Origin of the sequence: Enterococcus sp. AZ104 (genome assembly GCF_050546705.1) — a bacterium.
GTDB lineage: Bacteria > Bacillota > Bacilli > Lactobacillales > Enterococcaceae > Enterococcus > Enterococcus faecalis.
In genome coordinates, this window is the sequence record NZ_CP172952.1 from 115,343 (window position 1) to 173,013 (window position 57,671).

Consider the following 57,671-nt stretch of genomic DNA (forward strand, 5'->3'; position numbering starts at 1 on the left):
TATCATCCTCGTTTTGCTGGAAAAGAGGTTCCTAGAGTCTATGATCGTTCAGAATCAACCAGAATTGAAGGTGGCGATGAATTAATTCTTTCAAAAGAAGTGGTGGCCATTGGGATTTCTCAAAGAACGGATGCCGCGTCAATTGAAAAAATTGCGAGAAATATTTTTGAACAAAAATTAGGGTTCAAAAATATCTTGGCTTTTGATATCGGTGAACATCGTAAATTCATGCATTTAGATACCGTTTTTACCATGATTGACTATGATAAATTTACGATTCATCCAGAAATCGAAGGCGGCTTGGTTGTTTACTCGATCACTGAAAAAGCAGATGGAGACATCCAAATTACAAAAGAAAAAGATACATTAGATAACATTTTATGCAAATACTTGCATTTAGACAATGTTCAATTAATCCGTTGCGGCGCTGGAAATTTAACAGCAGCAGCCCGTGAACAATGGAACGACGGTTCAAATACATTAGCAATTGCCCCTGGGGAAGTTGTTGTTTACGATCGGAATACGATTACGAATAAAGCGCTAGAAGAAGCAGGCGTGAAATTGAATTACATTCCAGGAAGTGAACTAGTACGTGGCCGTGGTGGCCCTCGTTGTATGAGTATGCCACTTTACCGTGAAGATCTTTAAAAAACACCCAAAAATAGGAGGAATCATCATGAATTCAGTATTTCAAGGACGTAGTTTATTAGCAGAAAAAGATTTTACAAGAGCAGAATTAGAGTATTTGGTAGACTTCAGTATTCACTTAAAAGAATTGAAGAAAAAAGGGATTCCACATCACTATTTAGAAGGAAAAAATATCGCTCTTTTATTTGAAAAAACTTCGACACGGACACGCTCTGCATTTACTACAGCAGCGATTGATTTAGGGGCACATCCTGAGTATTTAGGCGCCAACGATATTCAATTAGGTAAAAAAGAATCTGTTGAAGATACAGCGATTGTTTTAGGTAGTATGTTTGACGGGATTGAGTTCCGTGGGTTTAGTCAAGAAGTAGTGGAAGATTTAGCGAAATATTCTGGTGTTCCTGTTTGGAATGGTTTAACGGATCAATGGCATCCAACACAAATGATTGCGGACTTTATGACAGTGAAAGAAAACTTTGGCCGTTTAGAAGGAATCACTTTAGTATATGTCGGCGATGGCCGTAACAACATGGCAAACAGCTTGTTAGTGACAGGTGCTATTTTAGGCGTAAATGTTCGCATTTGTGCACCAAAAGAATTGTTCCCTTCTGATGAAGTCGTTAATTATGCAAAAGAATTTGCGAAAGAATCTGGTGCAGAATTAATGATTACAGACGACGTTGCTAAAGGTGTTAAAGGAGCCAACGTGTTATATACAGACGTTTGGGTGTCCATGGGTGAAGAAGATAAATTTGAAGAACGTGTCAATCTGTTGAAACCTTATCAAATTAATATGGCTATGTTAGAAAAAACCGAAAACATGGATGGCGATTTAATCGTATTACACTGTTTGCCAGCCTTTCATGATACGAAAACACAATACGGAGAAATGGTTGCTGAAAAATTCGGCATTACTGAAATGGAAATCACGGATGAAGTCTTCCGCAGTAAATATGGTCGTCAATTTGAAGAAGCAGAAAACAGAATGCATTCTATTAAAGCGATCATGGCAGCTACTTTAGGCAACTTATTCATTCCTCGTGTGTAGGAAGCAACTGAAAAAACATTGAAAAAAGAATAGTTGTTTCGCCCTTTAAGAGATTCTTTTGAAGGGCGGCCTATTCTTTATTATGATAGGAAAGAAGGATTTGTAATGGGGAAAAAAATGGTCGTTGCACTAGGCGGAAATGCCATCCTTTCAAATGATGCTAGCGCACACGCACAACAGCAAGCATTAGTTCAAACATCTGCCTATTTAGTTCATTTAATTAAACAAGGGCATCGGTTGATTGTTTCACATGGCAATGGTCCACAAGTCGGTAATCTATTATTGCAACAACAAGCAGCTGATTCTGAAAAAAATCCAGCGATGCCGCTAGATACGTGTGTTGCTATGACACAAGGAAGTATCGGCTACTGGTTGTCCAATGCGCTTAATCAAGAATTAAACAAAGCAGGAATCAAGAAACAAGTGGCTACTGTTTTAACACAGGTGGTCGTAGATCCAGCAGATGAGGCATTCAAAAATCCAACAAAACCGATCGGTCCATTTTTAACAGAAGCTGAAGCCAAAGAAGCAATGCAAGCAGGTGCTATTTTTAAAGAAGATGCAGGACGTGGCTGGCGCAAAGTCGTTCCAAGTCCTAAGCCAATTGACATCCACGAGGCTGAGACTATTAATACCTTAATAAAAAATGATATAATTACCATTTCATGTGGTGGTGGCGGCATCCCTGTCGTAGGACAAGAATTAAAAGGTGTCGAAGCAGTAATCGATAAAGATTTTGCTTCTGAAAAACTAGCAGAATTAGTAGATGCGGATGCACTAGTTATTTTAACTGGCGTGGATTATGTGTGCATTAATTATGGCAAACCAGATGAAAAACAATTAACCAATGTCACTGTAGCAGAGTTGGAAGAATACAAACAAGCGGGTCATTTTGCACCAGGTAGTATGTTACCGAAAATTGAAGCCGCCATTCAGTTTGTAGAAAGCCAACCCAATAAACAAGCAATTATCACTTCTTTGGAAAACTTAGGAAGTATGAGCGGCGATGAAATCGTAGGAACGGTTGTGACAAAATAAAGTATAGTATTTAGGAGAATTAAGATGATGATAGAGAAAATAATCACTAAAAATAATCAAGATTTTCAATACTTTTCTGAATCAGAACTAACAGAATTGCGCAACGAGAGTTTCGTTCGCTCCTATAAAAAAGGCCAAGTCCTTTTTTATCCAGGTGATCCGAGAAATCATTTGATTTTACTGGTTTCAGGTGTCATTAAAATTGAAAAAAATGATCGCAGTGGTAATTTTTCCTATCTGCATTTTATGAAAAAGCAGGCTCTTTTTCCGAGAATCGGACTGTTTCAAGATGAGGTTCATTACGACTCCGCGATTGCCTATACGGATATTGAGGTTGTGTTTGTGCCAGTTAAACTGTTTGAGCGTTTTCTCCAAAATAATCCCCAGCAATTGATTCATTGGATTCAAGAACAATCGGTCCTTTTAAAAGAAAGCATGATCAAAATCCAAAAAGGAACAACCAATGATGCATGTGAACGGATTGTGACATCACTGGCGATGTTATTAAATGATTTAGGAGAACGAATTGACAACAGGGAACGCGTTGCAATTACTTGTCCAATTACCATTAATGACATTGCACGGATGAGTGGAACTACGCGGGAAACAGCAAGCAGTGTTATGAAAAAATTAGTCCAAATGAACCGTATTAGCTACAGTCATAAATTCTTAACTTTTCTAGATACGCCATTCTTTATTGATCGATTGAGTAATTAATCATAGAGAAGGGAGATACAGGAAAGTAGGTTCCTGTATAAAAGGATATGGCAGAAAAAAAGAAGAAAAACAAAAAACAGCTTTCGTCTTTTAGTATTTTATTTATTATTTTAATTGTTTTAGGTATCGTAACGGTCTTGCTAAATGGCCAGCCATTTACCCCAAGAGAAATTGATGGCAAAATGGTTGACCACGTGGTAGGGGCCAAATTATCGGATATTATCATGGCTCCATTCAATGGGTTTAAAGATGCCATTGAAATTAATATTTTTATTTTAGTACTCGGTGGCTTTTTAAATATTGTGACACAAACTGGGGCTCTTGAAGCAGGGATTCAATCAGTCGTTAAAAAGTTAAAAGGGAACGAATTGAAAATCATTCCGATTTTAATGATTTTATTTTCTATTGGTGGTTCGACTTATGGAATGGCAGAAGAAACAATTCCTTTTTATGGTTTATTGAGTGCCACCATGGTCGCCGCTGGTTTTGATACGTTTGTCGCAGTGGGTACTGTACTATTGGGTGCAGGATCAGGTGTTATCGGTTCAACGGTTAACCCTTTCTCCACAGGGGTAGCGATGGATGCGTTGCGAGGTATTGGCATTCAGCCGAATACAGGAATTATTTTAATTGTCGGTGCTATTTTGTGGGCGGCCTCTACTAGCTATTCTATTTTCATTGTGATGCGTTATGCGAAAAAAGTGAAGGCTGACAAAGGTTCAACAATTTTATCTTTACAAGAACAAGAGGATATGGAAAAAACGTATGGACAAGCAGCGTCGAAAGAAATGCCATTTACGAATCGTCATAAAAAAATCTTAATGGTATTCGCTTTCTGTTTTGTCATTATGATTGTTTCCTTAATTCCATGGAACGACTTTGGAGTGACGATTTTCAAAGGCTGGACGTCTGTTTTAACAGGCAACAGTTTCGGTGACTGGTACTTTGGCGACTTAGCGATGTGGTTCTTCCTTTTAGGGATCATTGCTGCCTTGATTGGTCGCTTTACTGAAAAAGAAACCATTGAAGCATTTATCGACGGTGCCAAAGATATGTTATCCGTTGTTTTAATTATCGTAGTTGCTCGCGGGGCATCTGTTTTGATGTCTAAAACGTATTTAGATTCATTTATCCTTGATAAAGCGGCAGGCTTATTACAAGGACTCTCCCCAGTCTTATTTGTCATCGGTGCCTTTGTTTTATACTTAGGTTTATCTTTCCTAATTCCTTCAACTTCTGGTTTAGCGTACGTTTCTATTCCTGTAATGGGTGCGTTAGCTAAAAACATTGGTTTAAGTCCAGAAGTGATGGTTATGATTTTTGCTTCAGGTTGTGGCTTGATTAATTTGATCACGCCAACATCTGGTGTTGTAATGGGTGGTTTGGAAATTTCCAAAGTTCAATATGCCACTTGGACAAAATTCATGGCCAAACCAATGATTGTCTTAGGCTTAATTAACCTAATTATCTTAATTGGCGCGATGTTACTCTTTAGCTAATCAAAAATTTTTTATGTTAGGGCTTCGGCTTTCGGAAAAAAGAAGAAGCAATGAAACAACAGCGACTACCTAAAAGTAGTCGCTGTTGTTTCATTTTGATAGTTGTTGAATTAACAATTTTGCGACAGCGCGGACAGAAAAAGGATTTTGCCCAGTGATTATACGGCCATCTTGATACGCAAATTCTTTATAGGGACGCTTTTTCGCAAAAGTAGCACCATGTTCTTTGGCAATTGTTTCGTTTAAGAAAGGAACAACTGCTTTTTTCATGGCTAAAATTTCTTCTGCAGTTGTGAAGCCAGTAATGGTTTTATCTGCAATCAAATAATTTCCTGACGCATCTTTGACATTTAAAAGACCAGCAATTCCGTGACAAACAGAAGTTAGGTATTTGCCCTGTTCGTAAAGGCTACGAGTGATTGCTTGCAACTGAGGATTATCAGGAAAGTCCCACATAACGCCATGGCCTCCTGTAAAGTAAATCGCTGCGTATTCATCTGGATCAATTTCTTCAAGAGAGAGGGAATGCGCTAGCGCTCGTTCTTGAAAATCGGCACTTTCATAAACCGCCATAATGGATGAATCTACATATTTCATACTCCGGGGATCCAAAGGGACATAGCCTCCTTGGGGACTAACATAGTCAACTGAAAATCCTGCTTTGGTTACTTCTTCCACGAACTCCGTGGCTTCACCTAGCCAGAGGCCCGTTGGTTCTTCGGTGCCGTGATAACGGGAAACGTTTGTGAGGACCACGAGAATTTTTTTCATGCTTGCTTCCTCCCTGGCATAATCGACGTAATGTGGGTCAATAGTTGTTGGAGTTGCTCAATTTTGGTGGTATCGTGAGAAAGTGAGTAATAATTTTTAGTTCCTTCACTGCGACAATCAATTAATTTGGCTTGTTTCAAAATTTTTAAGTGGTGAGAAACAGCGGGACGTGAGAGTTGTGTCGCCTCTGTTAACTCAGTGACACGACGGCCAACACAGGCCTGGTCTTCTAACAGTGCAATAATAATTGCTTGGCGTTTTTCATCACCCAATGCGATTAAAAAATCACTAAGCGCAGTAAATTCTGTTTGAATTCCTTCTAATTCTTTCATATTCTTCCGCCTCTTTGGTTCGTATTTTTAAACGATTAAACCATTTTTCGTGTTTTTTGTCAATAAAATACGCTGAGGGCTGAAACTTGACGTGGATCCCATTTTTCGTTAAGATACTAATTGATTAAAGGTTTAAACTTTTAAACCAATAAAAGGGATAGAAAGAGAGGAAAGATTCAATGATGAAAGCCGCTTTAATTCATAAATACGGACAAAAAGAATTAGCAATCGAGGAGGTGCCCTTACCCACCATTCATGACAATGATGTTTTGGTCAAAATTATCGCTGCCAGTATCAACCCGATTGATTTAAAAACAAAAGATGGCAAAGTAAAGATGCTTTTAAATTATCAAATGCCACTGATTTTAGGCAGTGATTTTGCTGGGATTGTTGTTTCTGTTGGAAAAAATGTTCAAAATTTTAGGCTGGGCGATGCAGTTTACGGGCGAGTACCCAAAAATCGCGTGGGAACTTTTGCTGAATATATTGCAGTGGATCAAGCGGCTGTAGCTATGAAGCCGAAAAATTTAACGTTTGAAGAAGCTGCGGCCATTCCGTTAGTCGGTTTGACAAGTTATCAAGCGCTACATGATATTATGAATGTACAGCCAGGCCAGAAAGTCCTGATTCAAGCAGGTTCAGGAGGGATTGGAACCATTGCGATTCAATTAGCAAAACTAGCAGGCGCTTACGTTGCCACCACAACGAGTAGTAAAAATAAAGAATGGGTTCAAGCGTTGGGAGCAGATGAAGTGATTGACTATCGGACACAAAATTTTGAAGAAGTTTTATCCGACTATGATTATGTGTTTGATACAATGGGGGGGACAATCTTAGAAAAAGCTTTTTCAGTGGTTAAACCTCAGGGAAAAGTTGTTACATTGTCAGGCATTCCCAACGAACGTTTTGCTAAAGAGTATGGCTTGCCGCTTTGGAAACAATGGGCCTTTAAAATAGCTACCCGCAAGATTCATCGATTGGAGCAAGCCACAGATGTTAGTTATCATTTTTTGTTTATGCGTCCAGATGGCGAGCAATTAGCTTTACTCACTGAGCTCATTGAACAGGGAAAATTACAGCCGATAATTGACCGAGTCGTACCTTTTAGCCAAATTCAAGAAGCAGTGGACTATTCACTGACAGGGCGAGCACAAGGGAAAATTGTTGTGAAAATCGCCGATGTTGATCACGACTAAGTAAAGGAGACTTGCAAGAAAAACAGGCCTATTTTTCTTGCAAGTCTCAAAGTTTACCATTTAAACGCCGTCTAACAAAAGTGATTTTAGGCGGGAAAAGATTTTTATAGAAAATCCTCATTTTTCCAGTTTCTATTTTGCAAATTCGTTATTTTTTGTTATTCTATTGATGGTTGTGTATGCGCTTTCTTTTTTAGGTGGATACACAAAAATGAACGGAGTGCAGAAAGGAATGGTGTTCAAAGTGGGGAACAATTTATCGACAAGAAAAGGAGAAAACAGAGAAACAATTGTCAGTTGGCTGGGTCTTTCGTTATTGGTTGGCTTGGCGTTTATCTTATTTAGTCTGTTTCATCAACCAATGATCAGCCAAGCCAATGAGCCGACCCAAGAGAAACATTTTATGGTTTATTATCGGGCCTGGCGTGACAAAACGATGCAAGGAGTTAATACAACATTGCCAGATGAAAATTGGCTAACGATGCACGATATTCCTTATGGTATTGACATTGTGAATGTCTTTAGTTATGTGCCAAAAGGACAAGAAGCACTTGCACAGCCATTTTATGATACGTTAAAAAATGAGTATGCGCCAGCACTGCATGCACGAGGTGTTCGTTTAGTTCGTGGGATTGATTACAGCGAGCTATTAAAAGTTCCTTACGCAGGAACAACGCCTACAGAAGCAGAATTTGATGCTTATGCGAAAGAGTTGTTAACCAAATTTGTCGATGATTTAGGAATTGATGGGTTAGATATTGACATGGAAACTCGTCCAAGTGAAAAAGATATTGTTCTATCTAATGGTGTCATTCGTGCATTATCAAAATACATTGGACCGAAGTCGGGAACGGATCGTCCATTTTTGTATGATACCAATGCAGAATATTTACCACCTTTACAAGATGTCAGTGACTGTTTCGATTTTCTCGCGTATCAACAGTATGGTAGCGATGACCAACGCACGCAACGAGCATTAAATAATTTAAGTCCGGTTCTCAATGGGGAACGATTTGTTCCAGGATTAACTTTCCCAGAAGAGCAAGATCGCAACCGCTGGTATGACACAAAAGAGCCGTATATGGAAAGTAACATGTATAAAGTAGCTCGTTATTCTTATGAAAATAATTTAGGGGGCATGTTCCTCTATGCCTTAGATCGCGATGGTCGCACCTATAATGAAGACGATTTAAATCAGATAAAACCTTCTAATTTACTTTGGACAAAAACGGCCATTGCAGAGAGTAAAGGCGTTTCTCTTGCAGAGATGAAAGCGGCTGCGCAACACTATTTAAAACGAATTAGCTACGCCAACACAGACCTTGAAGCACAAAATAAAGCCGCAGAAGCAGTGACACAAGCAACGACGCTTTATGATGTGAATAAAGCTATTTTAGGTGGCGATTATGGCCAAGGGATTTCAAATACCTATGATGCTGAATTAGAAAAAGGCCTGTTAGCCATTGACTTAACCACTTTATATCGTGCGTTGGATCAAGCAGTTACAGCCATTGAAAAGGCAGAAAGCTATACACCAGAAACGATTCAAGCACTACAAACAACAAAAGAGACAGTCGCAACAGAACTTGCGGGAAAAACGTATACAGCCGCGCAAGTGACTACTTGGCAAACGGAGGTCCAAACAGCTTTGGATAATTTAAAAGAGAAACAAACACAACCTTTAAAAAGTGTCTTCTCCATTGATGCGGGAAGAAAATATTTTTCCGTGGAGCAACTGGAAGAATTAGTGGCCAAAGCCAGTCAAAATGGGTACACAGATGTCCAATTAATTTTAGGAAATGATGGCTTACGGTTTATCTTGGATGATATGTCGGTCAATGTGAATGGTAAAAAATACAACCACAACCGGGTTTCAAAAGCAATCCAACGAGGCAACAACGCGTATTACAATGATCCTAATGGCAACGCGTTAACACAAAAAGAAATGGATCGGTTGTTGGCTTTTGCGAAAGCGCGCAACATCAACATCATTCCCGTGATTAACAGTCCAGGACATATGGATGCCTTGTTAGTGGCCATGGAAAAACTAGCGATTAAAAATCCCGCTTTTGATGGCTCAAAACGAACAGTAGATTTAGGGAACCAAAAGGCAGTGAATTTCACAAAGGCGATTATCAGTAAGTACGTGGCTTATTTTTCCGCGCATAGTGAAATTTTCAATTTTGGTGGCGATGAGTATGCAAATGATGTCGACACAGGCGGTTGGGCGAAACTGCAATCTTCTGGGCGCTACAAGGATTTTGTCGCTTATGCGAATGATTTAGCTAAAATAATTAAAGATGCGGGCATGCAGCCAATGAGCTTCAATGATGGCATTTATTACAACAGCGACGATTCTTTCGGTACATTTGACCCAGAGATTATTATTTCTTATTGGACAGCCGGTTGGAGTGGGTATGACGTAGCCAAACCTGAGTACTTTGTTCAAAAAGGACACAAAATTTTTAATACCAATGATGCGTGGTATTGGGTAGCTGGCAATGTTGATTCTGGCATTTATCAATATGACGATGCTTTAGCAAATATGTCGAAAAAAGCATTTACAGATGTGCCAGCAGGTAGCCCGAATCTTCCAATTATTGGAAGTATTCAATGTGTTTGGTATGATGACCCTCGTCGTGACTATGATTTTGAACGAATTTATACGCTAATGGATACGTTCTCGGAAAATTATCGTGAGTATATGGTGGTTAAATAAAACTAGTTATAGCTAACGAGTTATCTATAAAGACTGGCACGAATCAAGCTTGATTCGTGCCAGTCTTCTTTAACTGAAGAAGATTTGTTTGAGGGCCAACAATCAATTTAGGAATGCCTTATTGAAATGTTCCTGTTCTTATTGTAGACTGAAAGAAGTGGTGGTGGAAAGCTATCACCATTAATAGAAAAGCAGGAAAATAAAAAGGATCTTGTTGGAAGTTTAATGTTTGAAAATGTAAGCGGAATCATTTTTGTTGGAATGCTAAAAAAGGGAGTAGAGTTATGAGTAATGAAAATATCGTCTTAGCAAGAAATACAGAGCGTGCACCAAAGCATCCTCTCGCAGCCCAAACAGTCGCATTTTCCCACTATAATCATTTGTCGGCACAGTTACCTATTGAGCCAACCTCTGGACAATTGGTAGAAGGTGGCATTCGGGCCCAAGCGACACAATGTTTGAAAAATATCCAAGCGGTTGTTGAAAGTATCAACCATGTGATGAGTGACATTGTCAGAATGACCATTTTTGTCAAAGATATGCGGGATGCTGCCGCAGTTGAGGAGGTCTATGCGGCCTTTTTTACCCATTATTATCCAGCTAAAACAGTGGTCGCCGTCGCAGATTTGCCGTTAGGCGCTTCTGTTCAAATGGAGGCACTTGTTTCAAATGGGGAAGGAACTATCCCTAATGCACCTCAAGCTGGGGATTTAATTAAATTAACAAATCAGACTGTTCAGGCACCAATTGATGCTCTAGCCAGTCAAACGGTCGCGTTTTCTCACTATAACAATCTGTCTGCACAATTGCCTATAGATCCTCAAACGGGCAGAGTTGTGGCTGGCTGTGTTAAAACGCAAACAAAACAATGTTTGAAAAACATAAAAGCCATTTTAACCAGTATTGATGTGCCTTTTGATGATATTGTGAAGGTCAATATTTATTTAAAAGATTTATCTAAGCTAGAAGCTGTCAATCAAGTATATGCCGCTTTTTTCCCAGATTCAGGAATTGCGCGTACGGTCAATTACATGCCAGCACGAACAGTGATTGCTGTTGCTGATTTACCAATAGGCGCGGCGGTTCAAGTAGAAGCGGTGGTTTCTCATGGGGATGGTACGCCACCACAAGCGATTGAAGATCGACATGGATTAATTATTGAAGCAAATAATACAGATCACGCACCGAAGTGTCCATTTTCGACACAAACTGTTGCTTTTTCTCATTACAACCATCTATCAGCTCAGCTACCATTGGCCCCTAAAACAAATGCGTTAGTCGCTGGCGGAATCAAGGAACAAACGACGCAATGTTTAGAAAACATCAAAGCGATTATTGAAAGTGTGGATCACAGCTTAGCTGATCTGGTGAAAGTGAATATTTTTGTGAAAGAGATTGAAGAGCTGGCGGTAGTAGATGACGTCTACCAAACGTACTTCCCTGAAGGCACGCCTGCCAGAAGAGTGATTGGTGTGACGGATTTACCAAAAGGTGCCCAGATTCAAATCGAAGCGATTGCTGGGAACGCAGAAGGTACGCCACCAATTGGCTAAACAGTAAAATAAACAAACGTCAGCTGGCTTCTGAAGCCAGCTGACGTTTTTAGTATTTAGATAAATCAGTAAAGTAAGTTAGTTGCCATTTTTGTGTTTTTTTGGCGGTTTGATTAAGGTTTTGGCACCAAGAAGGATAAAAACGGGCCGCCATTTTGCCTTTTTGTTGATGCGTTTTGAGAATTTTTTGTTGGATTAAACATTCTTTTGGCAGAAGAAAGAGACCTTGCTTTTCTTGATCAGCAATGACAATTGCTAACATTTCAGGGGCTTCCGTTGCATCAAAGGCTTCGTTCTGATTTTGTTGATTTTTTTCCCAGAAGGCTACAAAATAGCCTTCTTTTTTCGGCGTTTTTTTGGCTAAGCGACTGCGGATAAGTTGTTGCGATTCATTAACTTGGCATAAAAAGCCTTCATATTCGGCATTTTGTTTTTCTTCGGAAAGCAGGGTAATCGTGCCCACTGCTTTTTCAAGTATTGGCAATGAATTCATAGGGAATGTCCTTTCTTTTCGTTTAATGTCGGTAAGAGTTCTTGGATAATGGTTAATCCTTTCGCCAATACCTCAAGCTGATTGGAGGCCAAGGAAATTCGTAAAAAAGCATCTGGCTGATTTTGCACAGTAAAGCGGCTCGAGTGAAAAAGACGTACCCCATTTTGGAGAAATTCTTGTTCAATTTGCGGCGCCGTTTTTTCGGTAGAAAGGGGAATAGTTCGGTAGTACGGCAAGGGATTGCTAGGTCTAGCTAACCCAAAAATGGTATCAAATAAGTCATTGGCTTGTTTTGTTAAAGCCAATTTTTCTATCACTAATTCTTTTGCAACTGGTGAGCGTAAGACTTGGGTGACAATTTCAGCATCAAAGCCAGAAGTTTTAACGTTAATGTTAAAAATCGCACGCTCTATTTCTTGGCGAAGAAGCGGAGGGAAAACAAGGTACGCAATGCGTAAGCCTGTACAGACAAATTTTGTCATCCCCGCTAAGTAAATCGTTTGTTGAGGTAAGAGTTCTTGAAACGTTGGTAAAACTGCTTGCTGTGCATAAGTTGTTAAAAAAGAATGAATGTCATCTTCAATTACCCATAAGTGTTCTTGCTGAATGATTTCAGCTAAAGTCATTCGGCGGGCGCTAGACATTTGGAAACCAATCGGGTTATTACATGCGGGCATTAAGAAAATACCATGTATTTTTTTCTTTTTGCATTCTTGCAGTAAATGCTCTGGGTCCATCCCCTCGGAATCATAGCCAATCGGGACGATTTCTAAATGATAAAGCTGGGCGAGTTCAATAAAATTTGAATACGTGTATCGATCTACGGCAATCCGCTGACCTGGAGAAAAAGCGGCGGCTAACGTCACGGCCAGTCCATTCTGGACACCAGATACAATGGCAACTTCTTCGGCATTGGTCCGAACGCCTTGTGTCTGAAGCCATTCGGCAGCGGTTGCTCGTTGAAAGTGCGTACCTAAAGGATCGCGATAATTTAGCAAACTGTTAAGGGCCGCATTTTTACTAACGGATTCAATAAAAGGTAAAATCCGCTGATTACACATATCAAAGGAACTAACCAGCCCTAAATCAATTAGATGGTCCGCTACTTGGTTGGTAGAGATTGTAATTGAGTGAAACGCGTTGGGAGAAACGAAAGTGCCGCTACCGATGTTGGTATAAAGTAAGCCTTTTTCCATAGCGTGTTTATAGGCTTGACCAATCGTCGTGAAATTCAGATCCAAGTAATCAGCTAATTCTCTTTGCGAAGGCAATTTCACATTTTTTTGAAGCGCACCAGATAAGATATCCGCTTCTAATTGTTGAACCAATGATTGGTAATAAGGTCTTGTTAAACGTTCTTTAACAGGGCGCCATGACAACACATAGTTCTCATAGGAATTAATCGGCATGAGGGGAACTTCCTTTCTATAAAATTGTATTCCATACAATTATAGCATTGAGTGTATTGTTTGTCTGGTTTATGATAGCGCAAAGGGAGGAATTCAGATGGACATTATTTCTTATGAGAGGGTTATTCAACAATTGTCGTTTTCCGAAGCAATTCAAGTGATGAAACGTTGCTTTGCAGAGTTGCAAAAAGGAAAAATTTCGCAAAGTGAGCGCCATGTAGAGGTTTTACCAGATGGGAAAAATCAAAATCTTTTTGCATTAATGCCTGCTTACTTAGGAAAAAATCGCTTTTTTGGGGCAAAAATCATTACAGCTTTTCCAGAAAATCCACAAAAAAATTTGGCCTCGCATCTTGGTCAAATTTTATTGTTTGATAGTTCTACTGGAAGACCAGTCGCGATGATGGACGCCAATGCGATTACGTGGCTTCGCACGGCAGCTGTTTCTGCTTTGGCAACCGATTATTTAGCAGCTCCAAAGGCAAAAAGTATCGCTTTGATTGGTGCAGGTCAACAAGCTTCATCTCATCTCGCAGCGCTACAAAGCGTTCGGGCGATTGAAAAGGTTTTTATATATGACCGCACAGCAGAACGTGCACGAAAATTAATCGCTAAGCAACAGCACAATTACCCCGAATGTACCTTTATTGGTTGTTCTTCTGTCCAAGAAGCCGTCCAGGAAGCGGAAATTATCTGTACACTAACTTCCAGTCAGGACGCATTTTTAGAAGAAAAAGACGTTTTGCCGAATGCCCATATCAATGCAATTGGTACATTCACGCCGACTTCCAGAGAATTAACAAGCGACCTTGTTAAAAACAGTCAAGTGTTTGTAGATGAGTATGCGGCTGCATTAAAAGAAAGCGGGGATCTTTTAATTCCGATTTCAGAAGGTGCCTTTTCAGCTGAAAAAATTGTAGGTTCTCTCGGCGAATTAGTCACTGGCAAAGTTAAACTAAAGGCGGAGCAGAAAGGCCGCACGATTTTTGATGCGGTTGGCTTAGCAGTTGAGGATTTGTGTTGCGCGGAATACATTTATCAAAAAATACAAGGAGAGAATTAAAATGAGTTATCCCTATTATATTGTCGATGCTTTCGCGGAGGAAGTTTTTAAAGGCAATCCCGCCGCTGTTTATGTTTTGGAAAAATGGTTGCCAGAAGCGGTGATGCAAAACATTGCGATTGAAAATAATTTGTCAGAGACTGCTTTTACGGTCAAGGAGGGACAAAGTTACGCCCTGCGCTGGTTTACGCCGGAACGAGAAATCGATCTCTGTGGACATGCTACATTAGCGACGGCTTTTGTGTTGTTTAACTATTATTCCGTTGCGGAAGAAACACTCCATTTTACTAGTCAAAGTGGACCGCTCGCAGTGACCAAAAAAGAGGAATACTATTATCTAGATTTTCCTTATATCCTACCGGAAAGGATTCCAATTTTGCCAGAGTATGAAGCCGCTTTAGGCACGAAAATTTATGAAGCTTATTTGGGTCGCGATTTATTTTTTGTCTTAAAAGACGAAGAGACAGTGGCAAAAATCACACCAGATTTTTCTGCATTAAAAGCATTGGATTTAGGAGTAGGAGTCATTGTAACGGCATCAGGAGACTCGGTGGATTTTGTTTCACGGACTTTTTTCCCGAAACTAAGAATTAACGAAGATCCAGTTTGTGGTTCTGCGCACGCCAATTTAATTCCTTATTGGGGAAAACGGCTCAATCAAACGACCCTTTCCGCCTATCAAGTGTCCCCAAGAGGCGGCTTTTTAACTTGTGAAGTGAAAGAAAATCGAGTCATTATTGGTGGTACTGCTAAACTATTTGCAAAAGGGGAAGCGTACTTGCCTGTATAAAAAGTACACCGACCGCTAGCAATTCGTCGTTAGCGGTCGGTGTACTTTTTAAATAGAATAGTTGCGAGAAACAAAGGGGACTTCTTCACCATTTTCGAGCTGATTTAGATACAAAGCTAACATGAAAAAGTAACCTGAGAGTAAGTTGACTACATCATACAGCTGCGGATCAATTTTTTTACCACCATAGTCCATGCGATAAAGTAAACGAACAATATCTTTGGCTTTGGCTCTTAAAATGTGTGCATAAGAGGAACAGATTGTGCCCATCGGTAAAACAAAAGGACGATTTTCTTCGTATGTCAGTTCATTCATAGCATTGACACGTTCCAAAAGCCAGGCTATTTCGTCCTCTGTGACTGTTAATTTTGTTCGGGTCGTTGGATTGACATGGTAGATTAACTCGCAAATTTTGGCTAGTTCTTCTGTTAGTGCAGGCTGTTCAGGGACGTCTAATTGTTGCACATATCCTCGTAGAAGACCTGTCATCGAGGCCAACTCATCAGTCATTAATTCAAAATCACATCGTAAATCTTCTGGTTTAGAAGATAGATACGGGTACGCTTCATACGGACTGCGGTACATTTTTTCCATTCAATTTCCCTACTTTCTAAAAATAAAAAGCCCTCAAAAAGAATGCACGAAAGCCAATCTTTTTGAGCGCCGTTGCTCGACTGTTCACAGTACACCATTGTACTTGCTAAGGTAATCATAGCCAAGAGTGAAGGGAGAGTCAAGGGGGAATCAAAGTTGGAGAAAGAAAATGAAGCTAAGAATTACCAGAAGTAAACCAATCAATAAACTGACAAGACCAGAAAGTTGACCTAATCGTTGTTGGGTAGAAGAAGGCTGGTCGGCAACTGTGAGCAAACTTGAGAAAAAGTTCATTTTTTTCACGAGTATTAAATACGCAACAACAAGCAAAAGAATACCCGAAAAAAGGTACGAAAGGGGCTCAGAAATAAATTTTTGGGCACGAAGTAAAAAAATTCCTATGAAGAGGACAACAAAACCATACTTAAGAAAAGTTTCTTTTGACATGTTGAAATCGCTTCCTTTTAATTGATGAATTTTATTAATAGTCACTATTCTTATGATTAAATTATAGGACTTTGAGGGCGGTGGAGCAAAGGAAAATGGAGAATGGTGGGAGGAAAGTGTGACCAATAAAAAATAAACCCGCTAGAAAACCTATTTTATAGGTTTTCTAGCGGGTTTATTGTTATTCCCACTCAACAATTGTATAAATTGAGATAAATGGAAAAGACTATTTTTAAAACGTTTGAGATGTTTGAAAGACGTTGAAAAACATATAATACAATAAGGATAGTTACCAACAAGTTACCGAATTGACATATCTCGAAAATAACATATAATTTATTTACGGGATAAAATTCAATTGTAGGAGGTGTTAGTAATGAAAAAAGAAAATGTAAGAATGCGATTGTCATCTGAATCTAAAATCTTGTTAGATGAATTACAAAAAAATTTTAAAACTAAATTTGGTTTAGATGTTAGTTATTCTAGTATAGTAAATCAAGCTATAAGAACTGAATATAAAAGGAGACCGGAGAGTTATTGGATTAGTATTAAAGATAAAAAGCTTGAACTTGGTGATTTAAATTCAGAAAGTGATTGGGATTATCAAACTTCATTTATGTTAGAACAAGATGTTTTGGAATTTCTTTTAGAATTACAAGTATATTTTAAAGATGTATTTGGAGCTAAACGTATTCATAGAGCTTTCTGTGTACGATTATGTATTAAATCGTATTTTCTCAACAATGTAACTTGACATTCTATTTAAAATAAATTATATTGAATTTACGGGGTGTTTATATCCCGTAAAACTTTAGTTTTAACGGGATATAAAAATCCCTTTAAAAATCTGGTTTACGGGATAGTTTTCAAACTTAATTTAAGGAGGTGAAAAGATAGAAACACATCAAATCTATAAAGTTATAACCGCTTAAAAATGTGGAGGTTTACTGCAAACTGTAACTAAAAAAAGAAGTGAGGTAATTAAAAATGAGAATAAATGTTAATCAATTCAATAAAATTATTAAAGAAAAAGAAGGTATTTCTTTTTTAGCATATCAAATCCCTTTACATACGAAGACGTTATATGTAACAAGAACTTTTGATGGTAATATCTCAATTCTCTTTTCTGAATTGTGCTCTATGTTGAATGGGATAGAATACCGAGTGAAGCATGATGATTTTGAAGAAGCCATAAAATTGATAGATGAGGCGACTAATTTTATTAATAAATATGATGAGTTTGATACGTATCAGAAACAGGAATTAAAAAAAGACAATGAAGCCTTTGTACCTTCAGATATTTTGGAAATGCTACAAGAGTTAGAGGAGAAGATTATTGAATTTTTAAAATTGAAATAATTGCATATTTGATGTAAGTAGGAAATGTATATGCTTTATAACTAACCAACAAATTTCCCCGTATGTAATGATTGTATTTTAAATGCCTGTAAGGCATTTAAAATGCAATCAATATATAGGGATAAGGTTTTGTGATAAAAAGTTATTAATAATAGAAGTAACAGACTGAGTCTAAAATCTAATTTACAATAAAAAAATGAAAAGAGGAATTAATCATGGCAGTAGAAATTAGAGATCTAATCGAACAAAGCAGTAATTTATTTGGTACGGAATTCATGGCAATCAAGGGGTACTGTGATGTATTAGATTTTGAAACAAAGATGTTAAGTGCGTATAAATTACGTGTACTTATTGCTTCGGATAATAGCCCGTTCTTTTATGAGAATTTAGAAATCAAGGTGAAGAATTTATCACCGACAATTTCAGTTAAACAATTAGAAAATAATAAGACTATGCCTGTGCGTTTAACAGGATTTACGATTTCGGAGTACAAAGGAAAGTTATACTTTAGTTGTGATGATGTCTTACCCAGTTTGGATAACAAAATAACGCTAGGAAAATAGTTTTGTAATTCTTAATCAATTTGAGGGCATGCCGAAGTTCCAACGAAGGCAAATAGTCCTCAAGTTGATTTAGAATTACGGAAGCAATTTATTGGTTCCTAGTTTATTTAATATATAAAACATAGTTTGGCGAAAAAAGCCACCAAAAAGAAATAAACGTGCTGAAAGTAAATGGTTGGAAAATGGGTAGCTATAATAAAAAAATAATTACTTCACTAAATTCTGGCTTCATGGAAATATGGGAATATGACAAGCCAATTTTTAATAGAGGTGAAAAGTTAAAAGACAAAGAAGCAAGTAGCGAATCTTTTAAACGTCGAACATTTGAAGAGTTATCAGACGAGGAGCAAACTGAACGACTAACACAAATGAGCAAGGTTAGGATTAAATCTAAGTGGCGATTAATGCGTTTAATTGATACAAATGTTGACAAAAGAACGTCTTTCGTGACTTTGACCGTAACTGAAAATATTCAAGATAGAGAAGAATTCATGTCTATGGTGAAAGATTTTATAAAGCGATTCAACTATCAAATTTATAAAACAAAAAAAGCAGAACTTAAATGGATATACGTTATTGAAACGCAACGTAGAGGTGCTTATCATGCTCATTTCTTAATGTTTAATGTTCCGTACATTCCACACGATACATTAACAACTCTGTGGGGGAACGGCTTTGTGTTCATCAACCGTTTAGACACGTTAGACGATATTTCGAACACGTCTAGGTATGTAGCGAAGTACATGGAGAAAAGCTTAGGCGAAGAACTGATAAATAGCTTTGGAAAGAAATCATTTTTCTTTTCAAGGAACTTAAAGAAAATTGATGAAACAAAATTTTATTCAGAGGAAAAACTTGATTTTGATGATTCAACAGTTCTTTATGAAACAAACTACGTCTCTAAGATTTACGATAAGAATAAAAATCAAATGATTGATAACCCTGTGAAATACCGAAAAATAAAATTGAGTGAGGGAGTTGAAGGAAATGAGTAGTACAGTAACAAAAGATGATTTGGTAGCTTTAGGCTATCCGAAGTCTACAGCACAATCAATTATAAGACAAGCAAAAGTAATGCTTGTAGCAGAAGGGAAAACGCTTTATTTAAATAAAAGGTTAGGTGTAGTACCTAGACAACAAGTTGAAGAAATTATTGGCGTGAAAATTGGAAATTCAAATGAGTAAAAAAGAACAAACTAGGAAAACTAAATATACAGGTGTCTATCAGGATTTAAGTAATAAAACTTTTGGTTATAGGGTAAAGTTAGGAACCGACAGAGCGACGGGAAAAGCGATAACTGAACATCGCAGAGGGTTTAGAACAGCAAGCGAAGCTCATGAAGCAAGAACATCAGCATTGAAGAAAAAGCATGATCTAGGAGCATTAACGAATGCTCATATGCTTTATGAACAGTTCATGGATAAATACTATATACCAGAGTATAGAAACGGTGTAGAGACTTCTACGTGGAAATCTAGGGAAGGTGTTTTACTTGAATTAAAAGAGGTGTTTGGGAAAAAGAAACCTAGAGACATCACAACTTTAGATATTTTAGATTATAAAAATAAACTATTGGAAAAGCACTCACAGAATTATGCTCGTTTAAAATTTGGAATGTTTTCACGTTCTTTGAAGCATGCTAAAAAACACGGATTGATAAAAGAAAATTTAGTTGAAATTGTGGAAGGTATACCAAAAAAGAAACCCGAAGTAGACTTTTGGACAAAACAAGAATTTGAAAAAGTTATTGAAACATTCAATATAAAAGATTTTTATGAGCATATGTCATTTACAATGATTTTTATGTATTACATGACAGGATTGCGTGTAAATGAATTAACAGCACTATATTGGAGTGATATTGATTTAGAAAATGCTCAAATTAGAGTTTATCATAATCTAGATTTTATCAATAGTAATATTTGGACAAGAAAAACAAAAATGAAAACAGAAGCAGGTCGTAGAATAATTTCATTAGATGATGATACTATATCTGTTTTAAAAGCATGGAAAAAACATCAAGAATTTATGGGGAAATATGAATTTGTTATTTCTTATACGGGTGCACCGTTGGGAAAATCAACAATAAATAGGATTGTAAGAAGACATGCTAGATTGGGGCATGTAAAGGAAATACAGCCAAAGGGATTAAGACATAGTCATGCGAGTTTGTTGATTAATGAATTGAATGCTAATCCTTTAGCAGTTCAAAAAAGACTGGGACACTCTGATATACAAATAACACTAGGAACGTATTCACATCTATATCCAACTATTGATAGAGAAGTTGCAGACAATTTGAAAAATATTATTAAGATTAAAACATCTACTAAATCATTGATAAATTGGAATGGTAATCAATATACAAAAAGATAAGAGAAAAATCCTATGAATCTAGATTATTATTCTTGATTACATAGGATTTTTATTTTTATAAAACATAAATTTTGTAGAAAATATTACAAAGAGATCATCTTCTATTTTAAGTTTTTCACTATATCTATATATTTTGTTAGTATATCTGCGTTTCTTTTTTCTATATCTTTAGCGTTATCAAAAGTATTATACACCGTGAAAAAATTTTTTGTAGAAGTTATTTCAGATAAAGAATACATCTTTTTCTTATCTTGACTTTTTGAATGTTTACTTCGTTCTAATAATAATATGTTTCCCAAACTCATAACGTTGTTTATAGAGTCTTCTTTTTGATCAATAATATGTTCTAGAGTAGACTCATAAATAAAGTTAAAGCCATTATTTCCAGAAACAGTTTCCGATGATTGTGTGTCACAAGCTATAGTTGAAAGAATATGCTTAATCATAAACATATTTTTTTTCTGATTAGAGGTCATATCATCTATTTTTATTTTATGATCATAGGTCAGGTTGGCTTTATTTATTATAGTTTCTCGAGAAGGTAATATTTTGTTCAGGTCTGTAATCAGATTATTCACTTCTGAATTAATTTTGTTTTTTTCAACGGATCTAAAAATTTTTGAATATTTTTTGTAAATAGGTGTTAAACTATTCGCTGATGTACTAGCTAATACATGGAGTGCCTGGTGAGCAGTAATAATATTAGCAATTTTTTTTAATTGAGTGGAAGTAATTACTCCGTTGTCCATAGCAGAAAAAAGACCTAAAAAAATAATTCTAACTTGAGTTGTATCCATAATATTTAAGAAAATTAATTGTCTTTTTAAATTAGGATTGCTATCTCTTTTGAAAAAATTACTTGTACCAAATAATTTTTCATCTTCACTAGGTGTAATAATAGATTTATAATATCTAGAACTTTTTACAATATCTTGCAAGAACTTAGAATATGCATCAGGAGAGTCTTTAATATGTTTTTTAAAAGCTTTAAATAATGAATTTTTTGTTCCTGTAGGATATTTTGATACCATATAATGAAATAGAAAAGTATTTATGGATTCATCTACAGAAAAAATATTGTTCTCAATCTCTTTCCATAATGTCACTGCAGAATCTGTATCGTCATCTAAAGCTGAAAGAAGTTCATTTTTTATTAAATCTGATTGACTAAGAGGGATACCTCTGTAGTTAAAATTACGATAAAGAATATTTGCTTGACTTTCAGAAGCAGAATATATAGATATTACTGTAGAATTAAGAATTTGATCACCTAAATTACCTAAGAATTCAATGTAATTTTCTTCACAAATATTTTCGAAGTCATTTTTTTTTCTAGATTGAGACAGCCTTTTTGCCAGTTCTTTTTTACCAAGCATTTTTCTTATAATTTCATAGGCTTCCAATAACCAATTTTGTGATCTGTTTAAAGCATTATGTTCAATGCCGTTTTCCTTATGGTCATTAACGTTTAATATATTAACGGGAAGAACAGGATTGAGTGCTTTATTTTGTAAACGAGCATATTCTTGACTCCTTCCCTTAATTTTAACTTTTTTAACTAAAGCATCGTTAAAATCATGTTCATAAGATGGATCAAAATTTTCTATAATATTTTTTATAGCAACAAAAAATAAAGTCATAGTTGTTAATCTTTGCTGGCCGTCAATTACAATATAAGGTTTCGTTACACTAGATTTGTTTTCTTCACCTACTATTAGTATAGTACCAAAGAAATAATCGTTATCCTTTCCAGAGGCATTTGAAAGCTTTTTAGTTTCTATATCATATTCAGCTTTATTTACTGAAAGGATGTCATTGATAAAATCTTCATAATTTTTTTTATCCCAAGAATAGTCTCGTTGAAAGTTAGGAATAATGTATGAATTGTTACCACCTAGAACGGCTTCTATTTTTTTTGAAAAAGGGTCAAATTTCATGAAAGTAATCTCCTTAATTTTTTTGGGTACCGAAAGGGGTACCGTAATGTATATAAAAAGCCTAGATTAGTGTATTACCAACTTCTAGGCTTAACTTTTATACTATTCCCACTCCACAGTTGCAGGTGGTTTTGAAGTAATATCGTACACGATACGGTTTACATGTGCAACTTCGTTCACGATGCGCACAGAGATTTTTTGTAAAACATCCCAAGGGATACGGGCAAAGTCAGCGGTCATGCCGTCGATAGAAGTCACAGCACGGATACCGACTGTGTAATCGTAGGTACGGCCATCGCCCATAACACCTACTGAGCGGATGCCAGGTAAGACAGTAAAGTACTGCCAAATGTCACGATCTAAGCCAGCTGCTGCGATTTCTTCACGTAGGATAGCATCTGAATCACGAACGATTTGTAATTTATCTTCTGTAATTTCACCAAGCACACGAATACCTAATCCTGGTCCTGGGAATGGTTGGCGCCAAACGATTGCATCAGGCATGCCAAGTTCAGTTCCTAAGGCACGAACTTCGTCTTTGAATAATGTATTTAAAGGTTCAATTAATTCAAATTGCATGTCTTCAGGAAGACCACCAACGTTGTGATGTGATTTAATTGTTTGCGCAGTTTCTGTACCAGATTCGATGACGTCTGTGTAAAGAGTTCCTTGTGCTAGGAATGAAACGCCTTCTTCCCCAGCAAGTTTAGTTGCTTCGTCATCAAAAACATACACAAATTCGTTACCGATGATTTTACGTTTTTGTTCAGGGTCAGAAACGCCTGCTAATTTACTTAAGAAGCGTTCTTTCGCATCTACTTTAATAATGTTTAAGCCAAATTTACCGCCTAAACTTTCCATTACTTGTTCTGCTTCACCTTTACGTAATAATCCATGGTCAACGAAGATACAAGTTAATTGGTCGCCAATGGCTTTTTGTAAAAGCACGCCGACAACACTTGAGTCAACGCCACCTGATAAACCAAGTAAGACTTTTTTATCGCCTACTTGTTCACGGATTTTAGCGACTTCCATATCGATGAAGTTTTCCATGCTCCAGTCACCAGTACAGCCACACACATCAAAAGCAAAGTGACGTAATAAGTCGTTACCATATTCTGAATGACGAACTTCTGGGTGAAATTGTACGCCGTAGAATTTGCGGTTGGTATCTTCGATAGAAGCGATTGGACAATCATTGCTTGTCCCAACTTTTTCGAATCCAGGAGCGATTTCTGTTACTAAATCACCGTGGCTCATCCAAACGGTTTGTTTCGCAGGTGTTCCTTGGAATAATGTCGCATCACCAAGGATTTCTAATTCTGCTTTTCCGTATTCACGGTTTGCGGCAGGTTCTACTTTTCCGCCTAAGTTATGAGTCATTAATTGCATACCGTAGCAGATGCCAAGAATGGGAATTCCTAACTCATAAATTTCTGGATCAATGCTAAAAGCATCTTTGTCATACACGCTGTTTGGTCCACCTGAGAAGATGATTCCTTTAGGCGCGATTTTGCGAATTTCTTCTGCCGTAGTTCGGTGGCTTAATAACTCAGAGAATACGCCAAATTCACGAATACGACGAGTAATCAATTGGTTAAACTGACTACCAAAGTCTAAAACAATAATTTTTTCGACAGATGTCAAATCGGCAACGTTAGTCACGTCTATTACCCCTTATCCATTTAAATTTATCTAAAGAAAAGGCGGTTAAAAAGTGGTCAGCACCAAGAATTAAGAAAGGATTTTCAAAAATTGTTTTACGATTTTTAGAAAATTTTGGCTTAATTCCGCAGGGGCTACTTTTAAACAGCCGAGAATCAGGCGGTTAAAAAGTGGTTCACTTTTGTTCCGTACTCTTCTTTGTCTAGCTATACTTATTAAAACATTTTACTCCTTGAAAGTCATGCATTCTGCTGAAAATTTTCAAGGATATTTCTACAAAAGATACAGGATATTTCTTAGCTCGTCAACCCTTAATATTTACGTAGATAGATTTGGTCAATCAAATGATTTTCCGTTTTATGCAAAATAATGTCCGCACGTCCGCGCGTTGGCAAGATATATTCCTCCAAGTTCGGTAAGTTCACGGTTTTCCAAACATTCCGTGCCATGGCGAAAGCATCTTCTCGTTTGCCAATTGCATATTGGTAATAATAATTATTAGGATCTAAGAAAGCCGTATCTAATAAGGCCCCAAAACGTTCTAGGTACCATTTTTCAATTAAGGCTGGATCGGCATCTACAAAAATAGAAAAATCAAAAAAATCACTCACATAAATTTGTTGATTGGCGGGTAACTGTAATGTGTTAATGCCTTCAACAATCAGAATATCTGGTTGTTGTATCAACTCATATTCGCCTTCGATAACATCGTAGACACTGTGAGAATAGACAGGTGCTTTAATTTCGTCTTTGCCGCTTTTGACTTCGTTTAAGAAATTAATTAGCTTCTCCATGTCATAACTTTCAGGAAACCCTTTTCGGTCCATAATTCCTTGTTCTTCTAACACTTTATTGGGATACAAAAATCCATCCGTTGTAATGAGTTGAACGTTTCTTCGTTTAAACGTTCGGGCCAGAATTCTTTGCAAAAGACGAGCGGTGGTGCTTTTGCCAACGGCGACACTGCCGGCAATTCCAATGATGAATGGTGGTACAGAGACATATTCATGTAGGAATAATCCTTTGCTAAGTGTTAGCGATTCAAATTCTTTCATGTACAAATGAATAAGATGCGTTAAGGGTACATAAATTTCTTGTACATCTTTTAGTGAAATTTGGTCGTTCACACTTTTAATGTTATCCAATTCTGCTTCGGTTAACGGTGCTTTGCCGTCATGATAAAACCCATGCCATTCTTCTCTGGAAATTGGGTAGTAATTCATTTTATCGTCCATTGTTCCTCCACCAAACCCTGTTCAATCTTTGTACATTTTACCATAATTTCACAAGGGAAACACAGGATTTTACAAAAGAATTCCCTTCTTCGCCAATTTATGATGAAAATGGTATCATGAAAAGAGAAAACTGTTAGAAAAGAGGGGAAAAGCCATGAGAAAAATTGTATTATTTGGTGATAGCATTACTGCTGGTTATTTAGACGAAGCCGTCTCACCTGTTCTTGTTGACTTAGTGAAACGGGATATTGTTGCGATGGGTCTAGAAGAAGTGGCTGTTATTAATGCTGGAATGCCTGGCGATACAACAGAGGATGGTTTAAAACGATTAAATAAAGAAGTACTAATTGAGAAACCTGATGAAGTGGTGATTTTCTTTGGCGCCAATGATGCATCACTGGATCGAAATATAACAGTAGCCACGTTTAGAGAAAATCTTGAAACAATGATTCACGAAATTGGTTCAGAAAAGGTGATTTTAATTACGCCACCATATGCGGATAGTGGCAGACGTCCAGAACGGCCACAAACGCGTATCAAGGAATTGGTCAAGGTTGCACAAGAAGTCGGAGCGGCACATAACTTGCCAGTTATTGATTTGTATAAAGCGATGACTGTTTATCCTGGAACGGATGAATTTTTACAAGCGGATGGTTTGCATTTTTCACAAGTGGGCTATGAATTATTAGGTGCCTTGATTGTTCGAGAAATAAAAGGTAGACTAAAACCAAAACAAGCATAGATAGGAAGAACAAAATGGCGAATCATTATTATACAGAAAATCCAGAATTAGCACATGATTTAGAAAGCTGGTCTTTTCCATTACGTGGTCGGACCTTTCAGTTTACGACCGATAGCGGGGTCTTCTCAAGAGGAACAGTGGATTATGGTTCTCGTGTGTTGATTGATGCCTTTGAATGGGAAAATTTACCAGCAGGCCGTTTGTTAGATGTTGGTTGTGGCTATGGACCAATTGGGTTGTCCTTAGCAGCGGCGACTGGTCGACTGGTGGAAATGGTGGATGTCAACCAACGGGCGGTTGGGCTAGCTCAAATGAACGCCCAACGTAACCAAATTACTACTGTGGATATCCATTCTTCCAATGTGTATGAAACCTTAAACGAAACGACCTACGCGGCGATTGTTAGCAATCCGCCCATTCGTGCAGGCAAAAAAGTTGTCCATGGCATTTTAACAGGGGCTTTTCCGTTGTTGAAAGTTGGTGGCACACTAACGGTAGTTATTCAAAAGAAACAAGGTGCACCTAGTGCAGAAAAGAAAATGGCTGAAGTATTTGGCAATGTTGAAATTGTGACAAAAGACAAAGGCTATTATATTTTACGAAGTGTTAAAGAAGCAGAGTAAAAAAGAACCGCCACTTTAGTGGAGGTTCTTTTTTAGAATAGATATGCTTGATCAATTTTTTGGTTCAACAGTTTTTTTTCGTCTGGCGATAAAAAAGCACCTGCAAGCGCATTTTTAGTGAGTTGCTTCATTTCGTCATAACTTAATTGATACCAAGTGGCCAATTTCATGAATTCCTTCGTTAACGTAGTATCTGAAACAGTGCGATTATCGGTATTGATGCAGACGGCTAAGCCAGCCTCTATAAATTGTTGAAAAGGGTATTCAGCCAATGTTTTGACGGTGCCTGTTTGGAAGTTGCTAGTTGGACACATTTCTAAAAGAACCTTTTTTTCTTTTAAGAGCGCCAAGTATTCGGGTGTATCTTTCAAAGCAATACCGTGGCCAATCCGAGTAGCACCTAAAGTGACAGCATCAGCGACGTTTTTGCCACAGCCGCATTCCCCAGCGTGGAGTGTTAATGGAATTGACAATTGGTTGGCTAAAGCTAATACGTCTTCAAATGTGTATGGAGGGAAATCGACTTCATTGCCAGCTAAATCAAAGCCGACAACGCCTGTCTCTCTGAAATCATGCGCTAAGTGAACGATTTTTTCTATGGCTTGTTGTTGGTCATGCCGCATGCCGCATAACAGTGCATTGCTTTTTACACCAAAATCTTCTTCGCCTTGTTTTAAGCCAGTTAAAACAGCGGTCACGATTTCAGGTAACCGTAAGCCTTTTTCTGTATGTTGCGAAGGCGCAAAACGTACCTCTATGTATGCCACGCCATCTTCTGCAGCTTGGCTAATCACGTCATACGCCGCTGCTTGCAAAGCTTCGGCCGTTTGTAGACAGGTTAGCACGAAGTCGAACCGAGTTAAATAATCATTCAAATCGGTGCATTTTTCAGGGGCAACCACTAACTCTTTCAAGGCTTGTTCGTCTTGGGGTAATGGAATGTTTTGTTTTTCAGCAATGGTGCGTAAAGTGGTTGGTCGAATCGACCCATCTAAGTGACAGTGCAGCTCGATTTTTGGTAATTGACGGACACGGGATTCTTCCATGAAAAAAATAGCCTCCATTTTCTTTTGTTTTTTAATCTTTTTAGTCTATTTCTTTTGTCTTTTTTTTGTTAAAATGTAAAAGATTCGATAAGTATTTTGAAGACTGTAACACGTCTACAAATGTCTGTCAATGCAAAAGGAGACGTTGGGAGGGGCGCGATGAAACTAACGATTAAAGAAATTGCTGATATGGCTGGTGTTTCTGTCACAACCGTCTCACAAATTCTGAATAATAAAGGGAGTCGTTTCAGTGAAAAAACCCGCAACAAGGTGTTGGCGGTAGTCGCTGAAAATCATTACAAACCAGATTACTTTGCTTCGAATGTAATCAACCGTCATTCCAAAACCATTGGTATGATTGTGCCAGATGTGACGGATTTCTTTTTCTCAAAAGTGATTGAAGGTGTAGAAACATATTTAAATTCGTTAGGCTACATGATTTTGTTATGCAATTCAAAGCATGATTCCGAGCAAGCGATGCAATATGTTAGCGAGTTGATTCATCGGTCGGTGGATGGCATTATTTTTGCCACGCCGAATGTTTTGCCAGAAAATCATATTTTAAAAGACCGACGAGAACATCCGATTCCTGTCATTCTTGTCGATCGTGGGATTAATCCACGAGATAGTGGACGATTAATCGTTAAAGAGTACGAAGGTGCTTATCAAGCGGTCCATCATTTGATTCAACAAGGGCATCAGCATATTGGCATGTTGCGTGAAAGTGCCGGCTATTATCGTTTAACGGAACGAGTGACGGCGTATCAGCATGCGTTACAGGACAACAATTTACCTTTTCGTCCGCATTATGTTTGTGCTGGGGAATTGAACTTGCATGGCGGCTATGCTGCGGCGAAAGAAGTTTTGAAAAATGAAGAAATCACAGCAATTTTTTGTGGCAATGATGAAATGGCGATGGGAGCTTATCAAGCCATTGAAGAAGCGGGCAAGAAAATTCCTGACGATATTTCGGTGGTTGGCTTTGATGGCTTGGAAATTTCCGAATATTTGGTGCCGAGTTTAACAACCGTCTATCAGCCGAGTTTTGATATTGGCTATTATGCAGCAAAATTTTTGGTGGAAGCTATTGCAGATCCAACAGGGAAAGTTCCGAATAAAGTTTTTGATGCGACGTTTATTGCTAGAAAAAGCACAAAACCGATTTAAAAAACAGCTTAGAAATAGAACGTTCGTGTTGTTTGCGTTTTCACAAGAAAAAAATAATAGTAAACTGGTTTACTAAATGGTTTAAAGCTGAACGATTTTGTTGTATAATACATTATCGGGAAATCGGAGGGAACGAATTCATGAGAATGGTAGACATTATTGAAAAGAAACGTGACGGGCATCAACTAACAAGCGAAGAAATTCAATTTATTATCAACGGATACACAGATGGTTCAATTCCAGATTATCAGGTAAGTGCCTTTTTAATGGCTGTTTTTTACCAAGATATGACAGACGAAGAAATTACACAAATGACGTTAGCAATGGTCCATTCAGGCGAAATTGTGGATCTTTCTTCTATAGAAGGAATCAAAGTCGACAAGCATTCTACAGGTGGCGTAGGCGACACTACGACGCTTATTTTAGCGCCATTAGTTGCTAGTGTCGGGGTCAATGTAGCAAAAATGTCTGGTCGTGGCTTAGGCTACACGGGCGGTACGTTGGATAAATTAGAAGCGATTCCTGGTTTTAAAGTTGAATTGACAGAAGAACGTTTTATTCAATTGGTGAACGATACAAAAGTGGCAGTGATTGGTCAGTCAGGTGATCTAGCACCAGCAGACAAAAAACTTTATGCGTTACGTGATGTGACCGCCACTGTTGACTCAATTCCATTAATTGCAAGTTCCATTATGAGTAAAAAAATTGCCGCAGGGGCAGATGCGATTGTCTTAGACGTGACTACTGGTGAAGGGGCCTTCATGAAAGACCTAGCAAGTGCTCGTCGATTAGCGGAAACAATGGTTCGCATTGGAAAACTGGCAAATCGCCAAACGATGGCAGTAATTTCAGACATGTCACAACCTTTAGGGGAGGCCATCGGAAATAGTTTAGAAATCGTTGAAGCAATCGAGACCTTGCAAGGAAATGGACCAGAAGATTTAGTGGAGATGTGCTATGTCTTAGGAAGTCAGATGGTCGTTTTAGCTAAAAAAGCCGAGACGTTAGACGAAGCACGGGCTTTATTGGAAGAAGCATTAACAAGCGGTCGAGCGCTCGCGAAATTTAAAGAAATGATTGAAAATCAAGGCGGCGACAGTTCCGTTGTTGACCAGCCAGAAAAATTATTAACCGCAACTTATCAATTTGATTTACCTGCCAAAGAAACAGGCGTGGTACAAAAAATCGTTGCCAATGAAATTGGCGTTGCCGCAATGTTGCTGGGCGCTGGTCGGGCTACGAAAGAAGATACGATTGATTTTGCAGTTGGCTTGAAACTTCACAAAAAAGTAGGGAGCCCAGTTGAAAAAGGCGAATCATTACTAACCATTTATGCCAATCGTGAAGACGTGACAGAAGTCGAACAATTGCTTTATAAAAACATTGAAATTGGACCAACCGGCGAAGAGCCTATTTTGATTCACGATATCATTACGGAATAAAACAAAAAGAAAAGAGGAATTCTCATCATGGAATTAAACCGCATGATTGACCACACTATTTTGAAACCAGAAGCGACAGAAGCCGCTGTCCAAAAAATTATTGACGAAGCTAAGGAGTACAACTTTTTCTCTGTATGTATCAATCCTTGTTGGGTCGCTTTTGCTAGCGAGCAATTAGCAGATACCGACGTCGCTGTGTGTACCGTTATTGGCTTTCCCTTGGGGGCAAATACACCAGAAGTTAAAGCATACGAAGCAGCTGATGCGATTAAAAATGGTGCGAATGAAGTGGATATGGTGATTAATATTGGTGCATTAAAATCACAACAATACGATTACGTACGTCAAGACATTCAAGGCGTAGTAGATGCAGCCAAAGGAAAAGCGTTAGTCAAAGTGATTATTGAAACAGCATTATTAACAGATGAAGAAAAAGTTAAAGCTTGTGAGTTAGCCAAAGAAGCAGGTGCCGATTTCGTTAAAACATCTACTGGCTTCTCAACAGGCGGCGCTAAAGTAGCAGACATTCGTTTAATGCGTGAGACAGTTGGTCCTGACATGGGCGTTAAGGCTTCTGGTGGCGTGCATAATGCAGAAGAAGCGTTAGCAATGATTGAAGCTGGGGCAACACGCATCGGTGCAAGTACGGGTGTAGCAATTGTTTCTGGCGCAACTGGCGAAGGGTATTAATTCGTATTTCAAATTAAACGAAGGTGTGGCGAAAAAGATGACAGTAAAACAAGAATGGCTTGATTGTGCCGTAGAAGCATTGGCACACGCCTATGTACCGTATTCTAACTTTCCTGTGGGCGCTTGCTTAGTGACTGCAGACGGGAAAATGTATCAAGGAGTCAACATTGAAAATGCCTCCTTTGGTTTAACAAATTGTGCAGAAAGAACGGCGATTTTTAAAGCCATTTCAGAAGATGAACGGACCTTCCAACATTTAGTTGTAGCAGGTAATACAGAGGCACCCATTTCTCCATGTGGCGCTTGTCGTCAAGTAATGGCTGAATTCTTTGATCCACAAATGCCGGTCACGCTAGTTGGTAAAGATGGCGCGACTAAAACAATGACAGTTGAGGCATTATTGCCCTATTCATTTACAGATAAAGATTTTTAAAAAAAGGACATAAGGTTTCGTTGGGCTCAAAGTAGATTTCAATAGCATAAATGCGAATGAAATAATAGATAAAATAGTAGGGGGCTTTTCGGAAAGTGAAACAAGCAAAATTTTTAGGTCTAGGATTGGCAGCAGTTGCCTTAACCATTGGGTTAGCTGCATGTGGCGGCAATAGCAAAAAGAACGCCAACACAAAAGGTGATCCACAACATAGTGTCGTAATGGTCACAGATACAGCCGGCATTGATGACAAATCTTTTAACCAATCTGCGTGGGAAGGAATGCAAGAGTGGGGCAAAGAGCACAAACTTCCAGAAGGACCTCAAGGGTATGCGTATATTCAATCAAATGAAGCATCTGATTATACATCAAACATTGACCAAGCCATTTCAAGTCAATTTAAAACGATTTTTGGCATTGGCTATTTACTAAAAAATGCAGTAGTAGATGCAGCGGACGCCAACCCAGAAACGAATTTCGTTCTAATCGACGATACAGTTAATGGGAAAAACAACGTCGCTTCTGCAACATTTAGAGATAATGAATCTGCGTATTTAGCAGGTGTGGCAGCAGCTAACACTACGAAAACCAACAAAGTAGGATTTATCGGCGGGGTTGAAGGACCCGTTATTGGCCGTTTCCAAGCTGGTTTTGAAAAAGGTGTAGCAGACGCTGGCAAAAAATTAGGCAAAGATATTCAAATTACGTCTACTTATGCAGGGACATTTGCAGACGCTTCAAAAGGACGGGCCTTAGCTTCTTCTATGTATCAAGCAGGTGCCGACATTATTTATCACGCAGCGGCGACTACAGGACAAGGAATCTTCCAAGAAGCCAAAGCGCTAAATGAAACAGGTTCAAAAGATAAAGTTTGGGTGATTGGTGTTGACCGTGACCAAAACGAAGACGGTAAATATACAACCAAAGATGGCAAGGATGATAACTTAACGTTAGCTTCAACCATTAAAGGTGTAAATATTGCTGTGAAAAAAATCTCTGATCTTGCATTAGAAGATAAATTCCCTGGCGGCGAACATTTAACTTATGGATTGAAAGATGGCGGTGTTGATTTAACAACAGAAGCCTTAAGCGATCAAGCCAAAACGGCAGTTAAAGAAGCCAAAGAACAAATCATCTCTGGTGACGTAAAAGTCCCAGACCAACCTTAGAAACAACTTAGTTGTTTAAATACATTAAACTATTTTTAGGAGGCTTTACAGAAATGAAAAAAGCAAAATTATTCGGTTTTAGTTTGATTGCATTAGGTTTATCAGTTTCACTTGCAGCATGTGGTGGTGGCAAAGGCAAAACCGCTGAAAGCGGCGGTGGCAAAGGGGATGCAGCGCATAGTGCTGTAATCATTACAGATACAGGCGGCGTGGATGACAAGTCGTTCAACCAATCTTCTTGGGAAGGATTGCAAGCTTGGGGTAAAGAACATGATTTACCAGAAGGTTCAAAAGGGTATGCATATATTCAATCGAATGATGCAGCTGACTATACAACAAATATTGACCAAGCGGTATCAAGTAAATTCAACACAATCTTTGGTATTGGCTACTTGCTAAAAGATGCAATTTCTTCTGCAGCAGATGCCAACCCTGATACAAACTTTGTTTTAATCGATGATCAAATCGATGGCAAAAAGAATGTCGTTTCTGCAACATTTAGAGATAATGAAGCAGCTTACTTAGCCGGTGTTGCTGCTGCAAACGAAACAAAAACGAACAAAGTCGGTTTTGTTGGTGGTGAAGAAGGGGTCGTAATTGACCGTTTCCAAGCTGGTTTTGAAAAAGGTGTGGCTGATGCTGCGAAAGAATTAGGTAAAGAAATTACTGTTGATACAAAATATGCGGCTTCATTTGCTGATCCTGCCAAAGGGAAAGCTTTAGCTGCTGCAATGTACCAAAACGGCGTTGATATCATCTTCCATGCTTCTGGTGCGACTGGACAAGGGGTCTTCCAAGAAGCAAAAGACTTGAATGAATCAGGTTCTGGCGACAAAGTTTGGGTAATCGGTGTTGACCGTGATCAAGATGCTGATGGCAAGTACAAAACAAAAGACGGCAAAGAAGACAACTTCACGTTAACTTCAACCCTTAAAGGTGTCGGCACAGCGGTTCAAGATATTGCCAACCGTGCGTTAGAAGACAAATTCCCTGGTGGCGAACATTTAGTTTATGGATTAAAAGATGGTGGCGTTGACTTAACAGACGGCTATTTAAACGACAAAACAAAAGAAGCTGTTAAAACAGCAAAAGATAAAGTAATCTCAGGTGATGTAAAAGTCCCAGAAAAACCAGAATAATTTAAGCTCCTAAATGAAAAAAGAAGGGCTCATTATTGTTCCTTCTAAAAATAAAGTGGTCCTTGGCAGCGACGGCTGCCAAGGAAACCCTTTATGATGTTTGGATTTTTAACTAAATAGTTGAGGTTCTTCAACTACTTAGTTAAGGGTCAAAATTACCCTCTAAAGTATTGCCAATATAATTTTGTTAGGAAGTGAATAGACCTTGTCTCAAGAAGAAAACGTAATTGAGATGCGTAAAATCACCAAAGAATTTGGGACGTTCAAAGCCAACGACCAAATTGATTTACAAGTAAAACCTGGTGAAATCCACGCACTGCTAGGTGAAAATGGTGCAGGCAAGTCGACCTTGATGAATATCTTATCAGGGCTATTGGAACCGACCTCAGGTGAGATTTATATGAATGGCGAAAAAGTCAACATTACAAGTCCTACTGCAGCCAATCGTTTAGGAATCGGAATGGTCCATCAGCATTTTATGTTAGTTGAAGCCTTTACTGTGACTGAAAATATTATCTTAGGTAGTGAACCTACCCATGGCGGTATTTTAGACCGGAAAAAAGCGAAAAAAGAGATTGAAGAAGTGTCTAAGCAATACGGGTTGGATGTAAATCCCAATGCCTATATTCGCGATATTTCTGTGGGTATGCAACAACGGGTTGAAATTTTAAAGACCTTATATCGTGGTGCGAACGTTTTAATTTTTGACGAACCAACCGCAGTATTAACGCCACAAGAAATTGATGAATTAATGATTATTTTGAAAGAACTAACCGATGAAGGCAAATCGATCATTTTAATTACACATAAGTTAGATGAAATTAAAAAAGTGGCGGACCGTTGTACGGTTATTCGCCGGGGGCAAAGTATTGGCACCGTCAATGTGAAAGACGTTTCTTCGCAACAGTTAGCCGATATGATGGTGGGTCGTTCTGTTTCCTTCAAAACAGAGAAAAAACCAGCGCAACCGAAAGAAACAATTTTATCAATTAAAGATTTAGTAGTGAAAGAAAGCCGCGGCTTAGATGCAGTGAAAAATCTTAGCTTAGATGTCCGAGCAGGGGAAGTTGTTGGAATTGCGGGGATTGATGGCAATGGACAAACAGAATTAATCCAAGCCTTAGCAGGATTAACCAAAGTCGAAAACGGGTCCATTCATTTGAATGAAAAAGAGATTACTAATCGCAAACCTCGGGAAATTACGGAAATGGGTGTCGCCCACGTTCCTGAAGACCGACATAAATATGGCTTGGTATTAGAGATGACATTGGCTGAAAATATTGGCCTACAAACGTATTACCAAAAACCATACAGTTCAACAGGTATTTTAAACTATCGAATGATTAACAAACACGCCCGTGAATTAATTGAAGAATATGATGTACGGACTCCTAATGAACTAGTACCAGCTCGGGCGCTTTCAGGTGGGAATCAGCAAAAAGCAATTATTGCCCGAGAAGTTGACCGCGATCCAGATTTGTTGATTGTTTCTCAACCAACACGCGGTTTAGATGTCGGAGCTATTGAATACATTCATCGTCGACTAATTGAACAAAGAGATAAAAATAAAGCTGTTTTATTAGTAAGTTTTGAATTAGACGAAATTTTAAATGTTTCTGATCGTATCGCTGTTATTCATGCGGGGGAAATTGTCGGAATTGTTGATCCGAAAGAAACGACAGAAAATGAATTGGGCTTGTTAATGGCTGGCTACTCATTGGAAGAAGCCCGTGCTGAGTTATCAAAAGTAGAGGCAGGTGAAACTGTTGAATAATCGTTCTGAAAAAATAAGAAATATTTTAGTCCCTGTGTTATCTGTTATTATGGGTTTCCTCTTAGGGGCAATTATTATGGTTATCTTTGGCTATGACCCAGTGGCTGGGTATCAAGCGATGTTTGAAACAGCTTTCCAAGGAAAGAAAAGTATTGGTGAGATTTTTGTCACCGCAGCTCCGTTGATTTTTACCGCTTTAGGATTCTCGGTGGCAAATTCGGCTGGATTCTTTAATATCGGGCTTTCAGGACAAGCCTTATGTGGTTGGGTGGCTAGTATTTGGGTCGCTTTATCCATGCCTGATGCACCCCGGATGATTGCGTTGCCGGTGGCGATTATTGTTGGCGCAGTTGCAGGAGCTTTAGCAGCAGCCATTCCAGGTTTCTTGCGTGCCTATTTTGGGACGAGTGAAGTTATTGTTACGATTATGTTGAATTATATTTTATTGTACACAGGAAATCATATTGCTAATAATGTCATGAAACCAAGTATTATGGCGAACAAAGGGATCACCAAAATGATTGGTGCGAATGCATCATTACGCTCACCGTTTTTAACAAGTATCAGTGATGGCTCTCGTTTGAACATCGGCATTTTCTTGGCCTTCATTTTCCTTATTCTTGTGTGGTTCTTGATGAAAAAAACAACGCTTGGTTTTGAAATTCGGTCGGTGGGGTTAAACCCATTTGCTTCTGAATATGCTGGAATGAGCAGCAAGCGAACAATTATTTTATCTATGATGATTTCAGGAACGCTGGCTGGTTTAGGTGGTGCGGTCCAAGGATTGGGGACTTTCCAAAACTTCTTTATTCAAAACACATCGTTGAGCATTGGGTTCGATGGTATGGCCGTGTCTCTATTAGGAGCAGGTAGCTCAATCGGGATTTTACTTTCCGCATTACTGTTTGGAATGTTAAAACTTGGTGGACAAGGAATGCCGTTGATAGCTGGTGTACCAACAGAATTAGTTGATGTTGTTATTGCAGCGATTATTTTCTTTGTGGGAATTAGTTATTTAATTCGTTTCTTGTTAGCAAAAGCGTCTGGTAGTAAAAAAGAAGTAGCGATTGTAGAAACAATTGAAGCGGCGCCAGACAAAAACAATCAAGAGGGGGGAGACATCTAATGGATTTAGCAACAATTTCCTCAATCATCACGCAAACATTAGTGTATGCAACTCCGCTCATCTTGACAGCATTAGGCGGAACGTTCTCAGAACGAAGTGGTGTGGTTAACGTTGGTTTGGAAGGTATTATGGTAATGGGCGCTTTCAGTTCGGTCGTTTTTAACTTGACGTTTGCTGATACATTTGGCGCGGCGACACCATGGATTGCTTGTTTAGTAGGAGGCGTTGTCGGGATTGTCTTTTCTCTCTTACATGCCGTTGCAACTATTAACTTACGAGCAGATCATATTATCAGTGGTACTGTCATTAACTTGATGGCACCGGCGCTAGGGGTTTTCCTAGTAAAAGTTATTTATCAAAAAGGACAAACAGATATGATTACACAATCATTTGGCTATTTTTCTTTCCCAGGATTGTCAAAAATTCCAGTAATTGGTGAACTATTCTTTGCAAAAACCTCTTTGCCAGCTTTCGTAGCAATTTTGATTGCGATTTTAGCTTGGTTTGTCATTTATAAAACACGTTTTGGCTTACGGTTACGTTCTGTGGGGGAACATCCACAAGCGGCAGATACATTGGGAATTAATGTCTACTTAATGCGTTATTCTGGCGTCTTGCTATCCGGCTTCTTAGGCGGTATGGGCGGAGCTGTCTTTGCTCAAAGTATTGCGGGTCGTTTTGGGATTACCACAATTGCAGGACAAGGGTTTATTTCAATGGCCGCAATGATCTTTGGTAAATGGAATCCACTTGGGGCAATGGGCGCAGCCTTATTCTTTGGCTTTGCACAAAACTTAAGTATTGCTGGGGAAAACCTACCAATTATTTCAGAAATTCCAAAAGTTTATCTACAAGCAGCACCATACGTATTGACCATTTTAGTCCTAGTTGTGTTCTTCGGAAAATCATCGGGACCAAAAGCGAACGGGAAAAATTACGTCAAAACGAAATAGATTTAAAACTGTCCGTTGTAAAATAACGGGCAGTTTTTTTGATTGTTCTTCAAACAACTTTAGCGAGAGAACTTTTCCTAGTACTTATTTTCTCAATTTTTTCTAGTGAAGTACAAGAAATTGAAAATTCATTTCTTTTTGCTATGTTAAACTAAAAAGTAAAACGCTATCAAAGTCTCGATTCTAAATAAAGAAAGGAGGAGTCATGAATAAAAAAGGAATTAGAGTAGGTATTTTATTGGTGTTAGGAATTATCCTAATCGGCATTGGAGGGAAAGTATTTATGGACAAACGGGCAGAACAAAAAGAACAAGATTTACTAGCAGTAGAGAAACAATCAGTGAAAGTACTGAAAAATACCTTTGCGGATATTAAGGAAGTCAAATTCCATGAAGCAGGAAAAAACGAAATGACAGGGTCGTATGGAATGTATGTGACAATGTTTAATAAGAATAACGACTCTGTAAAATTTGATTATGGATTTTGGAAAGAGAGGAATGAATTGGGAGATTATGGAGTAGAAGATGAAGCGGTACAAAAAGAAGGAGTCACAACTACTTCAGTAAAAGTAACATACACTAATGGGAAGGAGGAGTTGATTTAATGATAACTGACCAAGACTATAATCAATTAAGTGATAGAGTTTATTGGCTAGACCCTAAGCATAAAAGATATACACCGAGTATTAAAGAAGGAAGAATACGTAAATTTGGAAATTTAAAATTCCAAATCCTCAAAATCCAAGAGAATTCTCAGACGGATGGGATGCAAGCGATGGCTGTTGTGTCAAACATAAATATCAGATGAAGATACATAGGTTAAGCAATTAACTATGAATAAATAAAAGGAGGAGCTATGAATAAAAAAGGAATTAGAGTAGGTATTTTATTGATTTTAGGAATCATCCTAATTGGCATTGGAGGGAAAGTATTTATGGACAAACGGGCAGAACAAAAAGAACAAGATTTACTAGCAGTAGAGAAACAATCAGTGAAAGTATTGAAAAATACCTTTGCGGATATAGCAGAGGTAGAGATTGAACGAACAGGATTTAATACTATGACGGGATCGTACAGGATTGTTGTGACGTTGAAAAATACTACTGGTAGCACTGCTTATTTTGATTATGGATTTGTAAAAAATAGTAATGAAATTGATGATTATGGAGTCGTCGACAGAGAAGTTCAGAAAAAAGGAATAACTAAAAATGTTGTTAGAGTGACATTTTCTAATGGACAGGAGGAGCCAATTTGAGTATAACAGACAAAAGTTATAATAAAATAAGTGGTGCTGTTTATTGGCTGGATCCAAAAGATAAGAAATATTCTCCTACAATAAAAGAGAATGTTATTCATAGTCTTGGTGGTACTGAATTCCAAATCCTCAAAATCCAAGAGAATTCTCAGACGGATGGGATGCAAGCGATGGCTGTGGCTCCTTTAGATAAGCAAGGGGTTCCTGATTTGTCGCAAATTGTGATTAGTTATGCTGGCACCAATCCTGGTGATTGGAAAGATGTGGAAACGGACTTGCGCACGATTGGTGGTTTTTGGGACAAAACGGCATCTCCTGGTTTTTCCAATGCACGGAGTCCGCAACGTTTGGCTGGGCAACTGAGTTCGGCGGTGGCTTTTGCTGAGGCAGTCAAACAAGAATACAGCGAGGCCACTTTTTCTACTACCGGACATTCTTTAGGGGAATATTTAGCGTTGTATATTGCCGCGGAAAATCAATGGAAAAATGTCGGTTTTAATGGGCCAGATCCCTATGAGGTGTTGACACCAGCTGCTAAAAAGTGGGTCGCTGAAAATCCTGGCTGGTTAACCAATTATCGCAATCAGGCGGATATTGTAGGTAATTTAATGGGCAATGGCACCGGCGCCGAAATCAAAGTGGCTTTGCAAATAGGCTTACAAAATCCGTTGAAGTCTCATGATTTAGCCAATTGGCTCTTTGATGCAGACGGCTATTTAGTTATTCCTGATAATGAACACAATTTAGAAGCGAGCCTTCAAGGACAAGAGCGAAAAGCCATGACAGTTTTTGCCAGTGAATTGGCAAATTTACAAATTTTGAAGAAAAAGTTACTGAAAAATGGTAGCGGTTTATCAAGTAGTCAACAAATTTATTTAGAGGATGCCCAAGCCAGAGCTGTGGTTCAAACAGCAGCTCGCAATGCAAAATATGCCATGGAACGAGTGATTCGCATTCATCAAAAAGCGATTCGAACCTTGAAGCAAAATTGGGAAGTAGGACTTCGTGCGGCTAGAAATTCCGTTCAGATGTTAACTGAAGCTGAAATTATGGAAGCCTTAGCTAGTGTGGGTGTCACCAAGCAAAGTCAGGTGTTTCAACCAAAAGAAACCCATGAACTGCGTATTCAACAAGCCAAAGAAAAAAGCGCCACCTTTGATGCTTTAGAACGGGAAATCACCGCCAAATTAGCAGAAATCGTTGCCCGCGATAGCGAACTGGCTAATCAATTTAGATAGGAGCAAAAAATGACATTGGATGAATTACAAGCGAATTATCGCAGAGAACGGCAAGGATTAGAAGAACAAAGTGACGATTTACGACGAGCACAGTCGCACGGAGAACAAATGGTAATGGAAGCTGAGCAACGTTTAAGAAGTGCCTTAAATAGCTTGGCGCTAGACGGAGAACCTTTGCATCGAGCGAAAAGGGACTATTCAACAATAATTGAACAGTTTCAAGAAACGATTCAGTTAGAACGACGAAAAATAAACCATAAAATAGAGGATTTAGAACAAACTTATCGAAGTGAGTATCAAAAACGAAGCAATGAAAAGAGGTAATTTAGTGGACGAAATGATTCAACGGTTGTTAAAGGAGTTAGCTAGAAGTGCAGATAAAGCCAATGTTCGTTCTGTAGGAGTAGCAATGCAACAACGGGTTGCTCAGGAGAAGAATCAGGCAAATCAAAGGCATCGCAAGCTAGTCGTCGAAGCAGCAACAAGTTTTGGGACAAGGCAGCAACAACTAGGAACGGCTCTTAAAGGACAGTTTGGTAATAAAGTAAAAGAAGCCTTTCAAAGACAAACAATTAGTTTGAAGCAGTTCTTGTAGGAATATTACAATGACAAAAGGATTTTATGCGTTCATTTTTAAGAAGAAAATTGAAGGAATCTCAGCAATGCTCTAGGGAACAGCCTGGGGCTTTTTTAGTGTAATTATTTCTTTATATTTTAGAAAAAGTTGCTTTTTCTAAAATATAAGCCAGTCTTAAACACGCAATAATAGCGGATTCATGGTATAATTGAAGAGCTGAGAATAAATAGATTATTCTGTTTGATTCTCGAGACTATTTAAAAGGCTAGCGTAAAATAATTGTCATTCTTGACGTATTTACGACCTTAGAGGAGGAAGCAAGTGTGTTTAAACGTGTTCATTTAATCGTACTAGATTCAGTCGGTATTGGTGAAGCACCAGATGCTGAAAAATTTGGAGATGTCGGCAGTGATACACTGGGTCATATTGCCAAAGAAGCGGGACTAACCATTCCTCATTTAGAAAAACTTGGATTGGGAACTATTGCTCCTTTAACAGGTGTCAAAGCAGTGGCAGACCACGATGGCTATGCCACCAAATTAGAAGAAATTTCTGTTGGAAAAGATACTATGACCGGTCATTGGGAAATTATGGGCTTGAACATCAAAAAACCTTTTCGGGTATTCCCAAACGGCTTTCCTGAAGAATTACTGAAACAAATTGAAGATTTTTCTGGGCGAAAAGTTGTTTGTAACAAACCATATAGCGGGACAGCGGTCATTGATGATTATGGCGAACATCAAATGAAAACAGGGGATTTAATTGTTTATACTTCAGCAGACCCTGTTTTACAAATTGCGGCGCATGAAGACATTATTCCATTAGAAGAATTGTATAAAATTTGTCAATATGTTCGTGACATTACGAAAGACGAACCTTATATGATTGGTCGGATTATCGCTCGCCCGTATGTTGGTGAACCAGGTAATTTCACTCGAACCAGTAACCGTCATGACTATGCTCTAGATCCTTTTGGCCATACTGTTTTAGATTCGTTGAAAGAAAACGGCAATGATGTGATCGCTGTTGGGAAAATTAACGACATCTTTAATGGACAAGGAATTACTGAAGCTATCCGCACGAAGAGCAATATGGATGGGGTGGATCAATTATTAACGGTCATGAACAAAGATTTCACAGGTTTAAGTTTTACTAACTTAGTGGATTTCGATGCGCTGTATGGCCACCGTCGTGATGTGAAGGGCTATGCAAAAGCCATCGAAGATTTTGATGGTCGTTTGCCAGAGATTATGGCAGCTATGGCCGAAGATGATTTGCTTTTAATTACAGCAGATCACGGGAATGACCCAACTTTCCCAGGAACAGACCACACACGTGAATATGTGCCTTTATTGGCTTATAGTAAAAAAATGACAAAACAAGGCAGCTTGCCACAAGGATTTTATTCAGATATTTCAGCAACGATTGCTGAAAACTTTGAAGTTCCTGCAACGGAAAACGGTCAAAGCTTTTTAAATCAATTACAATAATTCGAGGAGGCAACACATGACAACGTTAACGAACCATTTAAACGAAACAACTGAGTTTTTGAAAGAAAAAGGGGTGCAACAAGCAGACTTCGGTCTAATCTTAGGTTCTGGGTTAGGTGAATTAGCTAATGAAATAACCGATGCGATTGCTATTCCTTTCTCTGAAATTCCCCATTTTTCTGTTTCAACAGTCGTTGGACATGCTGGACAATTAGTTTACGGAACGCTTTCTGGAAAAAAAGTTTTGGCGATGCAAGGACGTTTTCATTATTATGAAGGACATTCGATGCAAACGGTCACTTATCCCGTTCGTGTGATGGCTGCTTTAGGCATTCATTCAATGATTGTAACCAACGCAGCTGGTGGCGTAAATGAAACATATACACCAGGGAATTTGATGTTAATCAATGACCACATTAATTTTACAGGCGATAATCCGTTAATTGGTGAAAATGATGAAGAAATCGGGCCGCGTTTTCCAGATATGAGTCATGCTTACACGCAAGAATATCGGGAAGTGGCAAAAAAAGTGGCTGCGGAACAAAATATTGATTTAAAAGAAGGCGTGTATATGGGCTTTTCTGGCCCGACATATGAAACGCCTGCAGAAATTCGGATGTCACGGACGATGGGTGCGGATGCAGTTGGCATGTCAACTGTTTCGGAGGTCATTGTAGCTGTGCATAGTGGCATGAAAGTACTAGGCATCTCTTGTATTACGAATTTAGCAGCTGGTATGCAAAGTAGCTTAAATCATGCAGAAGTAGTTGAAACAACTGAACGCGTTAAAGGACAATTCAAAGAGTTAGTGAAAGCAACACTAGCAGCTTTATAAAAAAGGAGTAAACCAGAATGAGTGTGCATATCGAAGCAAAACCAGGTGAAATTGCCGATAAAATTTTACTACCAGGGGATCCCCTCCGAGCAAAATATATTGCGGAAACTTTTTTGGAGAATCCTGTCTGCTATAATCAAGTTCGTGGGATGTTAGGTTACACAGGAACATATAAGGGACAGCGTGTTTCGGTCCAAGGAACAGGGATGGGGATGCCTTCAGCAGGTATTTATGCCCATGAGTTAATTAACTCTTACGATGTGAAGAAGTTAATTCGTGTTGGTACGTGTGGTTCTATTTCAGAAAAAGTCAACGTTCGTGAATTAGTTATCGCACAAGCAGCAGCGACACCTTCTTCCGCGATTCGCAATGATTTTCCTAAATATGATTTTCCACAAATTGCGAGCTTCGACCTTTTACTCAAATCTTACGAAATTGCTAAAGCAAAAGGCTTTACTACCCATGTTGGTAACGTATTGTCAGATGATGTTTTTTACAAAGATAGCTTAGATGATGTCTTTCGTTTAGGTCGATACGGGGTATTAGCGATTGAAATGGAAGCGGCAATGTTATATTATTTAGCAGCAAAATTTGATGTAGAAGCATTGGCGATTATGACGGTGAGTGATAGCTTGGTGACAGGCGAAGAAACAACGGCAGAAGAACGCCAAACGACGTTTAATGAAATGATTGAAGTTGGTTTAGAAACGGCAATTGCTAATTAAAAAAATGCTTGGATGAAAACAATCATCCAAGCATTTTTTTAATTTAAGAGCGCTTTTTTTACATCTTCAACAATTTGAGTATTCGCAATAGGTCCGTTGTATAACCAACTACTTTTTTTATCATAGGTATGAACTTGGTTATTTTTCACAGCAGGTAAGTTCTTCCAAATTGCTTCTTGGAAAAGAGGTGCTGATTCATCGCTGTTTACAAGGAAAATGTGGTCTGCGTCAAGCTCAGCTAATTTTTCTAAAGAAACTTGATTCCAATCCGCAGTAGCGTTTTTAGAAATTTCTTCCACTAATTTTGGAACTTGGAGGCCTAAGTCCTGATAGAGCACGGTTCCGCTTGAGCGATTATCGCTAACCATAAAGACTTGGTTGTTGGTTACCCATAAGACTGCCGCAGATTTGCCAGCATCCTTTTTGCCGAGGTCTTCTTGGACGCCTTTGGTTAAGGTATCATAATCTTCTAACACTTTTTTCGCTTGTTCTTTTTTATCTAAAACAGTGGCAATATCTTCCAATTGATCACGCCAGGTGACATTTTCGCCGTTTTTGACTACATAAGTTGGCGCAATTTTACTGTATTCTTTGTATTTACCGCCTTCAACTAGAGCAGATGAACTGATTAATAATAAGTCAGGTTCAAATTTTAGAACCGCTTCATATGGCAAGTCATAGGAAATAGTGGGGACATCTTTCAATTCTTTCGCTAAATAATCTTGAATGCTGCCTTGTCCAACTGTCCATTGTGCCACTGGTTTTTCTCCTAATGCAACTAGATAATCTTCTAAATAACTCGCAATAATCCGTTTGGGTTTCGCGGGGACGGTTACTTTATTGCCTAAGGTATCTGTTACTTCATGTGTTTTGTCAGCGTTGTTGGCTTCTTTATTCGTATTACCACAAGCTGCGAGTAAGAATGAACCAAGAAGAAGGGTTGTACCAATTAGGACCGTCTTTTTTAAAAGTTTCATTGTGTAACTCCTTTATTTTTAGTTGATAACGATTCTCATTATCAGTTAAAAACGACCGTTTGTCAATCATCGCTTGCTTTTTTGAGCAAATAAGTTGCATTTTTTAGATAATTCGTTTTTTTGATTGGAAGAAACATTGCTTTTTAAGGAAGGGTCTTTTATAATCAAGGAACAATGAGTGAGAACGATTCTCAATAAATGTAAAATAACGACAGAAAAATTAAAGAGGAATGGTTATGAATTATTTAGAGGCAGAGGACTTAACTACAGGATATGGTCGTCAAGTGATTAGTGAAGCGCTGAACTGTTCATTTGAAGCGGGAACTATTACAAGTATTATTGGACCAAATGGTTGTGGCAAATCGACCTTGTTAAAAACACTTGCGCGTATTTTGCCAGCTGAGAAAGGCAAGGTGTTCATTAAGAACCAAGAACTTCAACATTTTTCTTCAAAAGAAGTGGCGCAAGAACTAGCGATCTTATCACAAACGCCAGAAAATACAATCGATTTATCTGTTTTTGACCTCGTCTCTTTCGGGCGGTATCCATATCAATCGGGCTGGAAAAGTGTCACCACAGAAGATCAAGAGTACATACAATGGGCATTAGAATTAACAGGCTTAACTGAATTAGCTAGAGAGTCTGTGGCGATTTTATCAGGTGGACAACGTCAACGGGTTTGGATTGCTATGGCGCTAGTGCAGGATACAGATATTTTAATTTTAGATGAACCGACCACCTATTTGGATCCAGCGCATCAGCTAGAAATTTTAAATGTGTTAAAACGAATTAATCAAGAACATCAGAAAACTATCGTGATGACGATTCATGATATTAATTTAGCTTCTCGTTTTTCTGATCGCGTGATTGCGATGAAAGAGGGAAAGATTATCAATGAGGGAACACCGCAAGAAGTGATTACTGTTACTGGCTTAGCAGATGTTTTCGCTATTCAAGCAGAAATTAGTTATCATAGTCAGACACAGCGGCCACTAGTGCTTTCTTATGAGTTGATGGAAATGGAGCTGGATGGATGAAAGGCATAAGCGGATTTTATAGACACCAATGGCAAGTGTTGCTTGTCTGTCTTTTTTTGCTACTGGGGACAATGCTTCTGTCATTGATGTTTGGTGCGACGTCGGTTTCGATTCAAACGATTATTGATTCATTTACGCACTTCGATGCGACCAATCAAGCGCATCAAGTCATCCAAACGGTTCGGTTGCCGCGGATTTTAGGGGCCGCTTTTGTGGGGGCAAGTTTAGCGGTGAGTGGGGCGTTAGCGCAAGGGATTACACAAAATCCATTGGCAGATTCTGGCTTGCTGGGTATCAATGCTGGGGCTGGCTTGGGCTTGGCGCTTGTTTTTGCTTTCCTCCCTCAGGCAAGTTATTGGTGGCTTTTAGTTGTTTCTTTTCTTGGTGCCGGCGTGAGTGTGGCACTGATTTATTATCTTTCTAATCATTCAATTCGAGGAGCAAGCCCCATGCGTCTGACCTTAGTGGGAGCTGGTATTAGTGCCCTTTTTTTATCATTTAGTCAATTCTTAGCCATTCAGTTCAATTTGAGTCAAGAGTTAACGTTTTGGTTTCTTGGCGGTGTCAGCGTTATTTCTTGGGCACAATTAAAAATAGTCGTCCCTATCTTTCTGGGCGCATTTGCATTAGCAATTCTGATTAGTCCGTCGGTGACTATTTTACGGTTTGGCGATGATGCAACAATTGGTTTGGGGCGAAATCCGCAGCGTATTCGGTTGTTTGCCAGTATAACGATTTTGCTTTTATCAGGATTGTCTGTGGCGCTAGTTGGCTCGGTCAGTTTTGTTGGTTTGGTGGTGCCTCATGTGATGCGAACAGTTTCTGGAGAAAATTACCGGCGCTTGATTCCGTTCTCGGCGTTAGGTGGTGCGCTCCTCGTTTTGGTGGCAGATTTAATCGCTCGAATGGTGAATCCGCCTTTTGAAACACCATTTGGGATTATCACGGCCTTAATTGGCATCCCATTCTTTCTTTATTTATTTCGTAAAGGAGGGCAACTAGGATGACACAGAAAAAAGTGTCCCGTTGGGTGGCTATCTTAATAGTTGGGATTATCCTAACTGCTTGTATCAGTTTAACGCAAGGGGAATTATCTGTTTCCTTCATGGATTTAAAAGCTCTTCTTTTGGGACAGGGAAGTCAGGCCAAACAACTGTTAGTTTGGGATTTTCGGTTACCACGGATTGTGCTTGCGGTCCTAGCGGGCGCAGCTTTAGGCTTAAGCGGCGCTATTCTTCAAGGGATTACTCGGAATCCGTTGGCAGATACTGGGATTTTAGGCATTAATGCGGGTGCGGGTTTGGCAGTGATTTTGTTTATTAGTTTTATTGAAACGACAAGTATCACGATGTTTGCACTTCCGCTCGTGGCCTTAGTTGGCGGCTTGCTAGCGGCTGTTGGGATTTTAGTAATCGCGTATCATCATCGTTTAGGATTGACGCCAGTTCGAATGGTCTTAGCGGGTGTCATTTTGAGTACGGGTATTTCAGCACTCACCTTATTAATTACATCAAAAATTGACACTGAAAAGTACCGTTTTGTTACAATGTGGCAAGCAGGCAGTATCTGGGGCAGTAATTGGTTCTTTGTGGGCGCTTTGTTGCCTTGGCTAGTCATTGGGTTCTTTTTTGCGATGAAGCGTCATCGTCTGTTGGATATTTTACAATTGGGGGACGAAACAGCTATTTCTGTAGGTATTGCTGTGAAAAAAGAACGAATCGTTTCGTTGCTGTTAGCGGTGATGTTGGCGGCTTCAGCGATTTCCGTTACAGGGGGAATTAATTTTTTAGGTTTACTTGCGCCACATATTGCTCGCAAATGTGGTTTTACGCAACAAAAACAGGTATTGCCATTGGCGGCGTTGTTTGGGAGTTTACTTTTATTGGTTAGTGATACGATTGGTCGGCTATTGCCTGGCAATGGAGAAATGCCTGCAGGGATTATTGTTGCGATCATCGGTGCGCCTTATTTTCTTTATTTGTTAATCAAAACAAGCGATTCGTTATAAAAAAGAATCAAAAGCTGGGTCAATTGGTCGTTGTGAAAGCAACTGTCATTTGCTCGGCTTTTTTATTGGCGGATTTTTGAAAAAATAGTATGATAAATGCGTAAGAGGATTGAATGGAGGATGAAAGAATGGAAAACTTTAATTTTTATGTACCAACAGACATCCGTTTTGGGAAAGATCGTTTAGACGAATTACCTGCTGTGTTAGATCAATTTGGTAAAAATGTCTTACTTGTTTATGGTGGCGGTAGTATCAAACGTAATGGCTTGTACCAACAAATTACTGATTTGGCCCAAAAAAACGGGCATACACTGATTGAGTTGAGCGGTGTCGAACCAAACCCGCGCATTGAAACCGTTAGAAAAGGAATTGAGTTGTGTAAAGAAAACCAAGTCGATGTTATTTTAGCAGTTGGCGGTGGTTCAACCATTGACTGTTCCAAAGCAATAGCTGCGGGCTTTTATTCGGAAGAAGATATCTGGACAGTCATTGCAGCCAGAAAAGGGTATACTGGTCCTGCTTTACCAATCGTGACCATCTTGACTTTAGCAGCAACAGGTAGTGAAATGAACGCAGGTGCTGTCATTTCTAACTTAGAAACCAATCAAAAATTAGGCTTTGGTGGTCCGAATATGATTCCAAAAGTTTCGTTCTTGGATCCAACGAATACTTTTACGGTTCCTCAAAATCAAACAGCAGCTGGCTCAGCGGATATTTTCAGTCATTTGATTGAAAACTATTTTAGTATTTCGACAGGCACAGACGTCCAAGATTTTGTGTCAGAAGGCTTAATGCGAACGGTTATCAAAAATTGTCCTATTGCTTTAGAAAATCCAGAAGATTATGATGCACGTGCTAATTTAATGTGGGCAAGTAGTTTAGCCTTAAATGGCTTAACAGGGCGCGGCAAACAAGGTGTTTGGTCTTGTCACCCAATGGAACATGAATTAAGTGCGTTTTATGACATTACGCATGGGATTGGCTTAGCAATTTTAACGCCTCGTTGGATGAATTACGGTTTGTCTGAACAAACCGTAGGCAAGTTTGCACAGTTTGCTCGAAATGTTTGGGGAATAGTCGAACAAGAAGAGGAAGTAGCAGCGAAAAAAGGTATTCAAGCATTATATGATTACTTTGTGGCTTGTGGCATTCCAATGACATTACCAGAAGTTGGCATCGAAGCAGATAAATTTGAAGAAATGGCACAACAAGCTGTGGCCCATAGTGCAATTGCCGAAAAGGCTTATGTACCATTGGATGCAGCGGATATAGTAGCGATTTATAAAGATTGTTTAACCGAAAGTCAATTTATTTAATCCATAAAAAAGCGGTTTGCCTTGGCAAACCGCTTTTGTTAATAAGAAACAAGTTCTTATAAGTAGTATTTTTCTTTCACAGTTAAATCATCGTTTAATTCATAAACTAATGGTTTACCTGTTGGGATTTCAAGATCCATAATATCTTCATCAGAAATGCCTTCGATGTGTTTAGCTAAAGCACGTAATGAATTACCATGAGCCGCTACTAAGACAGTTTTGTTGTCTTTTAAAGCTGGCGCAATTTCATCTTGCCAGAATGGTAATGCACGTTCCAAAGTAACTTTCAAGTTTTCGCCACCAGGAATATCGCGTTGGTCTAACATTGCATAACGACGGTCGTTTGCTGCAGAACCTTCATCTGTTGCTTCCATTAATGGAGGAAGAGTATCGTAAGAACGACGCCAGATGTGGACTTGTTCGTCTCCGTATTTTTCAGCAGTTTCTTTTTTGTTTAGTCCTTGTAATTTACCATAGTGACGTTCGTTTAAGCGCCAAGATTTGATTTGAGGTACCCATAATTGATCTGAGTATTCTAGTAAATAGTTACAAGTTTTGATGGCACGAGTTAAAACAGAAGTATAAGCAACGTCGAATTCGATGCCTGCTTCTTTAATTTTACGGCCGCCTTCTTTTGCTTCTTCAACACCTTCAGGTGCTAAATCTACGTCAGCCCATCCAGTAAATTGGTTTAAGGCATTCCATTCGCTAAGTCCATGACGAGAAAAAACTAATTTTGGCATGTATAAGCTCTCCTTTGAGTTTAGTTTTCTGAAAATAAGATTTCCACGTTTATTGTACACCGTTTTGCGCAAGATTTCCAATGGAAAATAGTAAAAAAACGTGAAAGTTGCTGAAAAATTAGAGTGAAATCGAATCAAAAAAGAAGCCCCATCTGAAGGACTTCTTTTTTATTCTTAGGAATACAGCCGTTCGACATCTGTCTCAGGTAAATTGATGTACTTATAACAAGTGCCCACCGAAACGCCGCATTTATTAGAAATAAATTGGATTGTTTCTTTGTTTTCATAATATAATGCACGGATTTTACGGACGGTACGTCCATCAATTTTTGGACGTCCACCTACTTTTCCGTTTTCACGAGCTTTGTGGAGCCCAACGAGTGTTCGTTCTTTAATTAGTGCACATTCCATCGCAGATAAGCTCTCCATTAATTGGAAATAGGCTTCACCTGTTGGAAGGTGAGTATCAATTCCTTCTGAAATGCTGACAAAATCAACTTGTTTTTCCTTTAACATTTTCATAAAGTCTGTTAATTGGCGGGTTGTTTTACCTAAATGGTGCAATTTACAAACAATAAGTGTATCCCCAGCAGAAAGAAGTTTTTCGACTTCGTCTAAGACACTGATCTCCGCTTGAGGATCAAATGTCTCTTGGAAAATATCATCACAACCAAACGATTGGAGAGTGGTTAGTTGATTTTTTAAATCGTCTTCAATAATAGTTGTGCGTGCATAACCAATTCGTTTCATATATTATCCTTCCTATATAAATAATCTTTTTTCACACATTCTTAACGTGCGGGAACATGTAAGGTTTTCGGTCCATCTTCATAACCGACGATTACCATAGAAACCATATTTAAAAATAAGCCGTGTTCAACGACGCCAACCAAGTTGTCTAAATAAGAACCTAAAGCTTCTGGATCTGTAATTTTTTCTAAATGCAAATCGATGATATGGTGGCCTCCATCTGTTATTAATGTTTCGCCAGCAGCGTTTAAACGAAGTGTTGGGTGATAGCCTTTTTCTTCAAATAAATGCACTAGTTGGCGGCTGCCATAAGGAACAACCTCAACTGGAAGCGGGAAAGCCCCTAAATCGTCCACCATTTTTGATTTATCCACAATCCAAATACATTTCTTTGAATAAGTGGCCACAATTTTTTCAAAAAGTAAGGCAGCGCCACCGCCTTTGATTCCTTGAAAATCAGCGCTGATTTCATCGGCGCCATCAATCGTAAGATCCACATACGGAACCTCATCAATACTTTTTAAAGGAATGCCCAAGGCCAAGGCTTGTTTCTCTGTTTCTTTTGAAGTAGTAACCCCTACGATTGACAATCCTTCTTCTTTTACGCGACGACCAATTTCGTCTACCATAAATTTTGCTGTTGAGCCAGTACCCAAACCGACAATCATGCCGTCTTCTACATATTTTGCAGCTTCGATTCCTACCATTTGTTTCAGATTCATCGCTGTTTTCCGCCCCCTTCAATAGTCAAAGATATTGTACCGTTATTTAACTAAAAAAGATAGAAAGTTTTTGAAAAAGTCATAAAAATTTTTAAAGGAAAAGTGCGTTTAAATAGAAGGAAAAGCTTTTTTTCGAAAGGCGAAAGAAGAGGGTTGACAGCTGATACTTATCGTGGTATCCTAACAAAGGTGCTTTATCTACAGGTTCCTTATAGGGACGTGCTGACTGTCTATCAAAGCATATTTGATAAAGAGTGCAGAGATTGCATTATTTTTTATCGCGAAAAAAGAACCACCTGGATGTGTGGAACTAGAAGCGAAGTAAGGAAGGAGGAGAACAAGGAATGCCTACAATTAACCAATTAGTACGTAAACCTCGTAAATCTAAAGTAGAAAAATCTGATTCACCAGCCTTAAACAAAGGATATAACAGTTTTAAGAAAACTCAAACAAACGTTAACTCTCCGCAAAAACGTGGAGTTTGTACACGTGTGGGTACGATGACACCTAAAAAACCGAACTCAGCTTTACGTAAATATGCCCGTGTTCGTTTGTCAAACTTAATCGAAGTTACAGCTTATATCCCAGGTATCGGTCACAACTTACAAGAACACAGCGTGGTATTATTACGTGGTGGACGTGTAAAAGACTTACCAGGGGTACGTTACCATATCGTTCGTGGTGCGCTTGATACTGCCGGTGTTAACGACCGTAAACAAAGCCGCTCTAAATACGGTACAAAACGTCCTAAAGCTTAATTATAATAAGACAATAACAACTTGAAAAATCATATTTCGGAAGGAGGAGTTACGGATGCCTCGTAAAGGTCCTGTTGCAAAACGTGATGTTTTACCAGATCCAATTTATAACTCAAAATTAGTAACTCGCTTAATCAACCGTGTAATGGTTGACGGTAAACGCGGGATTGCTGCTAATATTATCTATAATTCATTTGATATCATCAAAGAATCTACAGGTAACGATCCATTGGAAGTTTTTGAACAAGCAATGAAAAACGTTATGCCTGTTCTTGAAGTTAAAGCACGTCGTGTTGGGGGTTCTAACTACCAAGTACCAGTTGAAGTTCGTCCAGAACGTCGTACAACTTTAGGTTTACGTTGGGTAGTTAACTACGCACGTCTACGTGGTGAACACACAATGGAAGAACGTCTAGCGAAAGAAATCATGGATGCTGCTAACAACACTGGCGCTTCTGTTAAAAAACGCGAAGACACACACAAAATGGCAGACGCAAACCGCGCATTTGCTCATTATCGTTGGTAAGATCCTCTCTGTCTGTCGCGTAAAGTGGCAGCAGAAAGTCAATTTACAATCGATTTAAATAAAGAGAGGAGTAAACATACAAAATGGCAAGAGAATTTTCACTTGAAAAAACTCGTAACATTGGTATCATGGCCCACGTTGATGCTGGTAAAACAACAACAACTGAGCGTATCTTGTACTACACTGGTAAAATCCATAAAATCGGTGAAACCCATGAAGGTGCTTCACAAATGGACTGGATGGAACAAGAACAAGAACGTGGTATCACGATTACATCCGCTGCGACAACTGCACAGTGGAAAGGCTACCGTGTAAATATCATCGATACTCCAGGACACGTGGACTTCACAATTGAAGTACAACGTTCTCTACGCGTATTAGATGGTGCGGTAACAGTTCTTGACTCTCAATCAGGTGTAGAACCTCAAACAGAAACTGTTTGGCGTCAAGCGACTGAATATAAAGTTCCTCGTATTGTATTCTGTAACAAAATGGATAAAATCGGTGCGGACTTCTTCTATTCAGTAGAATCATTACATGATCGTTTACAAGCAAACGCTCATCCAATTCAAATTCCAATCGGAGCTGAAGAAGACTTCACTGGAATCATTGACTTGATTAAAATGAAAGCTGAAATCTACACAAATGATTTGGGAACAGATATTCAAGAAACTGATATTCCTGAAGATTATTTAGAAAAAGCGCAAGAATGGCGCGAAAAATTAGTTGAAGCTGTTGCTGAAACTGACGAAGACTTAATGATGAAATATCTTGAAGGTGAAGAAATCACTGAAGAAGAATTAGTCGCTGGTATCCGTCAAGCAACAATCAACGTTGAGTTCTTCCCTGTATTAGCTGGTTCAGCATTCAAGAATAAAGGGGTTCAATTAATGTTGGACGCTGTTCTTGATTACTTACCATCTCCATTAGATATCGATGCTATCAAAGGGATCGATACTAAAACAGACGAAGAAACAACTCGTCCAGCTGATGACGAAGCACCTTTCGCTTCATTAGCATTTAAAGTTATGACTGACCCATTCGTAGGTCGTTTAACTTTCTTCCGTGTTTATTCTGGTGTCCTTGAAAGTGGTTCATACGTATTGAACGCTTCAAAAGGCAAAAAAGAACGTATCGGTCGTATCCTACAAATGCACGCCAACACTCGTCAAGAAATTGACAAAGTGTACTCTGGTGATATCGCTGCTGCTGTTGGTCTAAAAGACACAACAACTGGTGATACATTATGTGCATTAGATGCACCAGTTATTCTTGAATCTATTGAATTCCCTGACCCAGTTATCCAAGTCGCTGTTGAACCTAAATCAAAAGCTGACCAAGATAAAATGGGCGTGGCTCTACAAAAACTTGCTGAAGAAGATCCATCATTCCGCGTTGAAACAAACGTTGAAACTGGTGAAACAGTTATCTCTGGTATGGGTGAATTGCACTTAGACGTTTTAGTAGACCGTATGAAACGTGAATTCAAAGTTGAAGCTAACGTAGGTGCTCCTCAAGTATCTTACCGCGAAACATTCCGTGCTGCGACTAAAGCAGAAGGTAAATTCGTTCGTCAGTCTGGTGGTAAAGGACAATACGGTCACGTATGGGTTGAATTTACACCAAATGAAGAAGGTAAAGGCTTCGAGTTTGAAAACGCAATTGTCGGTGGTGTGGTTCCTCGTGAATACATCCCAGCAGTTGAAAAAGGGTTAGAAGACTCTATGAACAACGGTGTTCTTGCTGGTTATCCATTAGTTGATATCAAAGCAAAACTTTACGATGGTTCATACCACGATGTCGATTCAAATGAAACGGCCTTCCGTGTAGCTGCTTCTATGGCATTGAAAGCTGCGGCTAAAAATGCAAACCCAGTTATTTTAGAACCAATGATGAAAGTTACAATTACTGTTCCTGAAGATTACTTAGGTGATATCATGGGACACGTAACAAGTCGTCGCGGACGTGTTGAAGGTATGGAAGCACACGGTAACTCTCAAATCGTTAATGCGATGGTACCTTTAGCTGAAATGTTTGGTTATGCTACAACATTACGTTCAGCAACACAAGGACGCGGTACATTTATGATGGTATTTGACCACTATGAAGACGTACCTAAGTCTGTTCAAGAAGAAATCATCAAGAAAAACGGCGGCAACGCATAATTTTCCTTGAGAATAAAAGGTTTGTTTTTAGAACTATCCTTTTTTCAAGATTTCGTGTAAAATAGCTTATGATGATCAGACGATTTTTAGTAGCGTCTATCACATATAAAACAAACAATAAAATTTATATTTTTAGGAGGAACATTCAAAATGGCAAAAGAAAAATTTGACCGTTCTAAATCCCATGTTAACATTGGTACTATCGGACACGTTGACCATGGTAAAACTACATTAACAGCTGCAATTGCTACTGTATTATCAAAACACGGTGGCGGGGAAGCACAAAGCTACGATTCTATCGATAACGCTCCAGAAGAAAAAGAACGTGGAATCACAATCAACACTTCTCATATCGAATATGAAACTGAAACTCGTCACTATGCACACGTTGACTGCCCAGGACACGCGGACTACGTTAAAAACATGATCACTGGTGCTGCTCAAATGGACGGAGCTATCTTAGTAGTTTCTGCTGCTGATGGTCCTATGCCTCAAACACGTGAACATATCTTATTATCACGTAACGTTGGTGTACCATACATCGTTGTATTCTTAAACAAAATGGATATGGTTGATGACGAAGAATTATTAGAATTAGTAGAAATGGAAGTTCGTGACTTATTATCAGAATACGATTTCCCAGGCGATGATGTTCCAGTTATCGCAGGTTCTGCTTTGAAAGCTTTAGAAGGCGACGAGTCTTATGAAGAAAAAATCTTAGAATTAATGGCTGCAGTTGACGAATATATCCCAACTCCAGAACGTGATACTGACAAACCATTCATGATGCCAGTCGAAGACGTATTCTCAATCACTGGACGTGGTACTGTTGCTACAGGCCGTGTTGAACGTGGTGAAGTTCGCGTTGGTGACGAAGTTGAAATCGTTGGTATTAAAGACGAAACATCTAAAACAACTGTTACAGGTGTTGAAATGTTCCGTAAATTATTAGACTACGCTGAAGCAGGCGACAACATCGGTGCTTTATTACGTGGTGTAGCACGTGAAGATATCGAACGTGGACAAGTATTAGCTAAACCAGCTACAATCACTCCACACACAAAATTCAAAGCTGAAGTATACGTATTATCAAAAGAAGAAGGCGGACGTCACACTCCATTCTTCACTAACTACCGTCCTCAATTCTACTTCCGTACAACAGACGTTACTGGTGTTGTAGAATTGCCAGAAGGTACTGAAATGGTAATGCCTGGTGATAACGTTGCTATGGACGTTGAATTAATTCACCCAATCGCTATCGAAGACGGAACTCGTTTCTCTATTCGTGAAGGCGGACGTACTGTAGGTTCAGGCGTTGTTACTGAAATCGTTAAATAATTAACTTTTTAACTATAGTTTTAACCAGCGTGAAAAACTGGGGTATTCGGACGTAAGACCAGAGAATTTATTCTCTGGTCTTTTTTTTGTTTAGAAATTGGCTGGCTAAAAAATAAGCCAATTGGCTGTTTTAGCTGACTTGTTTCTTCCGTATACTTGGAGAAAAAGGGTAGGTGATTTAATGGAAAAAGTATTGACGATTGCAGGCTCCGATTCAACTGGAGGGGCAGGGATTCAAGCAGATTTAAAAACATTTGAAGAGTATGGAGTTTTTGGATTTTCAAGTTTAACCTCGATTGTGACGATGGATCCTACGACAGGCTGGTCACATGAAGTAACTGAATTGCCAGAAACGCTCTTAGAAAAACAATTGATTTCGGTTTTTGCAGGCGGTCCAGTAGCGGCCTTGAAAACAGGGATGATGGGCAATGAACAAAATATTAAAATGGCTAGCAAATACATTAAACAAGAGAAAATTCAAAAAGTCGTGATTGACCCAGTCATTGCTTGTAAGGGCACGGCACAAATTCTGCAACCCAAAAGTGTGGAAGGCCTAAAAAACGATTTACTGCCATTAGCATTAGTGGCCACGCCTAATTTAATTGAAGCGGGCATCTTATCTGGTTTAGGCGAAATTTCTTCCGTGGCGGAGATGGAAGAAGCGGCAAAACGAATTGTACAAATGGGAGCCGAGCATGTCGTGGTTAAAGGGGGACATCGCTTAGCTGGTGAAAAAGCACTGGACTTGTTTTACGATGGTCACACCGCGCATCTTTTGGAAAATGAATTATATCCAACTGATTATAATCATGGTGCAGGTTGTACTTTTTCAGCGGCAATCACAGCTGGCTTGGCGAAAGGTTATTCGGTGTTAGAAGCAGTAACTTTAGCGAAAAAATTTGTAGCAGCGGCGATTAAACACGGTATTCAAGTTAATCCTTATGTGGGGCACGTGTGGCATGGCGCTTACACTCATGCGGAACAACGGATGCGTAAGAAAGCATAATGTTTAGAACTAGAGGAGTCTGTCAAGGACTGGCTCTAGTTTTTTTGTGATAAAGAATAACAATAGTAGGTATTACGTTAAAAGAATGTTCAAATTTTTAAAAGAGGAGTAGAATAGAACTGTAATTGCAAAAAAAGAAGCGGAACATAGAAGGGGTGATAACTTTTCTGTGCTTCAGTTTAGAACGGACTGTGGTGTTTGTTTTGACGAACTACCGGAAAGCGACTTCTTTTTGTTTTGGCTTCAAATGGTATTTAATGGAGGGAATGCAATGTTAGAAAAAGAAACGTACAGTCAACTGTTTAAATGGTCTTTTTCAAAAAAGACACAAGTCACATACTGGGATGGTACCGTCAAAGAGTATGGGCAAGGGTCGGGGGATCCGGTTTTTAAAATTGTATTCAATGAAAAAATTCCTGTGAAGGATTTACTGAATAACGCTTCGTTAA

At 38.8% G+C, this 57,671-nt stretch carries 59 protein-coding genes and 1 pseudogene (2 of these 60 running past the window's edge); 46 read left to right on the forward strand and 14 right to left on the reverse strand.

Annotation, left to right across the window (positions count from 1 at the left end; genetic code table 11):
* The 5 genes from arcA to IGJ37_RS00510 all read left to right on the forward strand — a co-directional run.
* Nucleotides 1–648, forward strand: partial view of an arginine deiminase gene (gene arcA / locus IGJ37_RS00490; protein ID WP_002356129.1) — the 3' portion only. The gene continues 579 nt to the left of window position 1, outside the view; the window shows 648 of its 1,227 coding nt (coding positions 580–1,227); its start codon lies beyond the left edge, outside the window; it ends in the stop codon at nt 646–648.
* A 25-nt stretch (nt 649–673) separates the two neighbouring features.
* Nucleotides 674–1,696, forward strand: coding sequence for an ornithine carbamoyltransferase (gene argF / locus IGJ37_RS00495; protein WP_160747730.1), 1,023 nt, complete (start codon nt 674–676; stop codon nt 1,694–1,696).
* A 105-nt stretch (nt 1,697–1,801) separates the two neighbouring features.
* Nucleotides 1,802–2,734, forward strand: a complete 933-nt coding sequence (gene arcC, locus IGJ37_RS00500) for a carbamate kinase (protein WP_002356132.1) — start codon at nt 1,802–1,804, stop codon at nt 2,732–2,734.
* Nucleotides 2,735–2,758: 24 nt separating this feature from the next.
* Entirely contained in the window at nt 2,759–3,451 is a 693-nt protein-coding gene (locus IGJ37_RS00505) for a Crp/Fnr family transcriptional regulator (protein WP_002356133.1), read from the forward strand.
* 47 nt (nt 3,452–3,498) lie between these two features.
* A complete protein-coding gene (locus tag IGJ37_RS00510; protein ID WP_002356134.1) occupies nt 3,499–4,950 on the forward strand; it encodes a YfcC family protein in 1,452 nt (483 codons plus the stop codon).
* Between the two features lie 90 nt (nt 4,951–5,040).
* Here the strand turns inward: IGJ37_RS00510 and IGJ37_RS00515 are convergent, their stop codons facing one another.
* Nucleotides 5,041–5,721: a type 1 glutamine amidotransferase domain-containing protein gene (locus IGJ37_RS00515; RefSeq protein ID WP_002356135.1), complete on the reverse strand. Its 681-nt coding sequence runs from the start codon at nt 5,719–5,721 to the stop codon at nt 5,041–5,043.
* Nucleotides 5,718–6,053: an ArsR/SmtB family transcription factor gene (locus IGJ37_RS00520; RefSeq protein ID WP_002359261.1), complete on the reverse strand. Its 336-nt coding sequence runs from the start codon at nt 6,051–6,053 to the stop codon at nt 5,718–5,720. The genes IGJ37_RS00515 and IGJ37_RS00520 overlap by 4 nt, the downstream gene beginning before the upstream one ends.
* Before the next feature lie 179 nt (nt 6,054–6,232).
* Between IGJ37_RS00520 and IGJ37_RS00525 the strand changes: the two genes are divergently transcribed.
* From IGJ37_RS00525 to IGJ37_RS00535, 3 genes are all read left to right on the forward strand, one after another.
* On the forward strand, nt 6,233–7,249 hold the full coding sequence (locus IGJ37_RS00525) for an NADP-dependent oxidoreductase (protein ID WP_010710970.1): 1,017 nt from the start codon (nt 6,233–6,235) through the stop codon (nt 7,247–7,249).
* A 211-nt stretch (nt 7,250–7,460) separates the two neighbouring features.
* Nucleotides 7,461–9,968, forward strand: coding sequence for an EndoS/ChiA family endoglycosidase (locus tag IGJ37_RS00530; protein ID WP_002387476.1), 2,508 nt, complete (start codon nt 7,461–7,463; stop codon nt 9,966–9,968).
* 284 nt (nt 9,969–10,252) lie between these two features.
* A complete protein-coding gene (locus tag IGJ37_RS00535) occupies nt 10,253–11,521 on the forward strand; it encodes a RidA family protein (protein WP_002361517.1) in 1,269 nt (422 codons plus the stop codon).
* A gap of 49 nt (nt 11,522–11,570) precedes the next feature.
* On the opposite strand, the gene IGJ37_RS00540 is transcribed toward IGJ37_RS00535, so the two are convergent.
* Both IGJ37_RS00540 and IGJ37_RS00545 read right to left on the reverse strand, forming a co-directional pair.
* Complete coding sequence (locus IGJ37_RS00540; protein WP_002379245.1) at nt 11,571–12,014, reverse strand: MepB family protein; 444 nt, start codon at nt 12,012–12,014, stop codon at nt 11,571–11,573.
* On the reverse strand, nt 12,011–13,423 hold the full coding sequence (locus tag IGJ37_RS00545) for a PLP-dependent aminotransferase family protein (RefSeq protein WP_002370633.1): 1,413 nt from the start codon (nt 13,421–13,423) through the stop codon (nt 12,011–12,013). Before IGJ37_RS00545 ends, IGJ37_RS00540 begins: the two co-directional genes overlap by 4 nt.
* Before the next feature lie 97 nt (nt 13,424–13,520).
* Between IGJ37_RS00545 and IGJ37_RS00550 the strand changes: the two genes are divergently transcribed.
* Both IGJ37_RS00550 and IGJ37_RS00555 read left to right on the forward strand, forming a co-directional pair.
* Nucleotides 13,521–14,486 (forward strand): ornithine cyclodeaminase family protein, encoded by a 966-nt coding sequence (locus IGJ37_RS00550; protein WP_002387478.1) that lies wholly within the window; start codon nt 13,521–13,523, stop codon nt 14,484–14,486.
* Nucleotide 14,487: 1 nt separating this feature from the next.
* Nucleotides 14,488–15,276: a PhzF family phenazine biosynthesis protein gene (locus tag IGJ37_RS00555; RefSeq protein WP_002356143.1), complete on the forward strand. Its 789-nt coding sequence runs from the start codon at nt 14,488–14,490 to the stop codon at nt 15,274–15,276.
* 48 nt (nt 15,277–15,324) lie between these two features.
* On the opposite strand, the gene IGJ37_RS00560 is transcribed toward IGJ37_RS00555, so the two are convergent.
* Together IGJ37_RS00560 and IGJ37_RS00565 are read right to left on the reverse strand one after the other, a co-directional pair.
* On the reverse strand, nt 15,325–15,870 hold the full coding sequence (locus tag IGJ37_RS00560; RefSeq protein ID WP_002387479.1) for an ATP:cob(I)alamin adenosyltransferase: 546 nt from the start codon (nt 15,868–15,870) through the stop codon (nt 15,325–15,327).
* 150 nt (nt 15,871–16,020) lie between these two features.
* On the reverse strand, nt 16,021–16,362 hold the full coding sequence (locus tag IGJ37_RS00565; protein WP_025189278.1) for a hypothetical protein: 342 nt from the start codon (nt 16,360–16,362) through the stop codon (nt 16,021–16,023).
* 331 nt (nt 16,363–16,693) lie between these two features.
* On the opposite strand from IGJ37_RS00565, the gene IGJ37_RS00570 reads away from it, so the two are divergent.
* The 6 genes from IGJ37_RS00570 (at nt 16,694) to IGJ37_RS00595 (ending at nt 20,616) form a co-directional block, all read left to right on the forward strand.
* Nucleotides 16,694–17,071: a hypothetical protein gene (locus IGJ37_RS00570; RefSeq protein WP_227280386.1), complete on the forward strand. Its 378-nt coding sequence runs from the start codon at nt 16,694–16,696 to the stop codon at nt 17,069–17,071.
* Nucleotides 17,072–17,304: 233 nt separating this feature from the next.
* Complete coding sequence (locus tag IGJ37_RS00575; RefSeq protein WP_113793201.1) at nt 17,305–17,676, forward strand: hypothetical protein; 372 nt, start codon at nt 17,305–17,307, stop codon at nt 17,674–17,676.
* A gap of 215 nt (nt 17,677–17,891) precedes the next feature.
* The gene (locus IGJ37_RS00580) at nt 17,892–18,239 is read left to right on the forward strand and encodes a hypothetical protein (RefSeq protein WP_113793204.1); all 348 of its coding nucleotides are present in this window, start codon (nt 17,892–17,894) and stop codon (nt 18,237–18,239) included.
* A gap of 182 nt (nt 18,240–18,421) precedes the next feature.
* Nucleotides 18,422–19,234, forward strand: a complete 813-nt coding sequence (locus IGJ37_RS00585) for a rolling circle replication-associated protein (protein ID WP_113793222.1) — start codon at nt 18,422–18,424, stop codon at nt 19,232–19,234.
* Entirely contained in the window at nt 19,227–19,424 is a 198-nt protein-coding gene (locus IGJ37_RS00590; protein ID WP_113793206.1) for a DUF3173 family protein, read from the forward strand. The genes IGJ37_RS00585 and IGJ37_RS00590 overlap by 8 nt, the downstream gene beginning before the upstream one ends.
* Nucleotides 19,417–20,616, forward strand: a complete 1,200-nt coding sequence (locus IGJ37_RS00595; RefSeq protein WP_325815140.1) for a tyrosine-type recombinase/integrase — start codon at nt 19,417–19,419, stop codon at nt 20,614–20,616. Before IGJ37_RS00590 ends, IGJ37_RS00595 begins: the two co-directional genes overlap by 8 nt.
* A 101-nt stretch (nt 20,617–20,717) precedes the next feature.
* On the opposite strand, the gene IGJ37_RS00600 is transcribed toward IGJ37_RS00595, so the two are convergent.
* The 3 genes from IGJ37_RS00600 to coaA all read right to left on the reverse strand — a co-directional run bounded on the left by IGJ37_RS00600 (nt 20,718) and on the right by coaA (nt 25,453).
* The gene (locus IGJ37_RS00600; RefSeq protein ID WP_113793210.1) at nt 20,718–22,553 is read right to left on the reverse strand and encodes a DUF262 domain-containing protein; all 1,836 of its coding nucleotides are present in this window, start codon (nt 22,551–22,553) and stop codon (nt 20,718–20,720) included.
* Nucleotides 22,554–22,655: 102 nt separating this feature from the next.
* Complete coding sequence (gene guaA, locus IGJ37_RS00605) at nt 22,656–24,218, reverse strand: glutamine-hydrolyzing GMP synthase (protein WP_325815142.1); 1,563 nt, start codon at nt 24,216–24,218, stop codon at nt 22,656–22,658.
* 311 nt (nt 24,219–24,529) lie between these two features.
* Entirely contained in the window at nt 24,530–25,453 is a 924-nt protein-coding gene (coaA, locus tag IGJ37_RS00610) for a type I pantothenate kinase (protein ID WP_002356160.1), read from the reverse strand.
* Between the two features lie 154 nt (nt 25,454–25,607).
* Here coaA and IGJ37_RS00615 point away from each other — a divergent pair, with 154 nt between their 5' ends.
* Both IGJ37_RS00615 and IGJ37_RS00620 read left to right on the forward strand, forming a co-directional pair.
* Complete coding sequence (locus IGJ37_RS00615) at nt 25,608–26,195, forward strand: SGNH/GDSL hydrolase family protein (RefSeq protein WP_002388735.1); 588 nt, start codon at nt 25,608–25,610, stop codon at nt 26,193–26,195.
* 14 nt (nt 26,196–26,209) lie between these two features.
* On the forward strand, nt 26,210–26,818 hold the full coding sequence (locus tag IGJ37_RS00620; RefSeq protein WP_002356162.1) for a class I SAM-dependent methyltransferase: 609 nt from the start codon (nt 26,210–26,212) through the stop codon (nt 26,816–26,818).
* Between the two features lie 32 nt (nt 26,819–26,850).
* Here the strand turns inward: IGJ37_RS00620 and add are convergent, their stop codons facing one another.
* Nucleotides 26,851–27,882 (reverse strand): adenosine deaminase, encoded by a 1,032-nt coding sequence (gene add, locus IGJ37_RS00625; RefSeq protein ID WP_002356163.1) that lies wholly within the window; start codon nt 27,880–27,882, stop codon nt 26,851–26,853.
* A gap of 141 nt (nt 27,883–28,023) precedes the next feature.
* Here add and IGJ37_RS00630 point away from each other — a divergent pair, with 141 nt between their 5' ends.
* The 18 genes and pseudogenes from IGJ37_RS00630 to deoD all read left to right on the forward strand — a co-directional run bounded on the left by IGJ37_RS00630 (nt 28,024) and on the right by deoD (nt 43,876).
* The gene (locus IGJ37_RS00630) at nt 28,024–29,031 is read left to right on the forward strand and encodes a substrate-binding domain-containing protein (protein WP_002356164.1); all 1,008 of its coding nucleotides are present in this window, start codon (nt 28,024–28,026) and stop codon (nt 29,029–29,031) included.
* Nucleotides 29,032–29,171: 140 nt separating this feature from the next.
* Nucleotides 29,172–30,473, forward strand: coding sequence for a pyrimidine-nucleoside phosphorylase (locus tag IGJ37_RS00635; protein ID WP_002356165.1), 1,302 nt, complete (start codon nt 29,172–29,174; stop codon nt 30,471–30,473).
* Between the two features lie 27 nt (nt 30,474–30,500).
* Nucleotides 30,501–31,163, forward strand: coding sequence for a deoxyribose-phosphate aldolase (deoC, locus tag IGJ37_RS00640; RefSeq protein ID WP_002356166.1), 663 nt, complete (start codon nt 30,501–30,503; stop codon nt 31,161–31,163).
* Nucleotides 31,132–31,596 carry a cytidine deaminase gene (locus IGJ37_RS00645; RefSeq protein ID WP_002387503.1) on the forward strand — a complete coding sequence of 155 codons (465 nt, stop codon included), beginning with the start codon at nt 31,132–31,134 and terminating at the stop codon, nt 31,594–31,596. Before deoC ends, IGJ37_RS00645 begins: the two co-directional genes overlap by 32 nt.
* A 95-nt stretch (nt 31,597–31,691) precedes the next feature.
* Nucleotides 31,692–32,765 (forward strand): BMP family lipoprotein, encoded by a 1,074-nt coding sequence (locus IGJ37_RS00650; protein ID WP_002356168.1) that lies wholly within the window; start codon nt 31,692–31,694, stop codon nt 32,763–32,765.
* 53 nt (nt 32,766–32,818) lie between these two features.
* Nucleotides 32,819–33,904 (forward strand): BMP family lipoprotein, encoded by a 1,086-nt coding sequence (locus IGJ37_RS00655; protein WP_002356169.1) that lies wholly within the window; start codon nt 32,819–32,821, stop codon nt 33,902–33,904.
* 205 nt (nt 33,905–34,109) lie between these two features.
* The gene (locus tag IGJ37_RS00660; RefSeq protein WP_002381361.1) at nt 34,110–35,678 is read left to right on the forward strand and encodes an ABC transporter ATP-binding protein; all 1,569 of its coding nucleotides are present in this window, start codon (nt 34,110–34,112) and stop codon (nt 35,676–35,678) included.
* Nucleotides 35,671–36,804, forward strand: a complete 1,134-nt coding sequence (locus tag IGJ37_RS00665) for an ABC transporter permease (protein WP_002356171.1) — start codon at nt 35,671–35,673, stop codon at nt 36,802–36,804. Before IGJ37_RS00660 ends, IGJ37_RS00665 begins: the two co-directional genes overlap by 8 nt.
* The gene (locus tag IGJ37_RS00670) at nt 36,804–37,757 is read left to right on the forward strand and encodes an ABC transporter permease (RefSeq protein ID WP_002356172.1); all 954 of its coding nucleotides are present in this window, start codon (nt 36,804–36,806) and stop codon (nt 37,755–37,757) included. The genes IGJ37_RS00665 and IGJ37_RS00670 overlap by 1 nt, the downstream gene beginning before the upstream one ends.
* A 205-nt stretch (nt 37,758–37,962) precedes the next feature.
* Nucleotides 37,963–38,361 carry a hypothetical protein gene (locus IGJ37_RS00675; RefSeq protein ID WP_002385432.1) on the forward strand — a complete coding sequence of 133 codons (399 nt, stop codon included), beginning with the start codon at nt 37,963–37,965 and terminating at the stop codon, nt 38,359–38,361.
* Nucleotides 38,361–38,540 (forward strand): annotated as a pseudogene (locus IGJ37_RS00680) (hypothetical protein); the annotation flags it as partial. The gene IGJ37_RS00675 and the pseudogene IGJ37_RS00680, both read left to right, overlap by 1 nt.
* 72 nt (nt 38,541–38,612) lie before the next feature.
* On the forward strand, nt 38,613–39,011 hold the full coding sequence (locus IGJ37_RS00685) for a hypothetical protein (protein ID WP_002356175.1): 399 nt from the start codon (nt 38,613–38,615) through the stop codon (nt 39,009–39,011).
* Nucleotides 39,008–40,249: a lipase gene (locus IGJ37_RS00690; protein ID WP_252671639.1), complete on the forward strand. Its 1,242-nt coding sequence runs from the start codon at nt 39,008–39,010 to the stop codon at nt 40,247–40,249. Before IGJ37_RS00685 ends, IGJ37_RS00690 begins: the two co-directional genes overlap by 4 nt.
* Before the next feature lie 9 nt (nt 40,250–40,258).
* Nucleotides 40,259–40,573 (forward strand): hypothetical protein, encoded by a 315-nt coding sequence (locus IGJ37_RS00695; protein WP_086317579.1) that lies wholly within the window; start codon nt 40,259–40,261, stop codon nt 40,571–40,573.
* 13 nt (nt 40,574–40,586) lie between these two features.
* Complete coding sequence (locus IGJ37_RS00700; RefSeq protein WP_224798854.1) at nt 40,587–40,844, forward strand: hypothetical protein; 258 nt, start codon at nt 40,587–40,589, stop codon at nt 40,842–40,844.
* A gap of 305 nt (nt 40,845–41,149) precedes the next feature.
* Entirely contained in the window at nt 41,150–42,316 is a 1,167-nt protein-coding gene (gene deoB / locus IGJ37_RS00705; protein ID WP_002356179.1) for a phosphopentomutase, read from the forward strand.
* Between the two features lie 16 nt (nt 42,317–42,332).
* The gene (locus tag IGJ37_RS00710) at nt 42,333–43,151 is read left to right on the forward strand and encodes a purine-nucleoside phosphorylase (RefSeq protein WP_002356180.1); all 819 of its coding nucleotides are present in this window, start codon (nt 42,333–42,335) and stop codon (nt 43,149–43,151) included.
* Nucleotides 43,152–43,168: 17 nt separating this feature from the next.
* Complete coding sequence (gene deoD, locus IGJ37_RS00715; RefSeq protein ID WP_002359338.1) at nt 43,169–43,876, forward strand: purine-nucleoside phosphorylase; 708 nt, start codon at nt 43,169–43,171, stop codon at nt 43,874–43,876.
* 38 nt (nt 43,877–43,914) lie between these two features.
* Here the strand turns inward: deoD and IGJ37_RS00720 are convergent, their stop codons facing one another.
* The gene (locus IGJ37_RS00720) at nt 43,915–44,853 is read right to left on the reverse strand and encodes an iron-hydroxamate ABC transporter substrate-binding protein (RefSeq protein ID WP_002361532.1); all 939 of its coding nucleotides are present in this window, start codon (nt 44,851–44,853) and stop codon (nt 43,915–43,917) included.
* A 230-nt stretch (nt 44,854–45,083) separates the two neighbouring features.
* Here IGJ37_RS00720 and IGJ37_RS00725 point away from each other — a divergent pair, with 230 nt between their 5' ends.
* From IGJ37_RS00725 to IGJ37_RS00740, 4 genes are all read left to right on the forward strand, one after another.
* A complete protein-coding gene (locus IGJ37_RS00725; RefSeq protein WP_002356183.1) occupies nt 45,084–45,890 on the forward strand; it encodes an ABC transporter ATP-binding protein in 807 nt (268 codons plus the stop codon).
* Entirely contained in the window at nt 45,887–46,897 is a 1,011-nt protein-coding gene (locus IGJ37_RS00730; RefSeq protein WP_002356184.1) for a FecCD family ABC transporter permease, read from the forward strand. The genes IGJ37_RS00725 and IGJ37_RS00730 overlap by 4 nt, the downstream gene beginning before the upstream one ends.
* Nucleotides 46,894–47,898 (forward strand): FecCD family ABC transporter permease, encoded by a 1,005-nt coding sequence (locus tag IGJ37_RS00735; protein WP_002364533.1) that lies wholly within the window; start codon nt 46,894–46,896, stop codon nt 47,896–47,898. Before IGJ37_RS00730 ends, IGJ37_RS00735 begins: the two co-directional genes overlap by 4 nt.
* A 113-nt stretch (nt 47,899–48,011) precedes the next feature.
* Nucleotides 48,012–49,214: an iron-containing alcohol dehydrogenase gene (locus IGJ37_RS00740; RefSeq protein WP_025186734.1), complete on the forward strand. Its 1,203-nt coding sequence runs from the start codon at nt 48,012–48,014 to the stop codon at nt 49,212–49,214.
* A gap of 56 nt (nt 49,215–49,270) precedes the next feature.
* Here the strand turns inward: IGJ37_RS00740 and gpmA are convergent, their stop codons facing one another.
* From gpmA to rpiA, 3 genes are all read right to left on the reverse strand, one after another.
* Nucleotides 49,271–49,957, reverse strand: a complete 687-nt coding sequence (gene gpmA, locus IGJ37_RS00745; protein WP_002359343.1) for a 2,3-diphosphoglycerate-dependent phosphoglycerate mutase — start codon at nt 49,955–49,957, stop codon at nt 49,271–49,273.
* A 174-nt stretch (nt 49,958–50,131) separates the two neighbouring features.
* Complete coding sequence (locus tag IGJ37_RS00750; RefSeq protein ID WP_002356188.1) at nt 50,132–50,707, reverse strand: recombinase family protein; 576 nt, start codon at nt 50,705–50,707, stop codon at nt 50,132–50,134.
* A gap of 41 nt (nt 50,708–50,748) precedes the next feature.
* The gene (gene rpiA, locus IGJ37_RS00755; protein ID WP_002363468.1) at nt 50,749–51,429 is read right to left on the reverse strand and encodes a ribose-5-phosphate isomerase RpiA; all 681 of its coding nucleotides are present in this window, start codon (nt 51,427–51,429) and stop codon (nt 50,749–50,751) included.
* A 344-nt stretch (nt 51,430–51,773) separates the two neighbouring features.
* Here rpiA and rpsL point away from each other — a divergent pair, with 344 nt between their 5' ends.
* From rpsL to IGJ37_RS00785, 6 genes are all read left to right on the forward strand, one after another.
* Nucleotides 51,774–52,187 carry a 30S ribosomal protein S12 gene (gene rpsL, locus IGJ37_RS00760; protein ID WP_002356190.1) on the forward strand — a complete coding sequence of 138 codons (414 nt, stop codon included), beginning with the start codon at nt 51,774–51,776 and terminating at the stop codon, nt 52,185–52,187.
* Nucleotides 52,188–52,242: 55 nt separating this feature from the next.
* Nucleotides 52,243–52,713, forward strand: coding sequence for a 30S ribosomal protein S7 (gene rpsG, locus IGJ37_RS00765; RefSeq protein WP_002356191.1), 471 nt, complete (start codon nt 52,243–52,245; stop codon nt 52,711–52,713).
* An 83-nt stretch (nt 52,714–52,796) separates the two neighbouring features.
* A complete protein-coding gene (fusA, locus tag IGJ37_RS00770) occupies nt 52,797–54,878 on the forward strand; it encodes an elongation factor G (RefSeq protein WP_002356192.1) in 2,082 nt (693 codons plus the stop codon).
* A gap of 150 nt (nt 54,879–55,028) precedes the next feature.
* A complete protein-coding gene (gene tuf / locus IGJ37_RS00775) occupies nt 55,029–56,216 on the forward strand; it encodes an elongation factor Tu (RefSeq protein WP_002356194.1) in 1,188 nt (395 codons plus the stop codon).
* 181 nt (nt 56,217–56,397) lie between these two features.
* Nucleotides 56,398–57,222, forward strand: coding sequence for a bifunctional hydroxymethylpyrimidine kinase/phosphomethylpyrimidine kinase (thiD, locus tag IGJ37_RS00780; protein ID WP_033918136.1), 825 nt, complete (start codon nt 56,398–56,400; stop codon nt 57,220–57,222).
* Between the two features lie 271 nt (nt 57,223–57,493).
* Nucleotides 57,494–57,671, forward strand: the beginning of a protein-coding gene (locus IGJ37_RS00785) for an SAM-dependent methyltransferase (protein WP_002389616.1). 989 nt of this gene lie beyond the right edge of the window; only the first 178 of its 1,167 coding nucleotides appear in the window; its start codon is at nt 57,494–57,496; its stop codon lies off the right edge, out of view.

Bases quoted from the DNA above. Each gene is read 5' to 3' on its own strand.
- arcC (WP_002356132.1), top strand. From the start codon at position 1,802: ATGGGGAAAAAAATGGTCGTTGCACTAGGCGGAAATGCCATCCTTTCA.
- IGJ37_RS00505 (WP_002356133.1), top strand. From the start codon at position 2,759: ATGATGATAGAGAAAATAATCACTAAAAATAATCAAGATTTTCAATAC.
- IGJ37_RS00510 (WP_002356134.1), top strand. From the start codon at position 3,499: ATGGCAGAAAAAAAGAAGAAAAACAAAAAACAGCTTTCGTCTTTTAGT.
- IGJ37_RS00515 (WP_002356135.1), bottom strand. From the start codon at position 5,721: ATGAAAAAAATTCTCGTGGTCCTCACAAACGTTTCCCGTTATCACGGC.
- IGJ37_RS00520 (WP_002359261.1), bottom strand. From the start codon at position 6,053: ATGAAAGAATTAGAAGGAATTCAAACAGAATTTACTGCGCTTAGTGAT.
- IGJ37_RS00525 (WP_010710970.1), top strand. From the start codon at position 6,233: ATGATGAAAGCCGCTTTAATTCATAAATACGGACAAAAAGAATTAGCA.
- IGJ37_RS00530 (WP_002387476.1), top strand. From the start codon at position 7,461: ATGAACGGAGTGCAGAAAGGAATGGTGTTCAAAGTGGGGAACAATTTA.
- IGJ37_RS00535 (WP_002361517.1), top strand. From the start codon at position 10,253: ATGAGTAATGAAAATATCGTCTTAGCAAGAAATACAGAGCGTGCACCA.
- IGJ37_RS00540 (WP_002379245.1), bottom strand. From the start codon at position 12,014: ATGAATTCATTGCCAATACTTGAAAAAGCAGTGGGCACGATTACCCTG.
- IGJ37_RS00545 (WP_002370633.1), bottom strand. From the start codon at position 13,423: ATGCCGATTAATTCCTATGAGAACTATGTGTTGTCATGGCGCCCTGTT.
- IGJ37_RS00550 (WP_002387478.1), top strand. From the start codon at position 13,521: ATGGACATTATTTCTTATGAGAGGGTTATTCAACAATTGTCGTTTTCC.
- IGJ37_RS00555 (WP_002356143.1), top strand. From the start codon at position 14,488: ATGAGTTATCCCTATTATATTGTCGATGCTTTCGCGGAGGAAGTTTTT.
- IGJ37_RS00560 (WP_002387479.1), bottom strand. From the start codon at position 15,870: ATGGAAAAAATGTACCGCAGTCCGTATGAAGCGTACCCGTATCTATCT.
- IGJ37_RS00570 (WP_227280386.1), top strand. From the start codon at position 16,694: ATGAAAAAAGAAAATGTAAGAATGCGATTGTCATCTGAATCTAAAATC.
- IGJ37_RS00575 (WP_113793201.1), top strand. From the start codon at position 17,305: ATGAGAATAAATGTTAATCAATTCAATAAAATTATTAAAGAAAAAGAA.
- IGJ37_RS00580 (WP_113793204.1), top strand. From the start codon at position 17,892: ATGGCAGTAGAAATTAGAGATCTAATCGAACAAAGCAGTAATTTATTT.
- IGJ37_RS00585 (WP_113793222.1), top strand. From the start codon at position 18,422: ATGGGTAGCTATAATAAAAAAATAATTACTTCACTAAATTCTGGCTTC.
- IGJ37_RS00590 (WP_113793206.1), top strand. From the start codon at position 19,227: ATGAGTAGTACAGTAACAAAAGATGATTTGGTAGCTTTAGGCTATCCG.
- IGJ37_RS00595 (WP_325815140.1), top strand. From the start codon at position 19,417: ATGAGTAAAAAAGAACAAACTAGGAAAACTAAATATACAGGTGTCTAT.
- IGJ37_RS00600 (WP_113793210.1), bottom strand. From the start codon at position 22,553: ATGAAATTTGACCCTTTTTCAAAAAAAATAGAAGCCGTTCTAGGTGGT.
- coaA (WP_002356160.1), bottom strand. From the start codon at position 25,453: ATGGACGATAAAATGAATTACTACCCAATTTCCAGAGAAGAATGGCAT.
- IGJ37_RS00615 (WP_002388735.1), top strand. From the start codon at position 25,608: ATGAGAAAAATTGTATTATTTGGTGATAGCATTACTGCTGGTTATTTA.
- IGJ37_RS00620 (WP_002356162.1), top strand. From the start codon at position 26,210: ATGGCGAATCATTATTATACAGAAAATCCAGAATTAGCACATGATTTA.
- add (WP_002356163.1), bottom strand. From the start codon at position 27,882: ATGGAGGCTATTTTTTTCATGGAAGAATCCCGTGTCCGTCAATTACCA.
- IGJ37_RS00630 (WP_002356164.1), top strand. From the start codon at position 28,024: ATGAAACTAACGATTAAAGAAATTGCTGATATGGCTGGTGTTTCTGTC.
- IGJ37_RS00635 (WP_002356165.1), top strand. From the start codon at position 29,172: ATGAGAATGGTAGACATTATTGAAAAGAAACGTGACGGGCATCAACTA.
- deoC (WP_002356166.1), top strand. From the start codon at position 30,501: ATGGAATTAAACCGCATGATTGACCACACTATTTTGAAACCAGAAGCG.
- IGJ37_RS00655 (WP_002356169.1), top strand. From the start codon at position 32,819: ATGAAAAAAGCAAAATTATTCGGTTTTAGTTTGATTGCATTAGGTTTA.
- IGJ37_RS00670 (WP_002356172.1), top strand. From the start codon at position 36,804: ATGGATTTAGCAACAATTTCCTCAATCATCACGCAAACATTAGTGTAT.
- IGJ37_RS00675 (WP_002385432.1), top strand. From the start codon at position 37,963: ATGAATAAAAAAGGAATTAGAGTAGGTATTTTATTGGTGTTAGGAATT.
- IGJ37_RS00685 (WP_002356175.1), top strand. From the start codon at position 38,613: ATGAATAAAAAAGGAATTAGAGTAGGTATTTTATTGATTTTAGGAATC.
- IGJ37_RS00695 (WP_086317579.1), top strand. From the start codon at position 40,259: ATGACATTGGATGAATTACAAGCGAATTATCGCAGAGAACGGCAAGGA.
- IGJ37_RS00700 (WP_224798854.1), top strand. From the start codon at position 40,587: ATGATTCAACGGTTGTTAAAGGAGTTAGCTAGAAGTGCAGATAAAGCC.
- IGJ37_RS00710 (WP_002356180.1), top strand. From the start codon at position 42,333: ATGACAACGTTAACGAACCATTTAAACGAAACAACTGAGTTTTTGAAA.
- deoD (WP_002359338.1), top strand. From the start codon at position 43,169: ATGAGTGTGCATATCGAAGCAAAACCAGGTGAAATTGCCGATAAAATT.
- IGJ37_RS00720 (WP_002361532.1), bottom strand. From the start codon at position 44,853: ATGAAACTTTTAAAAAAGACGGTCCTAATTGGTACAACCCTTCTTCTT.
- IGJ37_RS00725 (WP_002356183.1), top strand. From the start codon at position 45,084: ATGGTTATGAATTATTTAGAGGCAGAGGACTTAACTACAGGATATGGT.
- IGJ37_RS00730 (WP_002356184.1), top strand. From the start codon at position 45,887: ATGAAAGGCATAAGCGGATTTTATAGACACCAATGGCAAGTGTTGCTT.
- IGJ37_RS00735 (WP_002364533.1), top strand. From the start codon at position 46,894: ATGACACAGAAAAAAGTGTCCCGTTGGGTGGCTATCTTAATAGTTGGG.
- IGJ37_RS00740 (WP_025186734.1), top strand. From the start codon at position 48,012: ATGGAGGATGAAAGAATGGAAAACTTTAATTTTTATGTACCAACAGAC.
- gpmA (WP_002359343.1), bottom strand. From the start codon at position 49,957: ATGCCAAAATTAGTTTTTTCTCGTCATGGACTTAGCGAATGGAATGCC.
- IGJ37_RS00750 (WP_002356188.1), bottom strand. From the start codon at position 50,707: ATGAAACGAATTGGTTATGCACGCACAACTATTATTGAAGACGATTTA.
- rpiA (WP_002363468.1), bottom strand. From the start codon at position 51,429: ATGAATCTGAAACAAATGGTAGGAATCGAAGCTGCAAAATATGTAGAA.
- rpsL (WP_002356190.1), top strand. From the start codon at position 51,774: ATGCCTACAATTAACCAATTAGTACGTAAACCTCGTAAATCTAAAGTA.
- rpsG (WP_002356191.1), top strand. From the start codon at position 52,243: ATGCCTCGTAAAGGTCCTGTTGCAAAACGTGATGTTTTACCAGATCCA.
- fusA (WP_002356192.1), top strand. From the start codon at position 52,797: ATGGCAAGAGAATTTTCACTTGAAAAAACTCGTAACATTGGTATCATG.
- tuf (WP_002356194.1), top strand. From the start codon at position 55,029: ATGGCAAAAGAAAAATTTGACCGTTCTAAATCCCATGTTAACATTGGT.
- thiD (WP_033918136.1), top strand. From the start codon at position 56,398: ATGGAAAAAGTATTGACGATTGCAGGCTCCGATTCAACTGGAGGGGCA.